Genomic DNA, 57320 nt, shown 5'->3' on the forward strand with positions numbered 1-57320 from the left:
AACAATATGAAATACAAGAAATTAATGGCTGGTCTGTTATTAAGTCTCTCTAGCCTGGGCGCTCACGCTGAGCAGATTGGTTCTGTTGATACGGTTTTCAAAATGTTTGGTCCCGATCATAAAATCGTGGTGGAAGCTTTTGACGATCCGGATGTCAAAAACGTGACCTGCTACGTCAGCCGCGCCAAGACCGGTGGCATCAAAGGCGGATTAGGTCTGGCGGAAGATACTTCCGATGCTGCTATCTCCTGCCAGCAGGTTGGGCCGGTGGAGCTTAGCGATAAAATTAAGAACGGCAAAGCGGAAGGGGACGTGGTCTTTAAGAAACGCACGTCGCTGGTGTTTAAATCACTGCAGGTCGTTCGTTTCTACGATGCAAAACGTAACACGCTGGCCTACCTTGCCTATTCCGATAAGGTGGTGGACGGTTCGCCGAAAAATGCCATTAGCGCAGTGCCTATTATGCCGTGGCGCGAATAACAGGGACGCTTTATGCAACAGGCAGTGGTCTGGTTAGTTGAAGATGAACAGGGAATTGCAGATACGCTTATCTACATGCTTCAGCAGGAAGGATTTAGCGTTGAAGCATTTGAGCGCGGCCTGCCCGCGCTGGAAAAAGCGCACCGCTGCCAGCCTGACGTGGTGATTCTCGACGTTGGGCTGCCGGATATCAGCGGCTTTGAACTGTGCCGACAGCTGTTGGCACGGTTTCCGGCGCTGCCTGTTCTGTTCCTTACCGCTCGCAGCGATGAGGTCGATCGCCTGCTGGGGCTGGAGATTGGCGCGGACGATTATGTGGCTAAACCGTTTTCTCCCCGCGAAGTGTGCGCCAGAGTCCGCACGCTGCTCAGACGCGTGACCAAGTTTTCTACCCCCTCGCCGGTGGTGCGCGCCGGTCATTTTGAGCTTAACGAACCGGCGGCATTGGTGAGCTGGTTTGATACGCCGCTACCGCTGACGCGCTACGAATTCCTGCTGCTGAAAACGCTGCTGGCCTCTCCAGGGCGTGTCTATTCCCGCCAGCAGCTGATGGACATCGTCTGGGCCGACGCGCAAGAGAGCTTCGACCGAACGGTGGATACCCATATCAAAACGCTGCGCGCTAAGTTACGCGCCGTGAACCCCGATCTTTCGCCGATCAATACCCATCGCGGCATGGGATACAGTCTGAGGATCCTCTGATGCGCATAGGCATGCGGCTGCTGCTGGGCTACTTCCTGATTGTTGCCGTGGCCGCCTGGTTTGTGCTGTCGATCTTTGTCCAGGAAATTAAGCCGGGAGTCCGTCGTGCCACGGAAGGGACGCTTATCGATACCGCTACGCTGCTGGCCTCGGTAGCGCGTGACGATCTGCTCTCTGGCGATCCGGCTCATGGCCAGTTGGCCAGGGCGTTTGAGCGTCTGCATAACTCTCCGTTTCGTGCCAATATCGGCGGTATTAGCAAAGTGCGTAACGAATACCATGTCTATATGACGGATGCGCAGGGGAAGGTGCTGTTTGATTCTACGGGGCAAGCCGTAGGGCAGGACTATTCTCGCTGGAACGACGTCTGGCTTACGCTGCGGGGGCAATACGGTGCGCGTAGCACGCTGCGGGATCCTGCCGATCCTGAAAGTTCGGTGATGTATGTCGCCGCACCGATTATCGACGGCGGGAAGACTATCGGCGTACTGAGCGTCGGGAAACCGAACGCCGCGATGGCGCCGGTGATCAAACGCAGCGAGCGGCGGATCCTGTGGGCGAGCGCCGTATTATTAGGGATCGCGCTGGTGATTGGGGCCGGTATGGTCTGGTGGATTAACCGCTCGATTGCCAAACTCACCCGCTACGCTGACGCCATCACCGAAGACCAGCCGGTGGCGCTGCCGTCGCTTGGCAGCAGCGAGCTGCGTCGGCTGGCGCAGGCGCTGGAAAGCATGCGCCTGAAGCTGGAGGGGAAGAACTATATTGAGCAGTACGTCTATGCGTTGACCCATGAGCTGAAAAGCCCGCTGGCGGCGATTCGCGGCGCGGCGGAGATTCTGCGAGAAGGCCCACCGCCCAGCGTGGTGGCCCGTTTTACCGATAATATTCTGCGTCAGAATGCCCGTATGCAGCTTTTGGTGGAAACGCTGCTGCGCCAGGCGCGACTGGAGAATCGCCAGGAGGTCGTGCTGGTGCCGGTGGCCGTCGAGGCGCTGCTGGCGCAAATTGTTGAAGCGCGCAGCGTGCAGCTTGCGGAGAAACACATTGCCGTGACCATTGATGCCCAGCCGCTGCATGTGGCAGCGGATGCCGCCTTACTGGAGCAAGCGCTGGGCAACTTACTGGATAATGCCATCGATTTTACCCCGGAAAAGGGGGCTATCACCCTGAGCGTACAGCCGCAGGGTGAGCAAGTACTACTTCTCGTGGCCGACAGCGGCAGCGGTATTCCCGACTACGCGTTGCCACGTATTTTTGAGCGATTTTATTCGCTGCCGCGTGAAAATGGCCTCAAGAGCAGCGGTCTTGGCCTGGCGTTCGTCCGTGAAGTTGCCCGGCTCTTCAAAGGTGAAATCACCCTGCGTAACCGCCCGGAAGGGGGCACTGAAGCCGTTTTAAGACTTCACCGTCACTTCACATAGCTTCAAATTCTCCCCACATAGCAGGCGTACTTTGCGGTTATTGCAAAGGAGAACGCTATGTTGAAATCCCCCCTGTTCTGGAAAATTGTCACCCTGGGTGGCGCGATGGTACTGTTGTTAATTCCGTTGATGATGGTTCGACAGGTTATCGTCGAACGGGCTGATTACCGAGGTGAAGTGGAGGACTCGATCCGCCAAAGCACCAGCGGGCCGCAAAAAGTGGTGGGGCCGCTGATTGCGATTCCTGCCACCGAGCTATACACCCGAATGGAAGATGATAAAGAGGTGACGCGGCAGCGTAACTTCATCCACTTCTGGCTGCCGGAGTCGCTGATGGTGGAGGGTAACCAGAATGTAGAAGCGCGGCAGATTGGTATTTATCAAGGTCAGGTGTGGCATACCGATACGGTCATCAACGCCAAATTTGAAGTATCCCGCCTGAGCGAGCTGGATAAGCCCGGCGTCACGCTGGGTAAGCCGTTTATTGTGGTGGGCGTTGGTGATGCGCGAGGCATTGGCGTAGTGAAGGCGCCGCAGATGAATGGGACGACACTGGTTGCTGAACCGGGAACGGGGCTGGCACAAAACAAAGAGGGGATGCATATCCCCCTGCCGGATAACTGGCGGCAGAATCTGGATCTGAACATGTCGCTTAATTTAAGCGGCACCGGCAGCTTCTCGGTGGTCCCCGTTGGCCGCAGTAGCGAAATGCGGCTGACCAGCAACTGGCCGCATCCGAACTTCCTGGGTGACTTCCTGCCCGGCAAGCGTGAAATTAGCGAAACGGGATACCAGGCGCAGTGGCAAAGCAGCTGGTTTGCCAATAATCTGGGCGACAGTTTAGAGCAGGGGAGATCCTGGCGTACGCTGCCTTCATTCAGCGTGGCCGTCGCCACTCAGGCCGACCAGTATCAACTGACCGACCGGGCAACAAAGTATGCCGTCCTGCTGATTCTGCTTACGTTCGTCTCCTTCTTCGTCTTTGAGACGCTGACGGGGCTGCGTCTGCACGCTATGCAGTATCTGCTGGTGGGGCTTTCGTTGGTGATGTTTTACCTGCTGCTGCTGGCGCTGTCCGAGCATATTGGCTTTACGCCAGCCTGGATTACGGCAAGCCTGGTTGGGGCGCTGATGAACGGCGTATATTTGCAGGCAGTGCTCAAAGGGTGGCGGCGCGCGGTACCGTTTACCCTGGCACTGCTGGCGCTGGATGGCGTGATGTGGGGGCTGTTACGCTCCGAGGAGAGCTCGCTGCTGATGGGATCGGGTATTTTACTGCTGGCACTCTGTGCGGTGATGTTCCTGACGCGTCATCTGGATTGGTATGCGCTTTCTGTTGCTAAACCCACTCCACCTGACGCGCCCGAGAAAGCTCAACCGAAGGACGATGAGCTTCGTATCTGGAAGTAAAACAAAGACATAAAAAAACGGCGCTGATTGCGCCGTTTTGTAGTCTTATTCCTGCAGCTCGCCGCAGAAGCGGTAACCTTCGCCGTGGATAGTGGCGATGATTTCCGGAGTATCCGGCGTAGACTCGAAATGTTTACGGATGCGACGAATGGTCACGTCAACCGTACGGTCGTGTGGCTTAAGCTCACGGCCGGTCATTTTCTTCAGCAGTTCAGCACGAGACTGAATTTTGCCTGGGTTTTCGCAGAAGTGCAGCATCGCGCGGAATTCGCTACGCGGCAGCTTGTACTGCTCACCGTTCGGGCTCACCAGAGAGCGGCTGTTGATGTCCAGTTCCCAACCGTTGAACTTGTAGCTTTCTACGCTACGACGTTCTTCGCTGACGGTACCCAGATTCATGGTACGGGACAGCAGGTTACGCGCACGGATAGTCAGTTCGCGTGGGTTGAACGGTTTGGTGATGTAATCATCTGCACCAATTTCCAGACCGAGGATCTTGTCGACTTCATTGTCGCGGCCGGTCAGGAACATCAGAGCGACGTTCGCCTGTTCACGCAGTTCGCGCGCCAGCAGAAGGCCGTTTTTACCTGGCAGGTTGATATCCATGATCACCAGGTTGATGTCATTTTCAGACAGGATCTGATGCATTTCCGCGCCATCGGTCGCTTCGAACACATCGTAGCCTTCTGCTTCGAAAATACTTTTTAACGTGTTGCGTGTTACCAACTCGTCTTCAACGATAAGAATGTGCGGGGTCTGCATGTTTGCTACCTAAATTGCCAACTAAATCGAAACAGGAAGTACCAATAGTCCCTGACCTGCCTGATGCATGTCGAAAATTAACATGATCGGCGTAACATGACTAAAGTACGTAATTGCGTTCTTGATGCACTTTCCATCAACGTCAACAACATCATTAGCTTGGTCGTGGGTACTCTTCCCTCTGGACCCGACAGTGTCAAAAACGGTTGTCATCCTAACCATTTTAACAGCAACATAACAGGTAAAGAGGCACCAGACCGCCAATAAACCTACGCTTCGTTGACATATATCAAGTTCAATTGTAGCACGTTAACAGTTTGGTGAAATCATCACTCTGGAATGATAACGCCTATCACATTTTTTCCACAACTCAAGTAGTTGCACAGGTTAACTGATAAATGTGGTGAATCCAATTGTTATTGTTCTATGGTAATGGAAATAGTTCGTATAAACATAGAGATATATCACTTCTGTTAACATAACTAATTGATAATTTCGCCCTGAATAGTTTAGCTTCTTTTATATGTTATGAAACATCATTTCATTGATTTTTGTTGCATTTTTGTAAATTCGCGCTGCGCAATATGTTGAAGTACATCACATTATTGCCGCTGACAGGAAATTAAGAGAACTTTAAATGCGCTTATCTATTGTGCTGGTTTCTCCAGCAAGAGCCGAAAATATCGGCGCTGCCGCCCGAGCAATGAAGACCATGGGATTCCACGATTTGCGTATCGTGGATAGCGTTGCGCACCTCGAGCCAGCGACCCGCTGGGTAGCTCACGGTTCGACCGATATCATTGATGACATCACCTGCTACCCAACGCTTGCGGAAGCGCTGCACGACGTGGATTTCACCGTCGCCACCACCGCTCGCAGCCGCGCCCGTTTTCACTACTACGCCACGCCGCAGGAGCTGCTGCCGATGCTGGAGGAAAAAGCGCAGTGGATGGGGCACGCCGCGCTGGTCTTTGGCCGTGAAGACTCGGGGTTAACCAACGATGAATTGGCGCTGGCCGATGTGCTGACCGGCGTGCCAATGGTCGCTGATTATCCCTCGCTGAACCTGGGGCAGGCGGTGATGGTTTATTGTTATCAGCTCTCTTCGCTGTTACAAACCGCGAACCCGACGGCAACGGAAGGTGACGAGAATCAGCTGATTGCGTTAAGGGCACGTATCACTGCTTTGCTGGCGCGTCTGGATGTCGCCGGAGATGTAAAAATGGCTGACTGGCTGCAACAACGTATTGGCTTACTAACGCATCGCGATACGGCAATGTTGCATCGTTTGCTGCATGATATTGAAAAAAATATGCCAGAGTAAAATTCTGTCATCGTGTTTACGTATGGTGTTATACCCCAACATTTTGCTTAACTTATGGCTGTTGTGGTGGTTTATCGGTGGTTGTTTGGGCTGATGTGAACTGATTGCGGAACGTGACGAAGTTAAAAATTCATTGACTTAGATGGGCAGATACTTTAACCAATATAGGCATACAGACAGAGAAATAACAGAGCACACAACATCCATGATTCGCATCAGCAGCATTATGACCATTACCACCACCACTATTACCACAGGTAACGGTGCGGGCTGACGCGTACAGGAAACACAAAAAAAAGCCCGCACCTAAACAGTGCGGGCTTTTTTTTCGACTAGTGATCAAGGGGTAAAAACCATGCGAGTCTTGAAGTTCGGCGGTACATCAGTGGCAAATGCGGAACGGTTTCTGCGTGTTGCCGATATCCTGGAAAGCAACGCCAGGCAGGGGCAGGTAGCAACCGTGCTCTCTGCCCCGGCAAAAATCACTAACCACCTCGTGGCGATGATTGAAAAAACCATTGGTGGCCAGGATGCGCTGACCAATATCGCCGATGCCGAACGAATCTTTGCTGAACTGCTTCAGGGACTCGCTAACGCCCAGCCAGGTTTTCCGCTCGCCGACCTGAAAGCCGCCGTTGAGCTGGAATTCTCTCAGATTAAGCACATCCTGCACGGCATCAGCCTGCTGGGTCAGTGCCCGGACAGCGTTAACGCAGGGCTTATCTGCCGCGGCGAGAAGCTGTCGATTGCTATCATGGCAGGCCTGCTGAGCGCCCGTGGCCACAAAGTGACCGTGATTAACCCGGTTGAAAAACTGCTGGCCGTTGGCCACTACCTTGAATCTACTGTCGATATTGCTGAATCTACCCGCCGCATCGTGGCAAGCCAGATCCCATCAGACCACATGGTGCTGATGGCGGGCTTTACCGCCGGTAACGAGAAGGGCGAGCTGGTGGTGCTGGGGCGTAATGGCTCCGACTATTCCGCTGCCGTACTGGCCGCCTGTTTACGCGCCGACTGTTGTGAAATCTGGACCGATGTCGACGGTGTTTACACCTGTGACCCGCGCCAGGTACCGGATGCGCGCCTGCTGAAGAGCATGTCGTATCAGGAAGCGATGGAGCTCTCCTACTTCGGCGCTAAAGTTCTCCACCCTCGCACAATTGCCCCCATCGCCCAGTTCCAGATCCCTTGCCTGATTAAAAACACCGGTAATCCTCAAGCCCCCGGTACGCTTATCGGTGCCAGCAGCGATGATGATTCATTGCCAGTGAAGGGGATCTCTAACCTCAACAACATGGCGATGTTTAACGTCTCTGGCCCCGGCATGAAAGGGATGGTTGGCATGGCGGCGCGCGTGTTTGCGACCATGTCTCGCGCCGGTATCTCGGTAGTACTGATTACCCAATCGTCCTCTGAATACAGCATCAGCTTCTGCGTGCCGCAAAGCGACTGCGCGCGGGCGAAGAAGGCGATGGAAGATGAGTTCTATCTGGAGCTGAAAGAAGAACTGCTGGAGCCGCTGGCCATCATGGAGCGTCTGGCGATTATCTCCGTGGTTGGCGACGGTATGCGTACGCTGCGCGGCATCTCGGCGAAGTTCTTTGCCGCGCTGGCCCGTGCCAATATCAATATCGTGGCGATTGCTCAGGGCTCTTCCGAGCGCTCTATCTCCGTGGTGGTGAACAACGACGACGCGACGACCGGCGTGCGTGTGACCCACCAGATGCTGTTTAACACCGACCAGGTAATTGAAGTGTTCCTGGTGGGCGTGGGTGGCGTCGGCGGCGCGCTGCTGGAGCAGATCAAACGCCAGCAGGCGTGGCTGAAGAAAAAGCATATCGACCTGCGCGTGTGCGGTGTGGCGAACTCCCGCGCGCTGCTGACCAGCGTCCATGGCCTGAATCTTGAAAACTGGGAAGCCGAGCTGGCGGAAGCCAAAGAGCCGTTCAACCTGGGCCGCCTGATTCGCCTGGTGAAGGAGTATCACCTGCTGAACCCGGTGATCGTCGACTGCACCTCAAGCCAGGCGGTGGCCGATCAGTACGCCGACTTCCTGCGTGAAGGCTTCCACGTGGTGACGCCGAACAAAAAGGCCAACACCTCGTCGATGGATTACTACCATCAACTGCGTCATGCCGCCGGGCTGTCGCGCCGTAAGTTCCTCTACGACACCAACGTCGGCGCGGGGCTGCCGGTGATTGAAAACCTGCAAAACCTGCTCAACGCGGGCGATGAACTGCAGCACTTCTCCGGGATTCTCTCCGGCTCGCTGTCGTTTATTTTCGGCAAGCTGGACGAGGGGATGAGCCTCTCCGAAGCTACGGCGATGGCACGTGGAATGGGCTATACCGAGCCGGATCCGCGTGATGACCTTTCCGGGATGGACGTCGCGCGTAAGCTGCTGATTCTGGCACGTGAAACCGGGCGTAACCTTGAGTTGAGTGATATTGTGGTCGAGTCCGTGCTGCCGGAAAGCTTCGATGACTCGGGCGATACCGAGAGTTTCATGGCGCGTCTGCCGCAGCTAGACGATGAATTTTCCGCTCGCGTGGCGAAAGCGCGTGATGAAGGTAAAGTGCTGCGTTATGTTGGCAACATCGAAGAAGACGGCGTGTGCCGGGTGAAAGTGGCCGCCGTCGATGGCAACGACCCACTGTATAAAATCAAAAATGGCGAGAACGCGCTGGCGTTCTACAGCCGCTACTATCAACCGCTTCCGCTGGTACTGCGCGGCTATGGCGCAGGCAACGATGTGACGGCGGCAGGGGTATTTGCTGACCTTCTGCGTACGCTGTCATGGAAGTTAGGAGTTTAACATGGTTAAGGTTTATGCCCCGGCTTCCAGTGCCAATATGAGCGTCGGGTTTGATGTACTGGGTGCCGCTGTGACGCCGATTGACGGCAGTCTGCTGGGCGATAACGTATCGGTTGAGGCAGCAGACCGCTTCAGCCTGCAGAATCTGGGGCGCTTTGCGGACAAGCTGCCGAGCGACCCGCATGAAAACATCGTCTATCAATGCTGGGAGCGCTATTGCCAGGAAATTGGCAAAAATGTTCCAGTAGCGATGACGCTGGAAAAAAATATGCCGATCGGTTCTGGCCTGGGTTCCAGCGCCTGTTCCGTGGTCGCCGCACTGGTGGCGATGAACGAATTCTGCGGTAAGCCGCTGGATGAAACCCGTATGCTGGCGCTGATGGGCGAGCTGGAAGGGCGTATCTCCGGCAGCGTGCATTACGATAACGTCGCACCGTGCTATCTAGGCGGCATGCAACTGATGATTGAAGAGAACGATATCATCAGCCAGCAGGTACCGTGCTTCGACGATTGGCTTTGGGTGCTGGCTTATCCGGGCATTAAAGTCTCGACGGCGGAAGCGCGGGCCATTCTGCCTGCGCAATATCGCCGTCAGGACTGTATCGCTCACGGCCGCCACCTGGCAGGCTTTATTCACGCCTGCTACTCCCGTCAGCCTCAGCTGGCGGCGAAACTGATGAAAGACGTGATTGCTGAGCCTTACCGTACCAAACTGCTGCCGGGCTTTAATGAAGCGCGTCAGGCAGTAGCCGGTATTGGCGCCGTCGCCTGTGGTATCTCCGGTTCCGGGCCAACGCTGTTTGCCCTGTGCGATAAAACGGAAACGGCGCAGCGCGTGGCGGACTGGCTCGGCCAGCATTATCTGCAGAATCAAGAAGGCTTCGTTCATATTTGCCGGCTGGACACAGCGGGCGCACGAGTAGTGGGATAACCGATGAAACTCTATAACTTAAAAGATCACAATGAGCAGGTCAGCTTTGCGCAGGCTGTGACTCAAGGGCTTGGCAAACACCAGGGGCTGTTCTTCCCGCACGACCTGCCGGAATTCAACCTGACCGACATTGATGACCTGTTGACCCAGGACTTCGTCACCCGCAGCGCGAAGATCCTCTCTGCGTTCATCGGTGATGAAATCCCGCAGGCTGAGCTAGCCGCGCGTATCGGCAAGGCGTTCACCTTCCCGGCGCCGGTTAACAAGGTGCAGGAAGATGTCGGCTGTCTGGAGCTGTTCCACGGCCCAACCCTGGCGTTCAAAGACTTCGGCGGCCGTTTTATGGCGCAGATGCTGACCCTTATTGCGGGCGACAAGCCGGTGACGATTCTTACCGCGACTTCGGGCGATACCGGTGCGGCCGTGGCGCATGCCTTCTACGGCCTGCCAAACGTCAAAGTGGTTATCCTGTATCCGCGCGGCAAAATCAGCCCGCTGCAGGAAAAGCTGTTCTGTACTCTGGGCGGCAATATTGAAACCGTGGCCATTGACGGTGACTTTGATGCCTGCCAGGCACTGGTCAAACAGGCCTTCGATGACGAAGAGCTGAAGGTCGCGCTGGGTCTGAACTCCGCTAACTCCATCAACATCAGCCGCCTGCTGGCGCAGATTTGCTACTACTTCGAAGCGGTGGCGCAGCTGCCGCAGGAAGCGCGCAATCAGCTGGTGGTTTCCGTACCAAGCGGCAACTTTGGTGACCTGACTGCAGGTCTGCTGGCGAAATCGCTGGGTCTGCCGGTGAAACGCTTTATCGCGGCCACCAACGCCAACGACACCGTGCCACGCTTCCTGCAGGACGGCAAATGGGCACCAAAGGCGACTCAGGCCACGTTATCGAACGCCATGGACGTCAGCCAGCCTAACAACTGGCCGCGCGTTGAAGAGCTGTTCCGTCGCAAAATCTGGCGTCTGAACGAGCTGGGCTACGCGGCGGTGGATGATGAGACCACCAAAGCGACCATGCGCGAACTGCAAGGGCTCGGCTACACCTCTGAACCGCACGCGGCGATTGCCTACCGTGCGCTGCGTGACCAGCTGCAGCCAGGCGAGTACGGCCTGTTCCTCGGCACCGCGCACCCGGCGAAGTTTAAAGAGAGCGTCGAAGAGATTCTGGGCGAAACGCTGCCGTTGCCAAAAGCGCTGGCGGACCGCGCCGACCTGCCGCTGTTATCACACAACCTGCCGGCTGATTATGCCGAGCTGCGTAAGCTGATGATGAGCAAAGCGTAATTTCTCCGTTTCCCCCTTTCTCAGCGAAGGGGGAAATAGGGAGAAATTATGCAGGGATTCGGCAGGGAAAAAGGAGGAATTCCCAATAAATGCGGGGCCTCAGAATATAGGATTGCGGACAATAACAAGCTGGTTTTCGCCGCAGTAAGCTTTGTTCATCGGCCACATTGGCGAATGATGAACAGAGGAGTTACCTATGTTAAAACCTGCGATGTTAGCACTGGCAATGCTATTGGCGGCTCCGGTTATGACACAGGCCGCAGAGATTACTCTGCTGCCGGCAGTGAAGCTGCAAATTGGCGACCAGGACAATAACGGCAACTATTGGGATGGTGGACACTGGCGTGACCATAGCTGGTGGAAGGATCACTATGAATGGCGCGACAACCGCTGGCATGCTCATACGCCACCGCCGCCGCACTATGATAACCGTGGGCACGACGATCATCATGGCGATCGCCATGACGGTTGGGATCACAACGATCGTGGACATGGCGACAATCACGGCCATGGCAACGATCATCGCCCGCCGCCAAATGACCATCATTAACCTGTAGCCCGGCCGATCAAAGCGACGCCGGGTTTTTTATACCGCAGCAGCCCCGGCGTCGCTTTGCTCGGCCGGGCGACTTAGTTACTGTTCGTGGCGTTTGAAGACCAGTTCTTCAGCGCTCGAGCTTTCCGCATCAAAGAAATACCCTTCGCTATCAAACCCGGTCAACTGCTCCGGCTTGCTCAGGCGATTTTCAATGATGTACCGGCTCATCAGGCCGCGCGCCTTTTTGGCGTAGAAGCTGATCACCTTAAACTTGCCGTTCTTCTCGTCGAGGAACACCGGCTTGATGATGCGGCCTTCAAGCGCCTTCGGTTTCACCGAGCGGAAATACTCGTCCGAGGCCAGGTTAATCACCACATCGTCCCCCTGTGCTTCTAGCGCCGCGTTTAGCGTTTTGGTTATCTCATCGCCCCAGAACTGGTAGAGATCTTTCCCGCGCGGGTTCTCAAAACGAATGCCCATTTCCAGACGATAAGGCTGCATCAGATCCAGCGGGCGCAGCACGCCGTACAGGCCTGAGAGCATCCGCAGATGCTGCTGGGCGAAATCGAAGTCCGCCTCGCTGAAGGTCTCCGCCTGCAGCCCGGTATAGACATCGCCTTTAAACGCCAGAATCGCCTGACGTGCGTTATCGGGCGTGAAGTCCGGGTGCCAGTCGTGGAAGCGGGTGGCGTTGAGGTCGGCCAGCTTGTCGCTAATGCCCATCAGCGCTTTTATCTGCGGTGCGGAGAGCTTGCGCGCCTCGCGGATCAGCTGCTGGGAGTGCTCCAGCAGCGCGGGCTGGGTAAAGCGCGTGGTGGCGAGCTCGCTTTGGTAATCGAGCGTTTTGGCCGGGGAGATCAGAATCAGCATATCCAGTCCTTGCAGAAAATTTCACGCAACTTTAACAAAAAAACGGCGCAAAGTGATCGATTGCTGTTATTGGCGCGGCGGTTGATCCCAACTCTCCGGCGCCAGTTGCTGGGCGATTTCCGGATAATAATCAGGGTCAAACACTGGCGTTACGCCGAGCTTACGCTGGCGCAGATAGTCCAGCGCGATAATGCGCACCACCGGCGAGAGCAGCAGAATGGCCGTCAGGTTGGTGATGGCCATCAGCGCCATAATCACATCTGCCATTTGCCAGACCACCGGCAGACTCAACAGACTCCCCAGGACCACCATCGACAGCGTCGCGATGCGCAGCAGCCAGATTGCCCACGGCTTATCCCAACGTAAAAAGATCAGGTTATTCTCAGCGTAGATATAGTTCGCCACAACGGAGGTGAAGGCGAACAGTATCATTACGATGGCGACAAAGCTGGCGCCCCATTCCCCGACCAATACGCTCATGGCGTGCTGGATGAGCTGAATGCCATCATAGCTGGTGGTTTTTGTGCCGTGGCCGGCCAGCAGAACCACCATCGCACTGGCGCTACAGATAACGACGGTATCAATCAGCACGCCAATCATCTGCACAATCCCTTGTGCCGCCGGATGTGGAGGGAACGATGCGGCAGCAGCGGCGGCATTCGGTGTTGAGCCCATACCGGCTTCGTTGGAGAACATGCTGCGCTGAAAACCGCTGGTGATAGCCTGGCTTACGGTGTAGCCCGCCGCTCCGGCCGCCGCTTCCTGCCAGCCAAAGGCGCTGCGGATGATCAGATTGACGATGGAAGGGAGCTCGACAATGTGCCACAGGGTAATCAGTAAACACGTCATCACCCACAGTAGCGCCATGCACGGTACCAGCCACTGGCTAAGCCGTGCGACCCCTTTCAGCCCACGCATAATGACCAGAAGAGCGATGAATGCCATGACCACGCCGGTCACGCCGCCGGGAACATTAAAAGCATATTTCAGCGCATGAGCCGTGGAGTTGGCCTGCACGGTATTAAAGATTAACCCGTAGGCCACGAGCAGGAACAGTGAGAAGAGCACACCCATCCAGCGCATTCCCAGCCCGCGAGACATATACCACGCCGGGCCGCCGCGAAACTGTCCTTTGGCGTCGCGCTCTTTGTAGAGTTGGGCAAGTGAGCACTCTGCGAAGCTGCTGGCCATGCCGATGATCGCCGCGACCCACATCCAGAACACGGCGCCAGGGCCACCGATGGTAATAGCCAGCGCGACACCAGCCAGATTGCCGCTGCCAACGCGCGCGGCGAGACTGATACACAGAACCTGAAATGAGGTCAGCCCACCTTTACGTGGTGTCAGGCTTCTTTTCAGACTTTTGCTAAACTGACGGATGTAGCGAAACTGGATGTAGCCGGTTCTCCAGGTGAACCAGATGCCGCACCCGAGGAGCAGGTAAATCATTACCGAACCCCACAGTATCTCGCTGATAAAAGACAGGAAATCAGGCATTAAACGTCCTCTTGTCTATGCCGAAACTGGTGGCTGCTTCCGGGAAGGTCACGTTCCTTCGCACGATTCGATTCAGCCAATGTAAGCGTTACCACAATAAGGGCAGAGAATCTCACCCCTCAAAGTTTGATGCTTCAGTTTATCATACTCTGCGGTCTGGCGATGTCGGCGGTTGCGCTGAGGAAGGGGCGTGATATTATCGGGGCAGACCGGTTACATCCCCCTAACAGCTGTTTAAAGAGAAACACTATCATGACGGATAAATTGACATCTCTGCGTCAGTACACAACCGTAGTGGCTGACACCGGAGACATCGCAGCAATGAAGCTGTATCAGCCTCAGGATGCGACAACCAACCCTTCCCTGATTCTGGGCGCCGCGCAGATCCCTGAATATCGTAAACTGATTGATGATGCGATTGAGTGGGCGCGTAGCCAGAGCAGCGACCGTGCTCAGCAGGTTGTGGATGCTACTGACAAACTGGCCGTCAATATCGGCCTGGAAATTCTGAAGCTGGTCCCTGGCCGTATCTCTACCGAAGTCGATGCGCGTCTGTCCTACGACACCAATGCGTCTATCGCTAAAGCGAAACGTCTGATCAAAATGTACAACGATGCTGGCATCAGCAACGATCGTATCCTGATCAAACTGGCTTCTACCTGGCAGGGTATCCGCGCAGCGGAGCAGCTGGAAAAAGAAGGCATCAACTGTAACCTGACGCTGCTGTTCTCCTTCGCTCAGGCGCGTGCTTGTGCTGAAGCTGGCGTGTTCCTGATCTCCCCGTTCGTGGGCCGTATTCTGGATTGGTACAAAGCCAATACCGATAAGAAAGAGTACGCACCAGCGGAAGATCCAGGCGTGGTTTCTGTTAGCGAAATCTACCAGTACTACAAACAGCACGGTTACGAAACCGTCGTTATGGGCGCAAGCTTCCGTAACATCGGTGAAATCCTGGAACTGGCTGGCTGTGACCGCCTGACCATCGCCCCTGCGCTGCTCAAAGAGTTGGCAGAAAGCGAAGGCGCTCTGGAACGTAAACTGACCTATACCGGCGAAGTGAAAGCGCGTCCAGACCGCATCACCGAGTCCGAGTTCCTGTGGCAGCACAACCAGGATCCAATGGCCGTTGATAAACTGGCGGAAGGTATCCGTAAGTTTGCCATCGACCAGGAAAAACTGGAAAAAATGATCGGCGACCTGCTGTAATTCAGCTTGGTTGCATGACAACAGCCCGCTTCTCTAAAGAGAGCGGGCTATTTTTTTATTAATGCTGGAGGGAGGGAAGTTCTTCTGCGCTCACGCCGGTCATTTCGATGATATCGGCCGCCGGGATTCCTTTTTCGAGCATTGCCCGCGCAATTTTACGCGATGTTTCGCGTTCCCCGGTTTGGATACCCTGCTGTAGACCTTGTTGCATACCTTGTTGTATTCCTTCGATGCGTCCTTCCTGCTTTAGCTGTTCTGCTAACGTCATGAGTTCGTCTCCATACTGTGGTGCGCGCTGCGCCATTTCGTACAGCAATGTGCGGGCATCCTGTGCTTCTCCCGCCTGAAGCATGTAGTTTACCAGCGCAATGACCTGTTGTCCGCTGATGTGGTTTCGAGTTAATAACCCAGCGAGTTTGTCGAGAAACCGCGTGAGATCGCGTTGGCGGATATGCTTCTGAATCAGCGTTAGCGCAGCCATGCTACGGTGGCGCATAATTTCATCATCGGGGATAACCGTGATGTCGACCAACGGAAAATCCTGGCTATAAATACGCGTCGCCAGCACCGGATCGGTAAAGTTATCCAACCAGTTCATGGAGTAGGGATAGGGGCTTTCTCGTCCATGGTAAAACAGAATGGGAATCACCAGCGGTAGCGTTTTATGGCCTGCTTCCAGATGGCGCTGCATGGCGGCAATGGCGTAGCGCATCAGGCGAAAAGCCATATGTTTATCCGGCGAGCTTTGATGTTCTATCAGTACATGGATGTAGCCGTCACCGCAAGCGGTTTTTAGCGAGTAGAGCATATCGCTGTAGTAGGGGTGTAAATCCTCTTCGATAAAGCTGCCGGACTCGAGCTTCAGCGTTTGCAAATCGCAGAGCCGCAGCAGCGCGGGAGGAAGATGAATGGCAATAAAATCCCGTGCGGTTTCCATGGTGGAAAGAAATGTTTTAAACACGAGATCGTGCGGCGTAGGTGTCCTGTTTTTTCGCATATCCAACCCTCCGTGGAAACATTTGGCCGGAGTCTGCCACCCTCACTCTCGATACGATAGCGAATCGTTATTTGGTGTTTTCATTTTGCGGCGCGCCTCGGGAAACCCGGCGGATAACCCGTTTGGGGTCTTAGTATTGCCGCCCATTCGCGTGTATTATTCTGCTTAACGCTACGGTTTTAACGGAATAATCATGAACACTTTACGCATTGGCTTAGTTTCTATCTCTGATCGCGCTTCCAGCGGCGTTTATCAGGACAAAGGCATCCCGGCATTGGAAGAGTGGCTGGCATCGGCACTGACAACCCCTTTTAAGGTGGAAACTCGTCTGATTCCTGATGAACAAACCATTATTGAGCAAACGCTGTGTGAGCTGGTGGATGAGATGAGCTGCCACCTGGTGCTGACCACCGGCGGCACCGGCCCAGCCCGGCGTGATGTGACTCCGGATGCGACGCTGGCGATTGCCGACCGCGTGATGCCGGGCTTTGGCGAACAGATGCGTCAGGTGAGCCTGCACTTTGTCCCAACGGCCATTCTTTCCCGTCAGGTGGGCGTTATCCGTAAGCAGGCGCTGATCCTCAACCTGCCGGGCCAGCCGAAAGCCATTCAGGAGACGCTGGAAGGGGTGAAAGACGCGGACGGTAAGGTGCTGGTGAACGGTATCTTTGCAAGTGTACCGTATTGTGTACAGTTGCTGGAGGGGCCTTATATTGAGACGAACAGCGATGTGGTAGCAGCATTCCGCCCTAAGAGCGCTCGCCGCGAGACTTTATCCTGAATGTGATGCTTTTCTGACATAACCTATCATTCCTCTGGAGTGCGATAGGGTTTACGGTATAGTCATTTTTGCTTTACACAAATCGTAAACTTATATCAACAGCTCGACTTTGCGAATGGTTTGTTATGTCACATTACACCCGACCTCTGAATCGACAAGATTATAAAACTCTGACGCTGGCGGCATTAGGCGGCGCGCTGGAGTTTTATGACTTCATTATTTTCGTCTTCTTCGCCGCTGTCGTCGGAGAACTCTTTTTCCCGGCTGATATCCCCGAGTGGTTGCGTCAGGTGCAGACCTTTGGCATCTTTGCCGCGGGCTACCTTGCCCGTCCGCTGGGCGGCATCATCATGGCGCATTTCGGCGATCTGGTCGGGCGCAAAAAGATGTTCACCCTTAGCATTCTGCTGATGGCGGTGCCGACGCTGGCGATTGGCCTGCTGCCGACCTTTGCCACCGCAGGTCTGGTTGCGCCGCTGCTGTTGCTGTTGATGCGTATTCTGCAGGGGGCGGCCATCGGCGGGGAAGTGCCGGGGGCCTGGGTGTTTGTGGCTGAGCATGTGCCCGCGCGCCGTATCGGCATTGCCTGCGGTACGCTGACGGCTGGGCTGACGGTGGGGATCCTGCTGGGCTCGGTGGTGGCAACGCTGATTAATACCCAACTCTCCGCGCAGGCGATTCATGACGGCGGCTGGCGTATTCCGTTCCTGCTGGGCGGTATCTTCGGCCTGGTGGCGATGTATCTGCGCCGCTGGCTGCAGGAAACGCCTATCTTCCTGGAAATGCAGCAGCGCAAAGCGCTGGCGCAGGAGTTACCGATTAAATCCGTTGTCCTCAAACACAAGCAGGCGGTAGTGGTCTCAATGCTGCTGACCTGGCTGCTGTCTGCGGGCATTGTGGTGGTTATCCTGATGTCGCCGGTCTGGCTGCAAAAGCAGTACGGCTTTGCCCCCGCGCTGACCTTACAGGCCAATAGCGTGGCAACGGTGATGCTCTGCGTCGGTTGCCTGCTGGCAGGGTTGATTGTCGATCGCGTTGGCGCCAGCAAAACCTTTATGGTTGGCAGCGTCCTGCTCGCCTGCTCAAGCTGGTTCTTTTACCATCTCGCAGGAACGCATCCTGAACAGCTATTCTTGCTCTACGGGTTAGTGGGGCTGTGCGTTGGCGTGGTGGGTGCAGTACCGTACGTCATGGTGCGCGCCTTCCCGGCGGAAGTGCGTTTTACCGGGATTTCCTTCTCTTACAACGTCTCTTACGCCATCTTCGGTGGCCTGACGCCAATTGCCGTCACCATGCTGATGGGCGTTTCGCCGATGGCGCCAGCCTGGTACGTCCTGGCGCTGTCGTTGATTGGCCTTGGGCTTGGCATCTGGCTGCGTAAAGAGATACCCGCAGAAAACCGTAGCCCGGCCGAGGCGTAAGCCGACGCCGGGGAATCGCGCAGATGGCGAGGAATCAATAATCCCAGGAACGGTAGTTTGCAGGCAAAAAAAACGCCGGACAGGCCGGCGTTTTTCAACATGAGGCGAGGATTAGTGCTTTTCACCAATTGGCAGTACGGTGCAACCGAACTGCTCGTTCAGCACTTCACCCATTGCCAGATAAATAGCGCTCGCGCCACAGATCAGACCAACCCAGCCCGCGACGTGGATAATCGCTTCGTTGCCGTTGATGTTGCCAATCGCCAGCAGTGCGAACAGCACGGTCAGGCTCAGGAACACGAACTGCAGCATACGTGCAGCTTTCAGCGTACCGAAGAACATGAACAGCGTGAACACACCCCACACACCCAGGTAGGCGCCGAGGAACCGTGCATTAGGTGCCTCGGTCAGACCCATCTTCGGCATCAGCAGAATAGCGACCAGCGTCAGCCAGAAAGAACCATAAGAAGTGAATGCAGTCAGGCCGAAAGTATTCCCTTTTTTGTATTCAAGCAGGCCCGCGAAAATCTGCGCGATACCACCGTAAAAAATACCCATTGCGAGAATAATACCGTCTAAAGCAAAGAAACCCGCATTATGCAGGTTCAGCAGAATGGTGGTCATACCGAAGCCCATCAGGCCCAGCGGTGCGGGGTTAGCCAACTTAGTATTTTCCATAATCCCTCAAAGTCATCATTGAATGTTAAAGTTATCTCCCCAAATTCGGGGGCGCGGCATCATAATCATGGGCAAACCCGCTGTCTATGATCTGAACGAGGGGAAAATGAAATATTTACTCTCCAGGAGGGCTGCTAATCGGCGTGTTGCAGCGCGGATCTTGCAATAATTCGACGCAAACAGGCAATGCGCAGCACTGCCGGAATCGTCACGCGATAGGCACTACCGCTAACGGCCTTCACCCCGTTTACTGCGGCACCCACCGGGCCGCCAAGCCCCGCACCGCGCACCATGCCGTGGCCAATGATGCTAACAGCAGCATGTTTGTGCAGGATATGGCTTAGCTGAAAACCAAGCAGATGTTCAATGCCGTGGTCCAGTCGATGGTGATCAATTAAGTGCGGCAGCATGGTTTCCAACTCCATCACTTTCAGCTCAACGGAAGTACGGAAACGTACTTTTTGTTCATCGGTCATGCGCTTCCAGGCACTACGAACAAAATGCTCCAGCAGCAGTTTCTCGATGGCTGGCGTTGGCATCACCTTGTCGGTCTTGAGGCCCAGGCGCTTTGCCACATCGCGCAGAATTTCGCGATACAGTTTGCCGTGACCGCGAATCTGATTGGCAATGCTGTCGCCGCCAAAGTGCTGGAACTCGCCGGCAATCAGCTGCCAGTTACGGCGGTGCTGCTCCGGGTGTCCATCCATCGACATGTAGAGCTCGTTATGCAACAGAGTGCTGGAAAGACGGCGCTTACCCTTTTCGTTATGCGTCAGCAGTTGTGCAATTTTGGCCAGCTGTTCTTCGCTACAGTGCTGAAAGAAAACGAGGTCTTCATCGTTCAGATAGGAAACTTTCATTAGGGATATCGCTTCTCAAAGATTCGTTTAGTCGTCGCCGATGATTTTTAAAGAGGCCATATCGGAAGAGTTCACGGTATGCCCTGAGAAAGTGATTTTTGAGACGCAGCGTTTATTGTCGTTATCGCTGTTGATATTGATCCAATCGGTGGTTACGCCCTCTTTCAGCGACGATGGCACGTTCAGGCTCTGGCTGCTGCTGCGCGCGGCTTTGAAATAGACGGAGGCGCCGCTAAGTTCAGCGTCACCGCGATCGACGGTCAGTTGGATACGTTTGACGACGCGACAAACCGGCAGCTTCAGCGTCAGATCGCTGGTTTCATTGCGAGGTAAAGCAATAACGCCCAGGGTTTTGTGATCGTTCGCGTAGGCGGAGGAGGCAAGCATCAGGCCGAAAGCCAGGCTTGCAGAGACGTTTAATACTGTTTTCATTTTATTCCTTACCGGAGAGACCCTTTAACAACATCAAATGCAGGGGGCGGATTTTATCTCTCTCCGATATGGCTTTCAGCGTTCAATCATTTCAACTTATGTCAGTAATTAACTGAATATATTGGTGTTTTAATATATTTAATGTGAATGAATGTTGCCGGATTAGCCTTGCTGTTATCGCAATAAAACCGCACTGAATGAAAAAATTTTACGGCTGCCCCTTGATGGATGATGTTGCGACCCCATCTTGTAGTCAACCGCAGTGAGTGAGTCTGAAAAAAAACGATTCAGGGTAGTTGAAACAGCAGGTTTCGCCCTTATTACAGATTCACAACCACATGTTGACTGAATTTTTAGTGGAGACGTTTAGATGGGTAAAATTATTGGTATCGACCTGGGTACTACCAACTCTTGTGTAGCGATTATGGATGGCACTACCGCTCGCGTTCTGGAGAACGCCGAAGGCGACCGCACCACGCCTTCTATCATTGCATATACCCAGGATGGTGAAACTCTGGTTGGTCAGCCGGCTAAACGTCAGGCAGTGACAAACCCGCAAAACACCCTGTTTGCGATTAAACGCCTGATTGGCCGCCGCTTCCAGGACGAAGAAGTTCAGCGTGACGTTTCTATCATGCCTTACAAAATTGTTGCCGCAGACAATGGCGATGCATGGCTTGATGTGAAAGGCACCAAAACTGCACCACCGCAGATCTCTGCTGAAGTGCTGAAGAAAATGAAGAAAACCGCTGAAGATTACCTGGGTGAGCCGGTAACTGAAGCTGTTATCACCGTACCTGCATACTTCAACGATGCTCAGCGTCAGGCTACTAAAGATGCTGGCCGTATCGCAGGTCTGGAAGTCAAACGTATCATCAACGAACCAACCGCAGCTGCGCTGGCTTACGGTCTGGATAAAGAAGTCGGCAACCGTACTATCGCGGTATACGACCTCGGTGGTGGTACCTTCGATATTTCCGTTATCGAAATCGACGAAGTTGATGGCGAAAAAACCTTTGAAGTTCTGGCGACCAACGGTGATACCCACCTGGGTGGTGAAGACTTCGATACTCGCCTGATCAACTACCTCGTTGACGAGTTTAAGAAAGATCAGGGCATCGACCTGCGTAACGACCCGCTGGCGATGCAGCGCCTGAAAGAAGCCGCTGAGAAAGCGAAGATTGAACTGTCTTCCGCTCAGCAGACCGACGTGAACCTGCCGTACATCACCGCAGACGCGACCGGTCCTAAACACATGAACATCAAAGTGACCCGTGCGAAACTGGAAAGCCTGGTAGAAGACCTGGTTAACCGTTCTATCGAGCCGCTGAAAGTTGCGCTGCAGGATGCTGGCCTGTCCGTATCCGACATTCAGGACGTTATCCTGGTCGGTGGTCAGACTCGTATGCCAATGGTGCAGAAGAAAGTTGCTGAGTTCTTCGGTAAAGAACCGCGTAAAGACGTTAACCCGGACGAAGCTGTTGCTATCGGTGCAGCGGTTCAGGGCGGCGTTCTGACCGGTGAAGTAAAAGACGTGCTGCTGCTGGACGTTACCCCGCTGTCTCTGGGTATCGAAACCATGGGCGGTGTGATGACTGCGCTCATCAACAAAAACACCACCATTCCAACTAAGCACAGCCAGGTGTTCTCTACCGCTGAAGACAACCAGTCTGCGGTAACCATCCACGTGATTCAGGGTGAGCGTAAACGTGCATCCGATAACAAATCACTGGGTCAGTTCAACCTGGACGGTATCAGCCCAGCACCACGCGGCATGCCGCAGATCGAAGTGACCTTCGATATCGATGCTGATGGTATCCTGCACGTTTCCGCGAAAGACAAAAACAGCGGTAAAGAGCAGAAGATCACCATTAAGGCTTCTTCCGGTCTGAACGAAGAAGAAATTCAGAAAATGGTTCGTGAAGCCGAAGCTAACGCCGAAGCTGACCGTAAGTTTGAAGAGCTGGTTCAGACCCGTAACCAGGGCGACCATCTGCTGCACAGCACGCGTAAGCAGGTTGAAGAAGCAGGCGAACAGCTGCCGGCTGACGACAAAACTGCCATCGAGTCTGCGCTGACCGCACTGGAAACGTCTCTGAAAGGCGAAGACAAAGCGGACATCGAAGCGAAAATGCAGGCGCTGGCGCAGGTTTCCCAGAAACTGATGGAAATCGCTCAGCAGCAGCACGCACAGCAGCAGGCGGGTGCCGCAGGCGCTGACGCTTCCGCGAACAATGCGAAAGACGACGACGTTGTTGACGCTGAGTTCGAAGAAGTGAAAGACAAAAAATAATCGCCCTGATGCAGGGTAATTAATCAGCACGGGCGAAGAGGGTTTCCTCTCCGCCCGTGCTCGCATGTTAAGGGGCTGAAAAAAACCAATGGCAAAGCAAGACTATTACGAGATTTTGGGCGTTTCCAAAACAGCGGAAGAGCGTGAAATCAAAAAGGCGTACAAGCGCCTGGCCATGAAATTCCACCCGGACCGCAACCAGGGTGATAAAGAGGCCGAAGCCAAGTTTAAAGAGATCAAAGAAGCGTACGAGATCCTGACCGACGCGCAGAAGCGTGCGGCCTACGATCAGTACGGACATGCAGCCTTTGAACAGGGCGGTATGGGCGGCGGCGGTGCTGGTGGTTTCGGCGGCGGCGCGGACTTCAGCGATATCTTTGGTGACGTATTCGGCGATATCTTCGGTGGTGGTCGCGGCCGCCAGCGTGCATCCCGTGGCGCGGATCTGCGCTACAACATGGATCTGACGCTGGAAGAAGCGGTTCGTGGTGTGACCAAAGAGATCCGCATCCCGACGCTGGAAGAGTGCGACATCTGCCACGGCAGCGGCGCTAAAGCGGGCTCGCAGCCGCAGACCTGTCCAACCTGTCATGGCTCCGGCCAGGTGCAGATGCGTCAGGGCTTCTTCGCTGTACAGCAGACCTGCCCACACTGTCAGGGCCGCGGTACGCTGATTAAAGATCCGTGCAACAAATGTCACGGCCACGGTCGCGTTGAGAAGACCAAAACCCTGTCCGTTAAAATTCCGGCAGGCGTGGATACCGGCGATCGTATTCGTCTGACCGGCGAAGGCGAAGCGGGTGAACACGGCGCACCAGCGGGCGACCTGTACGTTCAGGTCCAGGTGAAGCAGCACGCTATCTTTGAGCGTGAAGGCAACAACCTGTACTGTGAAGTGCCAATTAACTTCTCTATGGCGGCGCTGGGCGGCGAGATTGAAGTCCCGACGCTCGACGGTCGCGTGAAGCTAAAAATTCCAGGCGAAACGCAAACTGGCAAACTGTTCCGTATGCGCGGCAAGGGCGTGAAATCCGTCCGCGGCGGCGTGCAGGGCGACCTGCTGTGTCGCGTGGTGGTGGAAACCCCGGTCGGCCTGAACGAGAAGCAGAAACAGCTGTTGAAAGACCTGCAGGAAAGCTTCGGCGGCCCAACCGGCGAGAACAACAGTCCGCGTTCGAAAAGCTTTTTCGACGGCGTGAAGAAGTTCTTTGACGATTTGACCCGTTAACCCTTCGCCCCTCGGGCGAGTGCGGACCAGACAAAAACCCGAAGCCTTCCGCTTCGGGTTTTTTATTGTTCGGCTAAACTGAATTATCATCCAGTTATAATCTGATTTTACCGATCTGTTAGACGCGATAACATGGTTTTATCGATGAATATGTGCTTATAGAGAGGGTAAAAGTGAAGCATCTTCAGCGCTTTTTTAGCAACGATGCCTCTGGTGGCATCATCCTGATTATTGCTGCCGTTCTGGCCATGCTGATGGCCAACATGGGCGCGACCAGCGGCCTGTATCATGCCTTCCTGGAAACGCCGGTGCAGCTGCGCGTGGGCGCATTAGAAATTAACAAGAACATGCTGCTGTGGATTAACGACGCCTTGATGGCGGTGTTTTTCCTGCTGATTGGTCTTGAGGTCAAACGCGAGATGATGCAGGGCTCGCTGGCTACGCGTCGTCAGGCTATTTTCCCGGTCATTGCCGCGCTGGGTGGCATGGTAGTGCCTGCGCTGGTTTACCTGGCGTTTAACGCTCAGGACCCGGTAGCGAGCAGTGGCTGGGCAATTCCAGCGGCGACGGATATCGCCTTTGCGCTTGGCGTGCTGGCACTGCTGGGCAGTCGCGTACCAGCCTCACTCAAGATCTTCCTGATGGCGTTAGCCATCATCGACGATTTGGGTGCCATCGTCATTATCGCGCTGTTTTACACTAACGATTTGTCGCTGCTGTCGCTGGCTGTCGCGGCGGCCGCCATTGTGGTGCTCGCGATTCTGAATATGAGCGGCGTACGCCGTACCGGCATCTATATTCTGGTGGGCGTGATCCTGTGGACGGCGGTGCTGAAGTCCGGCGTACACGCTACTCTGGCCGGAGTGATTGTTGGTTTCTTTATCCCGCTGCGCGAGCAGAACGGTAAGTCGCCGGCGAAGCAGCTTGAGCATGTGCTGCACCCGTGGGTGGCCTTTATGATCCTGCCGCTGTTTGCCTTTGCCAACGCCGGTGTCTCCCTGCAGGGCGTCACGCTCGCTGGGCTGACCTCGCTGCTGCCGCTGGGCATTATTGCGGGTCTGTTTATCGGTAAGCCGTTGGGCATTAGTCTGTTTTGCTGGCTGGCGCTGAAGCTCAAGCTGGCGAAGCTGCCAGAAGGGGCCGACTTTTCACAGATTATGGCCGTTGGCCTGCTGTGCGGGATTGGCTTCACCATGTCTATCTTTATCGCCAGCCTGGCCTTTGGCAGCGTCGACCCGTCGCTGATTAACTGGGCGAAGCTTGGCATTCTGATTGGCTCGGTGATATCGGCGGTCGTTGGATACAGTTTATTACGTGCGCATTTGAAGCCGCAGATGGCTTAAGCGCAAGATGAGAATCAAAGGAGAGGGGAGCACAGGGCATGTCGCACATTAATTACAACCACCTTTACTACTTCTGGCATGTCTACAAGGAAGGCTCGGTGGTGGGGGCGGCGGAGGCGCTGTTCCTGACGCCGCAAACCATCACCGGGCAGATCAAGGCACTGGAAGAACGGTTGCAGGGCAAGCTGTTTAAACGTAAAGGGCGCGGGATCGAGCCGAGCGAGCTGGGTGAGTTGGTCTTCCGCTACGCGGACAAAATGTTCACCCTAAGCCAGGAGATGCTGGATATCGTTAACTACCGCAAAGAGTCGAACCTGCTGTTCGACGTCGGCGTGGCGGATGCGCTATCCAAACGACTGGTCAGCGGCGTGCTGGATGCCGCGGTGGTGGAAGATGAGCAGATCCACCTACGCTGCTTTGAATCGACGCATGAGATGCTACTGGAGCAGTTGAGCCAGCATAAGCTCGATATGATTATCTCCGACTGCCCGATCGACTCGACGCAGCAGGAAGGGCTGTTTTCGGTGAAAATCGGTGAATGCAGCGTCAGCTTCTGGTGTATGAATCCGCCGCCGGAAAAACCGTTCCCGGCCTGCCTGGAGGAGCGTCGGTTGCTGATCCCGGGTCGTCGCTCGATGCTGGGCCGTAAGCTGCTGAACTGGTTTAACGTGCAGGGGCTGAAGGTTGAGATTCTGGGCGAGTTTGACGATGCGGCGCTGATGAAGGCGTTTGGCGCGGCGCATAACGCGATATTTGTCGCACCAACGCTATACGCGCATGACTTCTATGCCGATGACAATATCGTTGAGATTGGCCGGATGGACAACGTGATGGAAGAGTATCACGCGATATTCGCCGAACGGATGATTCAGCACCCGGCGGTGCAGCGTATTTGCCATCGCGATTATTCGGCGCTGTTTGCCGAACCATTTAAATAATCCGTTGTGCTTCAGGGCCGGTGCTGCAAGCGTTTGTAGCCCGGCCAAGCGAAGCGCCGCCGGGGAAACACCCAAATTACAGGCATAAAAAAACCCGCATTAAGCGGGTCTTTTTCAAAGCTGATAACAAGCAGGCGATTAAGCCAGTTTGTTGATCTGTGCAGTCAGGTTTGCTTTATGACGTGCAGCTTTGTTTTTGTGGATCAGACCTTTAGCAGCCTGACGGTCCACGATTGGTTGCATTTCGTTAAATGCTTTCAGTGCAGTAGCTTTGTCGCCAGCTTCGATAGCTGCGTATACTTTCTTGATGAAAGTACGCATCATAGAGCGACGGCTAGCGTTGTGTTTGCGAGCCTTTTCAGACTGAACGGCGCGCTTCTTAGCTGATTTGATATTAGCCAAGGCCAACTCCCAAATGTGTTCTATATGGACAATTCAAAGGCCGAGGAATATGCCCGTTTAGCCTTCTTTTGTCAATGGATTTGTGCAAATAAGCGCCGTTAATTTGACAACGCTGCATTACGTATTGATGGCGCAGGATTCTACCAGCTTGTGGGCAACGAATACAGTCCTTCCGGCACAAAAATCATGCGCGCCGGCCATATTTTCTTACCTTTCCAGCGGATGCTGATGAAAACATTCCTTCTTTCCGCCGTGAGGCGTAATCGCGGGTTAACGTGACGGGTTGTACAAGGTATACTCTGACGATTTTCACTCTTTTGAGCCAGACATGAAGCTGATACGCGGCATACATAATCTCAGTCAGGCCCCGCATGGGTGCGTGCTGACCATTGGTAATTTCGACGGTGTGCATCGCGGGCATCAGGCGTTACTGCAAGGCTTACGTGCCGAGGGCAGGGCGCGCGGTTTGCCTGTGGTGGTGATGATTTTTGAACCGCAGCCGCTGGAGCTTTTCGCGGCTGACAAGGCCCCGGCTCGCTTGACGCGCCTGCGTGAAAAGCTGTGCTATCTGGCCGAGAGTGGAGTGGACTACGTCCTCTGCCTGCGCTTTGACCGTCGCTTTGCGGCGCTTACCGCACAGGATTTTATCAGCGAACTGCTGGTGAAGCGTCTGGGGGTGCAGTTCCTCGCCGTTGGCGATGATTTCCGCTTCGGCGCTGGTCGTCAGGGCGATTTCTTGTTATTACAGAAGGCTGGTGAAGATTTTGGTTTCGATATCACCAGTACCGAAACCTTCTGTCACGGCGGCGTGCGCATCAGTAGCACCGCCGTACGTCAGGCGCTGGCTGAGGATAACCTCGAACAGGCCGAAAGCCTTCTGGGCCACCCATTTATCATCTCCGGGCGCGTGGTGCACGGCGATGAACTGGGCCGCACCATCGGTTTCCCGACGGCGAACTTACCGCTGCGTCGTCAGGTGTCCCCGGTAAAAGGGGTCTATGCGGTAGAAGTCACGGGGCTGGGTGATAAGCCTCTGCCGGGCGTGGCAAATATTGGTACGCGCCCGACCGTTGCTGGCGTTCGCCAGCAGCTGGAAGTGCATTTGCTCGACGTTGTAATGGACCTTTACGGTCGCCATATAGATGTAGTGCTGCGTAAAAAAATACGCAACGAGCAGCGATTTGCGTCGCTGGATGAACTAAAAGCGCAGATTGCGCGTGATGAATTAACGGCCCGCGAGTTTTTTGGGCTTTCAAACCCGGCTTAAATGCCTACGTAAATATACGGAACCGAGAATCTGATGAGTGACTATAAATCAACCCTGAATTTGCCGGAAACAGGGTTCCCGATGCGCGGCGATCTCGCCAAGCGCGAACCGGGAATGCTGGCGCGTTGGACTGATGATGACCTGTACGGCATCATTCGTGCAGCCAAAAAAGGCAAAAAAACGTTCATTCTGCATGATGGCCCTCCATATGCGAACGGCAACATTCATATTGGTCACTCGGTTAACAAGATTCTGAAAGACATTATCGTGAAGTCCAAAGGGCTTTCCGGTTATGACTCTCCGTACGTGCCTGGCTGGGACTGCCACGGCCTGCCTATCGAGCTGAAAGTTGAGCAAGAATTTGGCAAGCCGGGTGAGAAATTTACCGCCGCCGAGTTCCGCGCCAAGTGCCGCGAATATGCCGCAACCCAGGTTGACGGTCAGCGTACCGATTTCATCCGTCTGGGCGTGCTGGGCGACTGGCAGAAGCCATACCTGACCATGGACTTCAAAACCGAAGCCAACATCATTCGTGCGCTGGGCAAAATCGTTGCTAACGGCCACCTGCACAAAGGCGCGAAGCCGGTGCACTGGTGCGTTGACTGTCGTTCTGCGCTGGCGGAAGCGGAAGTTGAGTATTACGACAAGACCTCTCCGTCCATCGACGTGGCGTTCCACGCCGCTGACCCGGATGCGGTAAAAGCGAAATTTGGTGCCGCGAACGTGACTGGCCCAGTCTCCCTGGTTATCTGGACCACCACCCCGTGGACCCTGCCAGCGAACCGCGCTATCTCTCTGGCGCCTGATTTCGACTATGCGCTGGTGCAAATTGACGGCCAGGCGCTGATTCTGGCAAGCGACCTCGTTGAGAGCGTGATGAAGCGCATCGGCGTGAGCGACTACACCATTCTGGGCACCGTCAAAGGCGCCGAGCTGGAACTGATGCGTTTCAAGCACCCGTTCATGGGCTTCGACGTTCCGGCTATTCTGGGCGACCACGTGACGCTGGATGCTGGTACCGGTGCGGTGCATACCGCCGGTGGCCACGGCCCTGACGACTATGTGATCAGCCAGAAGTACGGTCTGGAAATCGCTAACCCGGTTGGCCCTGATGGCGCTTACCTGGCGGGCACTTACCCAGAACTGGACGGCGTGAACGTCTTCAAAGCCAACGACAAAATCGTGGCGCTGCTGACGGAAAAAGGCGCACTGCTGCACGTAGAAAAAATGCAGCACAGCTACCCATGCTGCTGGCGTCACAAGTCACCGATCATCTTCCGTGCGACCCCGCAGTGGTTCGTCAGCATGGATAAAAAAGGCCTGCGTATTCAGTCTCTGAAAGAGATCGACCGCATTGAGCAGGAAGGCCTGGCGAAAGAAGATCTGAGTGGCTGGATCCCGGCCTGGGGTAAAGCACGTATCGAATCTATGGTGGCGAACCGTCCTGACTGGTGTATCTCCCGTCAGCGTACCTGGGGCGTGCCAATGGCGCTGTTCGTGCATAAAGACACCGAAGAGCTGCACCCGCGCACCACTGAACTGATGGAGGCGGTTGCCAAATACGTAGAGAAAGACGGTATTCAGGCGTGGTGGGATCTCGACCCGCGTGAAATCCTCGGTGATGACGCAGACAACTACGTCAAAGTGCCAGATACCCTGGACGTATGGTTCGACTCCGGTTCAACCAGCTACTCCGTCGTCGATGCGCGCCCTGAATTCGGCGGCCACGCGGCTGACATGTATCTGGAAGGTTCTGACCAGCACCGCGGCTGGTTCATGTCCTCCCTGATGATTAGCGTCGCCATGAAAGGCAAAGCGCCGTATCGCCAGGTACTGACCCACGGCTTCACCGTGGATGGTCAGGGCCGTAAGATGTCTAAATCTATCGGTAACACCGTTTCTCCGCAGGACGTGATGAACAAACTGGGCGCGGATATCCTGCGTCTGTGGGTAGCATCTACCGACTACACCGGCGAAATGGCGGTATCGGATGAGATCCTGAAACGTGCTGCCGACAGCTATCGTCGTATCCGTAACACCGCGCGCTTCCTGCTGGCGAACCTGAACGGTTTCGATCCGGTAAAAGACATGGTGAAACCGGAAGAGATGGTGGTGCTGGATCGTTGGGCCGTAGGCTGTGCGCAAGAAGCGCAGGCTGACATCATGAAAGCCTACGAATCCTATGACTTCCACGAAGTGGTACAGCGTCTGATGCGCTTCTGCTCCGTAGAAATGGGCTCGTTCTACCTCGACATCATCAAAGACCGCCAGTACACCGCGAAAGCGGACAGCGTGGCGCGTCGTAGCTGCCAGACTGCGCTGTACCATATCGCAGAAGCGCTGGTTCGCTGGATGGCGCCTATCATGTCCTTCACCGCCGACGAAATCTGGGGCTACCTGCCGGGTAACCGTGAGAAGTACGTCTTCACCGGCGAATGGTACGAAGGTCTGTTTGGCCTGGCCGACAGCGAAGCGATGAACGATGCGTTCTGGGAAGAGCTGCTGCAGGTTCGTGGCGAAGTGAACAAGGTCATCGAGCAGGCGCGTGCTGACAAGAAAGTCGGTGGTTCTCTGGAAGCGGCAGTGACCCTGTACGCCCAGCCGGAACTGGCGGCTAAGCTGAACGCACTGGGCGACGAATTACGATTTGTCCTGTTGACCTCCGGGGCAACCGTTGCGGATTATGAAGCGGCAACCGCTGATGCCCAGCAGAGCGAACTGCTGAAAGGGCTGAAAGTGGCGCTGAATAAAGCCGAAGGCGAGAAGTGCCCGCGTTGCTGGCACTACACTCAGGACGTCGGTAAGGTGGCGGAACACGCAGAAATCTGCGGACGCTGTGTGAGCAACGTGGCCGGTGACGGCGAAAAACGTAAGTTTGCCTGATGAGTAAATCGATTTGTTCAACAGGGCTACGCTGGCTGTGGCTGGTTGTCGTCGTGCTGATTATCGATCTGGGCAGCAAATACCTGATCCTCCAGAACTTTGCTCTGGGGGAGACGGTTTCGCTGTTCCCGTCGCTTAATCTGCATTATGCGCGTAACTATGGCGCGGCGTTTAGCTTCCTGGCCGACAGCGGCGGCTGGCAGCGCTGGTTCTTTGCGGGTATCGCTATCGGTATCTGTGTGGCGCTGACGGTGCTGATGTATCGCGCTAAGGCCTCGCAAAAGCTGAACAACATTGCCTACGCGCTGATTATTGGCGGCGCGTTGGGTAACCTGTTCGACCGTCTGTGGCATGGCTTCGTTGTCGACATGATCGATTTCTACGTCGGTGACTGGCATTTTGCTACCTTCAACCTGGCTGATACGGCAATCTGTATCGGTGCTGCGCTGATCGTGCTGGAAGGTTTCCTGCCGAAAAAGCAGGCGTAATCAAATAAGCGCAGTCTGTAGCCCGGCCGAGCGTAGCGAGGCCGGGGAACTGCAGGCTACGCTATCTAATAACAATAATCGTCATTCCAATGTCGTAAGATAAAAGGCTGTCCCTGCATGTCTAACTCGATTCAAAGCAATAGTGCGGTGCTGGTGCACTTCACGCTGAAACTGGACGATGGCTCTACCGCAGAGTCGACCCGTAACAACGGCAAACCGGCGCTGTTTCGTCTGGGCGATGCCTCCCTGTCTGAAGGGCTGGAGCAGCATCTTCTCGGCCTGAAGGCCGGGGACAAAAAAGCATTCTCTCTGGAGCCTGACGCGGCGTTTGGGATTTCCACGCCCGATCTTATCCAGTATTTCTCCCGCCGCGAATTTATGGATGCGGGTGAACCGGAAATCGGCGCTATCATGCTGTTCACCGCAATGGACGGCAGCGAGATGCCAGGCGTGATCCGCGAGATTAACGGTGACTCCATCACGGTTGATTTCAACCACCCGCTGGCGGGCCATACCGTTCATTTTGATATTGAAGTACTGGAAGTCGATCCGGTACTGGAGGCGTAACATGCAGATCCTGTTGGCCAACCCACGCGGCTTTTGTGCAGGCGTTGACCGCGCTATCAGCATTGTTGAAAATGCGCTCGCCATCTATGGCGCGCCAATCTACGTTCGTCATGAAGTGGTGCATAACCGCTACGTGGTGGACAGCCTGCGCGCACGTGGCGCTATCTTTATCGAGCAGATTAGCGAAGTGCCGGACGGCGCTATCCTGATCTTCTCCGCCCACGGCGTTTCTCAGGCCGTGCGTAACGAAGCGAAAAGCCGAGACCTGACGGTCTTTGACGCGACCTGCCCGCTGGTTACCAAAGTGCATATGGAAGTGGCGCGCGCCAGCCGTCGCGGCGAAGAGTCGATTCTTATCGGCCACGCCGGTCACCCGGAAGTTGAAGGCACAATGGGCCAGTACAGCAACCCGAAAGGGGGGATGTACCTCGTCGAGTCGCCGGAAGACGTACTGAAGCTGGCGGTGAAAGACGAAAGCAAGCTGTCGTTTATGACCCAGACTACGCTCTCGGTGGACGACACTTCTGATGTTATTGACGCGTTGCGCAGCCGTTTCCCAAAAATCGTCGGCCCGCGTAAAGATGATATCTGCTACGCCACCACCAACCGTCAGGAAGCCGTGCGATCGCTCGCCCAGCAGGCGGACGTGGTGCTAGTCGTTGGGTCGAAGAACTCTTCCAACTCCAACCGTCTGGCCGAGCTGGCGCAGCGGATGGGTAAAGCGGCCTATCTGATTGACGATGCATCTGATATCCAGGAAGCCTGGGTGAAAGAGGCAACCTGCGTTGGCGTCACCGCCGGGGCATCCGCGCCGGATATTCTGGTGCAGAACGTCATTGCTCGCCTGCAATCGTTAGGTGGCGGCGAGGCGATTACCCTTGAAGGTCGTGAAGAGAACATCGTCTTTGAGGTGCCGCGCGAGCTGCGTGTGGATGTTCGTGAAGTCGAATAAATTAATTCTCCCGCAGATGTGAAAAAATGCCAGGCTTAACGTCTGGCATTTTTTATGGAGAAATCATGCGACTGCCTATCTTCCTGGATACCGATCCCGGTATCGACGATGCCGCGGCGATTGCCGCAGCGCTGTTTGCTCCCGAGCTGGATCTCCAGCTCATGACCACCGTCGCCGGCAACGTCTCCGTCGAGAAAACCACCCGTAATGGCCTGCAGCTGCTCCATTTCTGGGAGGCGGATGTGCCGCTGGCGCAGGGCGCGGCCGCACCGCTGGTTCGCCCGCTGCGCGACGCGGCGTCGGTACACGGCGAATCCGGCATGGAGGGCTATGATTTTGTCGAGCATAACCGCCAGCCGCTGGCAAAACCGGCGTTTCAGGCGATCCGCGATGCGCTGATGCTGGCATCTGAGCCGGTCACGCTGGTCGCCATTGGCCCGCTGACCAATATCGCACTGCTGCTGACGCAGTACCCTGAGTGCCGCTTCAATATTCGCCGCCTGGTGATTATGGGCGGTTCCGCCGGGCGCGGTAACTTTACGCCGAACGCCGAGTTTAATATCGCTATCGACCCGGAAGCGGCGGCGCTGGTGTTCCGCAGCGGCCTGGAGATTGTGATGTGTGGGCTGGACGTGACTAACCAGGCGACGCTCTCGCCAGAATATCTGGCCTCGCTGCCCGCGCTGAATAAAACCGGCGGTATGCTCCATGCATTGTTCAGCCACTACCGCAGCGGCAGTATGCAGAGCGGCCTGCGCATGCACGACCTGTGCGCGATTGCTTGGCTGGCACGCCCGGCGCTGTTTACTCTGCAAAGCTGCTACGTCACCGTTGAAACGCAGGGGCAATTTACCGCCGGGACAACGGTCGTGGATATTGAAGGGAAGCTCGGCCAGCCGGCTAACGCGCAGGTGGCGCTGGGGCTGGACGTCGAAGGCTTCCGCCAATGGGTGGCGGAGGTTTTTGCACTGGCGTCGTAATTATCATTAGCGGCTTTGCTGCGGCAGCTTCTCGCTCAGATAATCAATCATCGCCCGCATTCTGGCGGGCATATGCTGATTACGCGTCCATAACAGCCACAGATCGCCGCTGTAGTCGCTGATAAACTCCCACTCCGGCAGTACCTGCACAATCTCACCGTTAGCTAGCGCTTCCTGCGCGGTAAACAGCGGCAGGCTGCCGATACCAAGATGGTTTTTCACCGCGTCCAGCCGCACGCCGGTATGGTTGGCGGCGTAGCGTCCGTGAGTCTGAATTGTCTCGCTCTTCTCACCAAGCCGGAATTTCCAGCGCGCGTCGGCGGGCGTTTCACCGAGGCTGATACAGCTATGGTGGCGCAACGCATGCGGTGTGTCTGGCGTGCCGTGCTGACGTAAATACGCCGGGGTAGCGCAAATGACATGGCTGACCGGCATTAGCGCTTTGCCGTACAGACCGGGGGAGGGGGACTGGCTGATGCGCAGCGCCAGGTCGACGCCGTCGTCAATCAGATCCATATAGCGGTCTTCCAGGCGCAGGCACACGTCGACGTCCGGGTAGCGCTCAAGGAATTCGGCCATCAGCGGGTGAATCACAAAACGTCCCACCGCTTTCGGTACACTAACGGTCAGCTTGCCTTGGGCCACCTGCTGGCGGCTACTGCCGGAATCCAGCGCCATCTGCGCGGCATTCAGCATCTCCTGCGCGTGTTCGTACACCATTTTCCCTGTTTCGCTCAACGCCAGCTTGCGGGTGGTGCGATGTAGCAATTTGCTGCCGAGCGCCTGCTCCAGGCGCGACACGCTGCGGCTAATGGCGGAAGGCGTGGCTCCAGCGGCTTTTGCCGCCGCGGTAAAGCTGCCCTGGTCAATAATCAACACAAAGGTGGCAAGGTCGGGCAGAAGGTTAGGGTTCATTTGTGCGTACCAGGCAAAGATGCATTGAGTGGGCGCAGGATTATCGCCGCAGATAAAGTGAATATACTCTTCTCATTAAGAGGAGAACAATCATGACTGAACGTCTTTATTACACCTGCGATGATACTGAAGGTCGGGCTAACGTACTGAGCTGTACACCTGAGCCGGATGGGCGCTATACGGTGGTGCTGGATAGCACCCTGTTTCACCCGCAGGGCGGCGGGCAGCCTGCGGATGTGGGCTGGATTGACAATGAACCGGTTGAAGCGGTGCTTGCGCGCGGTGACGACGTGCTGCATATGATGGCAAAACCGTTATCCTCCGGGGCAGTGAATCTGCGTGTGGATGCGGCGCAGCGCAAGCTGCACGCTCGGCTGCATTCTGCGGGGCATCTGATTGGTCTGGCGGGGACAGAGTACGGCTGGCATCCGGTAAAAGCGCACCATTGGCCCCATGAGGGGCGTATTACTTTCGCCACTGGGGAAAACGCCACGTTGCCGGATGCGCCGTCGTTGTTAACGAAAATCAGCGCCTGGCAGGCGGAAAATCTCGCCCGACAGGTGACATTCGCCGACGGACTGCGGCAGGTGGGTTTTGGCCATCTCCCGGCTTACCCGTGCGGAGGAACGCACGTTGCCCAACTTTCAGAGATTGGGCCGGTGACGATTACCCAGGTGAAGATGAAAAAAGGGCAGATGATCGTCAACTACACGCTCGAGGCGTAAAACCGACGCCGCGAAATTATCTTCGCGGATTCGCTGGCCACTGCTCGGTTTTCCCGCTGTTTTCCCACCCCTAATCGCCATCCCGAGCGAGTTTGACTTCTTTCCCTTGCTGCGGCAATGATTCATCCTGCGGGATGAATCATGTCTTTTACTGATATTCCTCTCTGTTTATCATTAAATTCTAATTATGGGCGTTTTCGGCTGGCGACCCTGCAGCGGGCTGGTTACTCTGAAAACGATTTACGCAATTTTAACAAAAGAGAATAGCTATGCATGATGCACAAATCCGCGTCGCCATTGCTGGCGCTGGCGGCCGCATGGGACGGCAGTTAATCCAGGCAACCCTGGCGATGGAAGGAGTTCAATTAGGGGCAGCGCTGGAGCGTGAAGGCTCTTCTTTACTGGGCAGCGATGCCGGTGAACTGGCGGGCGCAGGCAAGTCTGGCGTCACCGTTCAGAGCAGCCTGGATACGGTAAAAGATGATTTTGACGTGTTCATCGATTTTACCCGCCCGGAAGGCACGCTGGCGCATCTGGCGTTTTGCCGCCAGCACGGCAAAGGCATGGTCATTGGCACCACCGGCTTTGACGATGCCGGTAAACAGGCCATTCGCGAGGCTTCAGAAGAGATTGCGATCGTTTTCGCGGCCAACTTCAGCGTTGGTGTTAACGTCATGCTCAAGCTGCTGGAGAAAGCGGCAAAGGTCATGGGCGACTATACCGATATCGAAATTATTGAAGCGCACCACCGCCACAAAGTGGATGCACCGTCAGGTACGGCGCTGGCAATGGGTGAGGCGATCGCCGGGGCGCTGGATAAAGATCTGAAGGACTGCGCGGTCTACTCGCGTGAAGGTTATACCGGCGAACGCGTGCCGGGTACCATTGGTTTTGCCACCGTTCGCGCCGGTGACATTGTCGGTGAACACACCGCGATGTTTGCTGATATTGGCGAGCGTGTAGAGATCACGCATAAGGCTTCCAGCCGCATGACGTTTGCTAACGGTGCGGTGAGATCGGCATTGTGGCTAAAGACTAAGGAAAATGGTCTTTTTGATATGCGTGATGTGCTGAATTTGAATGAACTATAAGTATTTATTACCCATCGTGATGTGGTTATTGTAGTCATAATTACTTGATTACAGAGGGCAATATTTTATTGCCCTTTTATTTTGTCTTTTTTTTATGATTTTTTTTATGAAAGCATTATTTTCATAAATTATCCGGCTTAAATGTGTTGGTTAAATGTAAATTTTGACCATCTGGTCTACTTTTTTACTCCCCTCAGTGAAATTTAACACTCTTCCTGCTCCGCAAGCGTTTTCTACAATGAGTTAGTTGATCTTTTTGATGGCTATCGCCTTGCTGCCACATCAGTGGCGCAAAATAATAATAAAAATTGTCCTTTAAGGTAGACATTTGCCGAGGCTGTCACTAGAATGCCGCCGTTTGCCAGAAATTCATCGGTAAGCAAATTTGCATTGATTTGTGCCATTGTTATGAATTAATATGCAAATAAAGCGAGTAAATATTCTCTGGAGGGTGTTTTGATTAAGTCAGCGCTATTGGTTCTGGAAGACGGAACCCAGTTTTACGGTCGGGCCATAGGGGCAACGGGTTCGGCGGTTGGGGAAGTCGTTTTCAATACTTCAATGACCGGTTATCAAGAAATCCTCACTGATCCTTCCTATTCTCGCCAAATCGTCACCCTTACTTATCCCCATATTGGTAATGTCGGCACCAACGCCGCCGATGAAGAGTCCTCTCAGGTTCACGCTCAGGGTCTGGTTATTCGCGACCTGCCGCTGATTGCCAGCAACTACCGCAACACCGAAGATCTCTCTTCTTACCTTAAGCGCCATAACATCGTGGCGATTGCCGATATCGATACCCGTAAGCTGACGCGACTGCTGCGCGAGAAGGGCGCTCAGAACGGCTGCATCATCGCAGGCGATAATCTGGATGCTACGCTGGCCTTAGAAAAAGCCAAAGCGTTCCCGGGCTTAAATGGGATGGACCTGGCAAAAGAAGTGACCACGGCTGAAGCCTACAGCTGGACGCAGGGTAGCTGGACGCTGGCGGGTGACCTGCCGGAAGCGAAATCCGAAGAAGAGCTGCCGTTCCACGTGGTGGCCTACGATTTTGGCGCGAAGCGCAATATTCTGCGTATGCTGGTTGACCGCGGCTGCCGCCTGACGGTAGTGCCAGCGAAAACCTCCGCCGAAGAAGTTCTGGCGATGAATCCAGACGGTGTGTTCCTGTCTAACGGCCCTGGCGACCCGGCACCGTGCGACTACGCTATCGACGCGATTGAAAAATTCCTCCAGACCGAGGTGCCGGTATTTGGCATCTGCCTCGGCCATCAGCTGCTGGCGCTGGCGAGCGGTGCGAAGACCATCAAGATGAAGTTTGGTCACCACGGTGGTAACCACCCGGTGAAAGACATGGATAAGAACGTGGTGATGATCACCGCGCAGAACCACGGTTTTGCGGTGGATGAAGCGTCGATGCCAGCTAACCTGCGCGTGACCCACAAATCTCTGTTCGACGGTACCCTGCAGGGGATTCACCGTACCGATAAACCGGCGTTCAGCTTCCAGGGCCACCCAGAGGCGAGCCCAGGCCCGCACGATGCGGCACCGCTGTTCGACCACTTTATCGAGCTTATTGAGCAATACCGTCAGTCCGCGAAATAATCAGGAGTAATAAGAGCCATGCCAAAACGTACAGACATAAAAAGTATCCTGATTCTGGGCGCGGGCCCGATTGTTATCGGTCAGGCGTGTGAGTTTGACTACTCCGGTGCCCAGGCGTGTAAAGCGCTGCGCGAAGAGGGCTACCGCGTCATTCTGGTGAACTCCAACCCAGCGACCATCATGACCGACCCGGAAATGGCCGATGCGACCTACATCGAGCCGATTCACTGGGAAGTGGTGCGCAAAATCATCGAAAAAGAGCGTCCAGATGCGGTTCTGCCGACCATGGGCGGCCAGACCGCGCTGAACTGCGCGCTGGAGCTGGAGCGTCAGGGCGTGCTGGAAGAGTTCGGCGTGACCATGATTGGCGCTACCGCCGACGCGATTGATAAAGCAGAAGACCGCCGCCGTTTCGACGTGGCGATGAAGAAAATCGGCCTCGACACCGCGCGTTCCGGTATCGCGCACACCATGGAAGAAGCCCTGGCAGTTGCTGCTGACGTCGGCTTCCCATGCATCATCCGCCCAAGCTTCACCATGGGCGGCACCGGTGGCGGTATCGCTTACAACCGCGAAGAGTTCGAAGAAATCTGCGAACGCGGCCTGGATCTCTCGCCAACCAACGAGCTGCTGATTGATGAATCACTGATCGGCTGGAAAGAGTACGAGATGGAAGTGGTGCGTGATAAGAACGACAACTGCATCATCGTCTGCTCTATCGAAAACTTCGATGCGATGGGCATCCACACCGGTGACTCCATCACAGTGGCGCCAGCGCAGACCCTGACCGACAAAGAATACCAAATCATGCGTAACGCCTCGATGGCGGTACTGCGTGAAATCGGCGTCGAAACCGGTGGTTCTAACGTCCAGTTCTCGGTGAACCCGAAAGACGGTCGCCTGATTGTTATCGAAATGAACCCGCGCGTATCCCGCTCCTCGGCGCTGGCTTCCAAAGCAACCGGCTTCCCGATTGCGAAAGTGGCGGCCAAGCTGGCGGTAGGTTACACCCTCGACGAACTGATGAACGACATCACCGGCGGCCGTACTCCGGCTTCCTTCGAGCCGTCCATCGACTACGTTGTGACGAAGATTCCACGCTTCAACTTCGAGAAGTTTGTTGGCGCGAACGACCGTCTGACCACGCAGATGAAATCTGTCGGTGAAGTGATGGCGATTGGCCGCACGCAGCAGGAATCCCTGCAGAAAGCGCTGCGCGGCCTGGAAGTCGGCGCGACCGGCTTCGACCCGAAAGTAAGCCTCGACGACCCTGAAGCGCTGACCAAAATTCGCCGCGAACTGAAAGACGCGGGCGCTGAGCGTATCTGGTACATCGCCGATGCTTTCCGCGCGGGCCTCTCCGTCGACGGCGTGTTCAACCTGACCAACATCGACCGCTGGTTCCTGGTGCAGATTGAAGAGCTGGTGCGTCTGGAAGAGAAAGTGGCAGAAGTGGGCATCAACGGCCTCGACGCTGACTTCCTGTTCCACCTGAAACGCAAAGGCTTTGCCGATGCGCGTCTGGCAAAACTGGCGGGCGTACGCGAAGCGGAAATCCGCAAGCTGCGTGACCAGTATAACCTGCACCCGGTCTACAAGCGTGTGGATACCTGCGCGGCGGAATTCGCCACCGACACCGCTTACATGTACTCCACCTATGAAGAAGAGTGCGAATCCAACCCGTCCGTTGACCGCGATAAAATCATGGTCCTCGGCGGCGGCCCGAACCGTATCGGTCAGGGTATCGAATTCGACTACTGCTGCGTACACGCCTCACTGGCGCTGCGCGAAGACGGTTACGAGACCATCATGGTCAACTGTAACCCGGAAACCGTCTCTACCGACTACGACACTTCCGACCGCCTGTACTTCGAGCCGGTCACCCTGGAAGACGTGCTGGAAATCGTGCGCATCGAGAAGCCGAAGGGCGTTATCGTGCAGTACGGCGGCCAGACCCCGCTGAAGCTGGCGCGTGAACTGGAAGCCGCAGGCGTACCGGTTATCGGTACCAGCCCGGATGCCATCGACCGTGCGGAAGACCGCGAGCGCTTCCAGCATGCGGTTGACCGTCTGAAGCTGAAGCAGCCGGCGAACGCCACCGTGACCGCGATTGAACAAGCGGTTGAGAAGGCGAAAGAGATTGGCTACCCGCTGGTGGTGCGCCCATCCTACGTACTCGGCGGCCGTGCGATGGAAATCGTTTACGACGAAGTTGACCTTAAACGTTACTTCCAGACCGCTGTCAGCGTATCCAACGACGCACCAGTGCTGCTGGACCGCTTCCTCGACGACGCGATTGAAGTCGATGTCGACGCTATCTGCGACGGCGAAATGGTGCTGATTGGCGGCATCATGGAGCACATCGAGCAGGCGGGCGTTCACTCCGGTGACTCCGCGTGCTCCCTGCCAGCCTATACGCTGAGCCAGGAAATTCAGGATGTGATGCGTGAGCAGGTGCAGAAGCTGGCCTTCGAACTGCAGGTACGCGGCCTGATGAACGTGCAGTTTGCGGTGAAAGATAACGAAGTCTACCTGATTGAAGTTAACCCACGTGCGGCGCGTACCGTACCGTTCGTCTCCAAGGCGACCGGCGTACCGCTGGCGAAAGTGGCGGCGCGCGTGATGGCAGGGAAAACCCTGAAGCAGCAAGGCGTGACCAAAGAGATCATTCCACCGTACTACTCGGTGAAAGAAGTGGTGCTGCCGTTCAACAAATTCCCAGGCGTTGACCCACTGTTAGGGCCAGAAATGCGCTCTACCGGGGAAGTGATGGGCGTGGGCCGCACCTTCGCGGAAGCGTTCGCTAAGGCACAGCTGGGCAGCAACTCCACCATGAAGAAACAGGGCCGTGCGCTGCTCTCCGTTCGCGAAGGCGACAAAGAGCGCGTGGTTGACCTGGCCGCTAAGCTGCTGAAACAGGGCTTCGAGCTGGATGCGACCCACGGTACCGCGATTGTGCTGGGCGAAGCCGGTATCAACCCGCGTCTGGTGAACAAGGTGCACGAAGGTCGTCCGCACATTCAGGACCGTATCAAGAATGGCGAATACACCTACATCATCAACACCACCGCAGGTCGCCAGGCGATTGAAGACTCCAAGCTGATTCGCCGCAGCGCGCTGCAGTACAAGGTACATTACGACACCACCCTGAACGGCGGTTTCGCGACGGCGATGGCGCTGAATGCGGATGCCAAAGACAAAGTGACTTCCGTCCAGGAAATGCACGCACAGATTAAAAAATAAGTGCGAGCGATAAAATAAAACGCCGGGCAACTGCCCGGCGTTTTTGTTTTTGTAACCCGTCCAGGCGAAGCGCTGCCGGGAGCGTCTCGACGCTAACCCGATTCGCCTGGACGGGTTACGATGGTATTTCTCATGTTGAGAGAACGCACAAGTTTAAGTCCTTATCCTCCCGGCATAATAGCCCTCTTGCTTTCTGTTAATACTCATAACTACGGAATATATATGGCTATTTTGTTATTTGATTGGGGTGGGAGTTCTATTAAATACGGCGTCTGGCATCAGGACGCTTTAACGGATACGGCCGCAGTAAAAACGCCTGATAGCTGGGAGAAAATGCAGGCCCAGCTGCTGGAAATCTGCCGTCAGTACCAGCAGCGCTATGACATTCAGGGCGTAGCCATCAGCGCTCCCGGCAGCGTAGACCCCGCGCGCGGCGTGATTGGCGGCCTCAGCGCCATTCCTTATATCCACCACTTCCCGATTGTTGAGGCGCTGACGGCGCTGTTTGGCCTGCCGGTCAGTATTGAGAACGACGCCAACGCGGCGGGCATTGCCGAAGCCGCGCTCGGGGCAGGGCGCGACGACCACCATGTGCTGTTTGTGATCGTCGGCTCAGGCGTGGGCGGGGCTATCCTGGAAGATAAAGTGCTGCGTCGCGGTAGTCACGGTTATGCAGGTGAGTTTGGCCTGATGACGCTGGAGGGCGGGCAGACGTTCAGCGAACTGGGCACCGCCGTGGCGATGGCGCGGCGCTACGCGCAGCGGATGTCGCTTGAGCTGGATTCGATTTCCGGGGCCGAGGTGTTTCGTCTGGCCGAGCAGGGCGATGAGGTCGCGAAGCAGGAAGTGGCGCAGTTCTACCACTGGATGGCTGTCGGCTTGCTCAATTTGCAGGTCTGCTACGATCCGGATTGTCTGGTGATCGGCGGTGGGATCTCTGCCAGCGATGCTATTTTTGCCGGGATCGCCTCCCGCTTAACCGATCTGGTCGCGGAAAAAGATCTCGCGGAATTTATGCCGAAACTGCTGCTCTGCCAGTACCGCAACGACGCCAATCTTATCGGCGCAGCGGTGAGCTTTACACAGCAACACGGCTAAAATGTCGCTTCGGAGTGTTCTGGTTTCCCTCTCGCTTTCAGCCCGCTAACCTAAAATGGTTAGAGTGATAACGATTTTAGCTGAGAAGCAGGAGGGAAACATGATGCAATATAAGCGACTTACCGTAGCGATTCTGACCGCCGGCGCGCTCTTTACCGTTGCTGGGTGTTCATCCAACCAGGCGTTAAAAACCACCGACGGGAAGACTATCGTCACCGACGGGAAACCGCAGGTCGATGAAGATACCGGCCTGGTGTCGTACAAAAATGCTGAAACCGGCAAAACCGAACAGATTAACCGCGATCAGGTTAGGTCGATGGGTGAGCTCGATAACTAAACGTTATTCGTGGCCCCGCGAATGCAGTGCGGGGCCAGCGCATAACGTTTAAATCAATGCGCTATTGATTTTGACGATGATTTTACGCAGCGGTGCGCCCGCGCCAAGGCTGCTCATCGGGCGGTGAAGCTCGCCGGGGAAGATGATGGCAATCTCTTCCGGGTGCAGGTGAATCAGCGTTTCGCTGCTGATTTGCGTGCAGAAGCCGATATCATGCGCGTCGTTAAACGCGCCGTCCTCGACAATCTCCAGTCCCTTATTACCCGCCCCAATAATCTCTTCACCCTTCAGTACGATGTGAATATCAATATATTGACGATGATACTCCGGGCGCTGCTCGGCCAGCGGCTTGCTTTCTCCTTCTACCACGTTGAAGAACAGGTTATCGCCATCGACGGTATATTTACCCGGCGGCAGGGTGTGTGGCTCCTGTTGGATCACGGCGCGCAGCGCCTTGCGGATAGCCTGCGGATAAAAGGCGGTTTTCTCCGCGTTGTACAGCGTGTCGATAATCATGCCGGAACTCCCGATGCGGGTTGATGGGCTAAAAGGGTGAGCGAGCGGGCAACAATGCCCGGTACATCGCCGGAAATATCGACCGGCAGAATGTCCGGCTCGCGGTCGTCTGGGGCTTCCAGCGCGGCAAACTGGCTTCGCAGCAACGCTTCCGGCATAAAGTGGCCTTTGCGCGCCTGCATACGTTGCAAGATGCAGTCGTAGTCACCGGTCAGCCACAGGAAGCGCAGATGCGGATTACCCGCGCGCAGCTGGTCGCGGTAGCGCTTTTTCAGCGCCGAGCAGACCAGCACGCCGGACTCGTTTTTCTGCCCGAGGCTAAAGATCACATCGCCAATACGTTCCAGCCACGGCTGGCGGTCGCTATCCTCCAGCGGCTGGCTGGCGGCCATTTTGACGATATTGGCCCGTGGGTGAAGGTCATCGCCGTCGATAAACTTCGCCCCCAGCGCCTGGGAAAGCGCCTGCCCGACGGTGGTTTTTCCGGTGCCGGAGACGCCCATTAAAATAATGCACTGTCCTGCCATGGTTTTGCTCCCGACTCAGACGGCAACCAGCATGCCGCCGTCAACAAACAGCAGATGCCCATTTACAAAATCAGAGGCTTTTGACGACAGGAATACCGCCGCACCAACCAGCTCCTGCGGGTCGCCCCAGCGGGCGGCTGGCGTACGTTTGCACAGCCAGTCGGTGAAGGCTTTATCGTCAACCAACGCCTGGGTCATGGCGGTTTTAAAGTAGCCAGGAGCGATACCGTTAACCTGAATGTTATGGCGTGCCAGTTCCACGCACATTCCGCGAGTCAGCATTTTGACCGCGCCTTTGGCGGCGGCGTACGGGGTGATGGTGTCGCGGCCCAGTTCGCTCTGCATCGAGCAGATATTGACGATTTTCCCCGCGCCGCGCGTCATCATGCGTTTGGCCACGGCCTGGGAAACCAGGAAAACGGCGGTCTGGTTCACGGCAATCACGTCGTTCCATTCTTTCACCGGAAACTCGGTGAACGGGTGGCGGCGCTGGATGCCGGCGTTATTAAACAGTACGTCGATAGCGCCGATGCGAGTTTCAATATCGGCAATAGCGTTTTCCACCGACTCCGGGTCGGTGACGTTAAAGACCGCAGTATGGGCGGTGGCACCCTCGTCGCGGAGTTTCATCGCAGCCTGCTCGGCGCGTTCTGCGGAGATATCGTTGATGATGATTTCCGCGCCGTACTGGGCCAGTCCCTGAGCCATCACGTAGCCGATACCTTGTCCGGAACCGGTAATTAAAATGCGTTTGCCTTGCAGGCTGAATAAGTTGTTCATCACAGTGTCCTGTATTGCGAGCCGATGCGCCAAGAAGATGCTCTCTATCTCACGGTTTTTGCCTCGGTGAAACTGTGATGAAGATCACTCTCAACTATGTTACAAAAAGGGGTTACAGCATGTGTGATCCTGAAGAGGAAAACTGGGCGAAAACCGCGCCATACGGGGCTTTGACGATGGGTTATCGCTTTCTCTTTTTTGTAACCTGCTGGCATAATAGGCCACGGGATTTCGGCAATGACGGGCAGGGCTAATGAAAGTACAACGCATCACGTTAGAGGATATCGCCGCGCTGGCGGGGGTAACCAAAATGACCGTCAGCCGCTATTTACGCACCCCCGAGAAGGTGAAGCCGGAAACCGCTGAACGTATTGCCAGCGTGATTGAAGAGGTGGGCTACCAGCCGGATGCCGACAATCCCGCCATAAGTAGCAACGTTGCGCCGCGCATTGGCGTGCTCGTCCCCTCCTTTAATAATCAGATTTTCTCCGACGTGCTGGCAGGTATTGAATCGGTCACCACCGCCCACGGCTATCAAACGCTGGTGGTGAACTACGATTACGACAGCCAGCGTGAAGAGGAACAGATTGCTACCGTGCTGGCGCTGAACGTCAAGGCGCTGCTATTAACCGAATCGGTCCATACGCTGCGGGCGGAGAAATACCTGAAAGCTGCAAAAATCCCTATTGCCGAGGTGATGGGGCTATCGGATAACGCCGATCGCATTAACGTGGGCTTTGATAATTACCGCGCCGGGTTGGATATGACCAATATGCTGCTGGCGAGCGGAAAAAAGCAGATTATCTATTTTGGCTCGATGTCGGATATTCGCGATGAGCAGCGCTATGCGGGCTACTGCCGGGCAATGGAGGAGGCGGGTCTGGCCGTCGGGCGCATAGCGCCAAACAAAGTCTCTTCGGTGTCAATTGGCACCGGCATGATGACCCTTGCCCGTCAGATGTATAAAGAGATGGACGCTATTCTCTGCACCAACGATGACCTGGCGGTCGGGGTGTTACAGGAGTGCATCGCTTCGGGTATCACGGTGCCGCAGGAGATGGCGATTGCGGGCTTCCACGGGCTGGAGATGGGCCAGGTGGTTAGCCCGCGTCTGGCGAGCGTATTGACCCCGCGCTTTGAAATGGGCAAGGTCGCCACCGAGATTTTAATCAAAAAAATAAAAGGGTTACCTACTATCGAGAAGGTTGACCTGCACTATCGTTTATCGATGGGCGAAACCATCTAGCCTTCGCCCGCCACGTCGGCCATGTTATTCAATTGTTGCCATTCAGCCCGCATTCCTGCGGGCTTTTGCTTCCACGATCACGTCATCCGTAACACGGATTTCTAACACGATCTGCCGTGATGCAGATCGCAAAATGACATCGCGAAAACCCGTTTGATAGGCGTAACAAATTTCTCTACACAACATCTTTCAAGTTGCATCAAGGCGGCAAGCGAGTGAATCCCCAGGAGCTTACTAAAGTAAGTGACTGAGGTGAGCGAGCGCAGCCAACGCCGAGGCGGCTTGAAGGATGAAGTGTATAAACGCTTAAACAGGTAACACGATGAATATTGCAAACCCAAACACGGTACTGTTGATTGCCCCGGTCGTAGACGGCCTGATGGATAAACTCTCCACCGCTTTCCAGGTCTATCGTCTGTATGAACAGGCTGACCCGCAGGCTTTCTTACGCGACGTCGGCCATCAGGTGCAGGCGGTGGTCACCCGTGGTGATATCGGCGTCACCCGCGCCGTGCTGGAACAGTTGCCTAACGCCGGGCTGGTGGCGGTGTTTGGTGTTGGTACTGACGCGGTGGATCTCGACTATACCCGCGCTCATGACATTGCCGTCACCATCACTTCCGGCGTGCTGACCAACGACGTTGCCGACCTGGCGATGGGGCTGTTGCTGGCGGGCGCGCGCCAGCTCTGCCAGGGCGATAAATTTGTTCGCGAAGGCAAATGGCTGAAGCAGGGGCCGGGGCTGGCGACTCAGGTTAGCGGTAAACGCCTCGGTATCTTTGGCATGGGTAACATCGGCCAGGCCATTGCCCGTCGCGCCAGCGGATTTGATATGGAGATCCTCTACACCGACCGCAAAAAGCTAAATCACGTTGACTATCAGTGGTGTGCCGACCTGCACACCCTGGCCCACGAAAGCGATTTTCTGGTGATTGCCGCTTCTGGCGGCGCGGCAAACCGCGGGCTGATCGATGCCAGCGTGTTTAACGTGATGCCAAAACACGCGTGGCTGATTAACATCGCGCGCGGCACCCTGGTGGATGAGAAAGCCCTGATTCACGCCCTGCAAAACGGTGTCATTGCCGGTGCTGGGCTGGATGTGTACGAAGAAGAGCCGCATGTGCCTGAGGCGCTGATTGCCATGGATAACGTGGTGCTGCTGCCGCACGTAGCGAGCGCTACCCACGAAACCCGCCAACGGATGAGCGAGGTGGTGTTCAAGAACGTCGACGCCTTTTTCAACGCGACGCCTTTACCGAATGCCATTGATTAATCCTCGGTTCTTTTTGCCATGCTGAGCATGGCTTCCCCTCGAGAGAGAGTATGAATGATGAATGAGAAAATACCTGGCACTCGCTGGCTGCGCATCATTGCGCCTGTTCTCATCGCGTGCATTATTTCGTTTATGGACCGGGTTAATATCAGCTTCGCGCTGCCCGGCGGCATGGAGTCCGACCTGGGTATTACCAGCCAGATGGCGGGGGTCGCGAGCGGGATATTCTTTATTGGCTATCTCTTTTTGCAAATACCGGGCGGGCGCATTGCGGTTCACGGCAGCGGTAAGCGTTTTATCGCCTGGTCGCTGCTGGCGTGGGCGATTGTCTCGATTGCTACCGGTTTTGTGACTCACGAATACCAGTTACTGGCGCTGCGTTTTATCCTCGGCGTGTCCGAGGGCGGCATGCTGCCGGTGGTGTTGACGATGGTCAGTAACTGGTTCCCGGAAAAAGAGATTGGCCGTGCGAACGCCTTTGTAATGATGTTTGCCCCGCTGGGCGGCATGCTCACCGCGCCGGTCTCCGGGGCGATTATCTCGGCGCTCGATTGGCGTTGGCTGTTTATCATTGAAGGGCTGCTGTCGCTGGTGGTGCTGACCGTATGGTGGCTGATGATTAGCGACCGCCCGGAGGAGGCGCGCTGGCTGCCGGAGCGTGAGCGTGAGTATCTGATAACCGCGCTGACCGCCGAGCGAGAGGCTCGACGTTCAGAAGCGCCGGTCAGCAACGCGCCGGTGCGGGAAGTGTTCCGCAACTCGGGGCTGATGAAGCTGGTACTGCTCAACTTCTTCTACCAGACCGGGGATTACGGCTACACGCTGTGGCTGCCGACGATCCTCAAGAACCTGACCGGCGCCAATATGGCGAGCGTGGGCGTGCTGGCCATCCTGCCATTTATCGCCACGCTTGCCGGGATCTACATTATCTCCCTGTTCAGCGACCGCAGCGGGAAGCGGCGTTTGTGGGTTCGCTTCTCGCTCTACGGTTTTGCCGCCGCGCTGCTGGCTTCGGTGGTGCTGCGCGACCATGTGGTGGCGGCCTATATCGCGCTGGTGGTGTGTGGCTTCTTCCTGAAAGCGGCGACCAGCCCGTTCTGGTCAATTCCGGGGCGTATTGCCATGCCGGAAGTGGCGGGCAGCGCACGTGGTGTGATCAACGGCCTGGGTAACCTGGGCGGCTTCTGCGGGCCGTATCTGGTCGGGGTGATGATCTACTTCTATGGCCAGAACGTGGCGGTGTGCGCGCTGGCGGGCTCGTTGATTATCGCCGGGACCCTCACCTTCTTCCTGCCAAAACAGTGCGACCTGACCGCATCATCTGACGAACCGCCTGTGGCGGATAAACCAGCCAACCAACCTTCCTGACCCTGCCGGGGCGTGGTTCTCACGCCCCCCAATTCCTGCTGTTGTGTGATCTGATCCTGTAAGTGTCATCATTAACTGTCTAAACTCAGGAATAAAATAATGAAGTAAGACAGGCGAATTATGATTCTTATTATTTATGCGCATCCTTATCCGCATCACTCGCATGCGAATAAGCGGATGCTTGAGCAGGTAAGGACGCTCGACGGCGTTGAAGTCCGTTCTCTCTATCACCTCTATCCCGATTTTAATATCGACGTTGCCGCCGAACAGGAGGCGCTCTCCCGCGCCGATCTGGTCATTCTGCAGCACCCGATGCAGTGGTACAGCACGCCGCCGCTGCTGAAGCTGTGGCTAGACAAAGTGCTGGCGCACGGTTGGGCCTACGGTCACGGCGGCACGGCGCTGCACGGCAAAAGCGTGATGTGGGCGGTCACCACCGGCGGCGGCGAAAGCCACTTTGATATTGGATCACATCCAGGCTTTGACGTGCTGGGACAGCCGCTGGAGGCCACCGCGGTGTACTGCGGCATGAAATGGTTGCCGCCGTTTGCCGTCCACTGCACGTTTATCTGCGACGAAGAGACGCTGCAGGCGCAGGCGCGACACTACAAACAACGGTTACTGGCCTGGCAGGAGGAGCACAACAATGGATAGCCATACGCTAATACAGGCGCTGATTTATCTCGGTTCGGCGGCGCTGATTGTGCCCATCGCCGTCCGTCTGGGGCTGGGCTCGGTGCTCGGCTACCTGATTGCTGGCTGTATTATCGGCCCCTGGGGGCTGCGGCTGGTGACCGACGCCGAGTCTATTCTGCACTTTGCCGAAATCGGCGTGGTACTGATGCTGTTCGTGATTGGCCTTGAGCTGGACCCGCAGCGTCTCTGGAAACTCCGCGCCTCGGTGTTTGGCGGTGGTCTCTTGCAGATGGTGCTGTGCGGCGCGTTAATTGGCGTCTTCTGTATCTTCCTTGGCCTGCGCTGGCAGGTGGCGGAGCTTATCGGCATGACGCTGGCGCTGTCGTCTACCGCGATTGCCATGCAGGCGATGAATGAACGCAACCTGACGGTGACGCAGGTGGGGCGTAGCGCCTTTGCGGTGCTGCTGTTCCAGGATATTGCAGCCATTCCTCTGGTAGCGATGATCCCACTGCTGGCGAGCAGCGGCGGTTCCACCACGCTCGGCGCCTTTGCGTTCTCGGCGCTGAAGGTGGCCGGGGCGCTGGCGCTGGTGGTGATGCTGGGGCGCTATGTTACGCGACCGCTGTTACGCTTCGTGGCGCGCTCCGGTCTGCGCGAAGTATTCAGCGCCGTGGCCCTGTTCCTGGTCTTTGGCTTTGGCTTACTGCTGGAAGAGGTCGGGCTATCGATGGCGATGGGCGCATTCCTCGCCGGGGTGCTGCTGGCGAGCTCCGAGTACCGTCACGCGCTGGAGAGCGATATCGAGCCGTTTAAAGGGCTGCTGTTGGGGCTGTTCTTTATCGGCGTCGGGATGTCCATCGACTTTGGTACGCTGATTCATAACCCGCTGCGCATTATTACGCTGCTGGTCGGCTTCCTGGTGATTAAGTCCGTTCTGCTGTGGCTGATTGCCAAACCGCTTCAGGTGCCGCGCTCGCAGCGCCTGTGGTTCGCGGCGCTGCTGGGGCAGGGGAGTGAGTTTGCCTTCGTGGTGTTTGGTGCCGCACAGATGGCCAACGTGCTGGATCCAGAATGGGCGAAGGCGCTGACGCTGGCGGTGGCCCTGTCAATGGCGGCGACGCCAATTCTGCTGGTGCTGCTAACCCGTCTGGAAAAACGCAACAGCGCGGGCGATGCGCGCGAAGCGGATGAAATCGATGAGGAACAGCCACGGGTGATTATCGCTGGCTTCGGGCGTTTCGGGCAGATTACCGGCCGCTTATTGCTATCGAGCGGGGTGAAAATGGTAGTCCTCGATCACGACCCGGATCACGTCGATACGCTGCGTAAATTCGATATGAAAGTCTTTTACGGCGATGCAACGCGAGCCGATCTGCTGGAGTCGGCAGGCGCGGCGAAGGCCGAGGTGCTGATTAACGCCATTGACGATCCGCAGGCGAGCCTTGAGCTAACCGAGGTGGCAAAAGAGCACTTCCCGAATCTGACGATTATTGCACGCGCCCGCGACGTTGAGCACTACATCAAGCTGCGTCAGGCCGGGGTAGACGCACCGGAGCGTGAAACCTTTGAGGGGGCGCTGAAGTCGGGTCGTCAGGCGCTGGAGTCACTGGGGCTTGGCGCCTATGAGGCGCGCGAGCGTGCCGACCTGTTCCGTCGCTTTAACACGCAGCTGATGGAAGAGATGGTGGAGATGGCGGAAAACGATGACACTTCGCGGGCAGCGGCGTTTAAACGTACCAGCGCCATGCTCACCGAGATTATCAACGAAGATCGCAACCACCTGTCGGTGATTCAGCGCCACGGCTGGCAGGGAACGGAAGAGGGAAAACATAGCGGTAATCCAGAAGACGAGCCGGAAGTAAAGCCGACGCTCTGATGCCGTATTAGGTGTAATGCTGGCTGTCCACTTAACCTACCGTGGACTTGCCAGCAAAACGAAAAATTTTCTTCTTCTTTACCTGGCTGCCAGTCGACGAAAGATTAAGCTTTCCGTATAGTGGCGACAATTTTTTTTCGTATCTGGGACACACTCAATGATCAGTCTGATTGCTGCACTAGCGGTAGATCGCGTTATCGGTATGGAAAACGCCATGCCCTGGGACCTGCCAGCCGATCTGGCCTGGTTTAAACGTAATACCTTAAACAAACCGGTGGTGATGGGCCGCCTGACCTGGGAGTCCATTGGCCGCCCGTTGCCGGGCCGTAAGAACATCGTCATCAGCAGCCAACCGGGCACTGACGATCGCGTACAGTGGGTGAAATCGGTCGATGAAGCGATCGCTGCCTGCGGCGACGTAGACGAGATTATGGTGATTGGCGGTGGCCGCGTATACGAGCAGTTCCTGCCGAAAGCGCAGAAGCTGTATCTGACGCACATTGATGCCGAAGTGGAAGGCGACACCCATTTCCCGGATTACGACCCAGACCAGTGGGAGTCGGTGTTCAGCGAGTTCCATGATGCGGATGAGCAGAACTCTCATAGCTACTGCTTTGAGGTGCTCGAGCGTCGTTAAGACCGAGCCTTTCCCGGCGGCGCTTCGCTTGGCCGGGCTACCAAAGCAAAAAAACGCCGGGTGAGAACCCGGCGTTTTTATTTTTCTATGGGGATGCACCGAACTACGACGCCACCGCCTCGCTCTCGCCAGGCGCTAGCTTACGGTTCGACGGTTGTACAAAGTACTGTTTATCTTCCCAGCGCAGGCAGGTTAAATCTCCGCCCCAGCAGCAGCCGGTATCCAGCGCGTAAATCCCTTCCGGCGTACCTTTACCTTCCAGCGATGCCCAGTGACCAAAGGCCACGCTGTACTCATCGGTAATCGGCCCTGGCAGCATAAACCACGGCTTCAGCGGCGCAGGCACGTTCTCCGGCGACTCTTTGCTGTACATATCCAGCTGGCCGTTCGGGAAGCAGTAGCGCATGCGGGTAAAGGCATTGGTGATAAAGCGCAGGCGCGCCAGACCGGAGAGATCCAGCGACCAGTTGTTGGGCATATCGCCGTACATGGCATCGAGGAAGAACGGATAGGAGTCGCTTGAGAGCACCGCTTCAACGTCGCGCGCGCACTGTTTAGCGGTTTCCATATCCCACTGCGGTGTAATACCCGCGTGCGCCATCACCAGCTTTTTCTCTTCATCGACCTGCATCAACGGCTGACGACGCAGCCAGTTGAGCAACTCGTCGGCATCCGGCGCTTCCAGCAGCGGGTTCAGGCGATCCTTCGGCTTGTTGCGGCTGATGCCGGCAAATACGGCCAGCAAGTGCAGATCGTGATTACCGAGTACCACTTTTACGCAGTCGCCCAGCGATTTTACGTAGCGCAGCACTTCCAGCGAACCGGGGCCGCGAGCAACCAGGTCACCTGTCAGCCATAGGGTATCGACGTCCGGGGTGAACGCCACCTGCTCGAGCAGAGCAATTAACTCGTCAAAGCAACCGTGAACGTCGCCAATAAGGTATGTAGCCATGTTTTAATGAATCAGCGTGGGAACAAAGAGACGGAAAACGGGAATGTCGATGGAGAACGGCACGCCGTCTACATCGACCATATCGTAGTGACCCTGCATGGTGCCGAGCGGAGTTTCCAGCACGGCGCCGCTGGTATATTGATATTCTTCACCGGGCTCGATGTGCGGCTGCACGCCGACAACACCTTCGCCCTGAACTTCAGTTTCACGGCCGTGGCCGTTAGTAATCAGCCAGTAACGGCCGAGAAGCTGTACCGCGCTTCGCCCGAGATTGCGAATGGTCACCGTATAAGCAAAAACGTAACGCTCTTCTTCCGGCTGGGAGTGCGTCTCAATGTAGACGCTCTGTACCTGGACGCAAACTCGCGGCGAATCGATCATGGTTTAGCTCTCCTTCGAGGGCGCATTCTCTGACAGATAGTTGGCCATCCGGCAGTACTGCGCAACAGAGATATTTTCCGCGCGCATGGCCGGGTCTACACCCAGCTCCGTCAACAGCTCAACGCTGAACAGATTGCCCAGACTGTTGCGGATAGTTTTACGACGCTGGTTAAAGGCTTCGGTCGTAATACGGCTCAGAACGCGGACATCTTTTACCGGGTACGGTTTAGTGCTATGTGGCACCAGGCGTACGACGGCGGAATCCACTTTTGGCGGTGGCGTGAACGCGGTTGGCGGCACTTCAAGTACCGGGATCACGTTGCAGTAGTATTGCGCCATGACGGTCAGACGACCATAGGCTTTACTATTTGGACCGGCAACCAGACGGTTAACCACCTCTTTTTGCAGCATGAAGTGCATGTCTGCAATAGCGTTAGTATAGCTAAACAGGTGGAACATCAGCGGCGTGGAGATGTTGTACGGCAGGTTACCGAACACGCGCAGCGGTTGGCCGAGCTTCTCAGACAGCTCGCCAAAGTTCATGGTCATGGCATCCTGCTGATAAATAGTCAGCTTCGGCCCCAGGAACGGGTGCGTTTGCAGACGCGCGGCTAAGTCGCGGTCCAGTTCGATAACGGTCATTTCGTCAAGACGTTCGCCAACCGGCTCGGTCAGCGCGGCAAGACCCGGGCCGATTTCAACCATGGCCTGGCCTTTTTGCGGGTTAATGGCCGCAACAATACTGTCGATCACGAATTGATCGTTGAGAAAGTTTTGCCCGAAGCGTTTACGGGCTAAGTGGCCCTGATGGACTCGATTATTCATTAGAGTTAACAATCATTTTGATGGCGAGATTAAGCGCCGTAATAAAACTGCCGACATCCGCTTTCCCCTGGCCTGCCAGTTCAAGGGCGGTACCATGGTCAACGGAGGTGCGAATAAAGGGTAGACCGAGCGTAATGTTCACGCCGCGACCAAATCCCTGGTATTTTAGCACGGGTAGGCCCTGATCGTGGTACATTGCGAGCACCGCATCGGCATGGTCCAGATACTTTGGTTGGAAAAGGGTATCGGCAGGCAGCGGCCCGCTTAGATTCATCCCCTTTGCCCGCATCTCTTCCAGCACCGGAATAATGGTGTCTATCTCTTCCGTACCCATATGTCCGCCTTCGCCCGCGTGCGGGTTCAGGCCGCAGACCAGCACGTGCGGTTCGGCAAGACCAAACTTGTTCTGCAGGTCATCGTGCAGGATGGTAATCACTTCCCGCAGCAGGTCCGGCGTGATGGCATCGCTCACCGCTTTCAGCGGCAGGTGGGTAGTCGCCAGCGCCACGCGCAGCTCCTCGGTTGCCAGCATCATCACCACTTTCGGTGCGCCAGCACGCTCTTCGAAGAACTCGGTGTGCCCGGTAAAGGCGACGCCAGCATCGTTAATAATGCCTTTATGCACCGGCCCGGTGACCAGCGCGGCAAACTCACCGCTCAGGCAACCGTCGCAGGCGCGCGCCAGCGTCTCAACGACGTAGCCCCCGTTCGCGACGTTCAGCGTTCCTGGAATGACCTCGGCATGCAGTGCCACGGGCAGCAGCGTGAGCGTGCCAGCGCGCTGTGGTGCAGCCGGTTTTTCGGGGGAGTAGGGCAGTAGCGTGAGGGGAAGGCCGAGAAGCGTAGCCCGCTCGGTGAGCAGGCGGCCATCAGCGCAAACGACCAGTTCGAGCGGCCAGTCGCGCTGGGCCAGTTGGATCGCGAGATCCGGACCAATCCCGGCGGGTTCGCCGGGAGTGATAACGACACGAGCGTGTTGCGTCATTAGTTGCTCAGAATTTTAACGTAGGCGCTTGCGCGCTGTTCCTGCATCCAGGTCGCGGCTTCTTCAGAGAACTTACGGTTCATCAGCATGCGGTAAGCACGATCTTTCTGCGCCGCGTCGGTACGGTCAACGTTACGCGTATCGAGCAGCTGAATCAGGTGCCAGCCGAAGGAAGAGTGAACCGGGCCGCTCATCTGGCCTTTGTTCAGCTTCATCAGCGCATCGCGGAATGATGGATCGTAGATATCCGGCGTTGCCCAACCTAAATCACCGCCCTGGTTAGCAGAGCCTGGATCCTGAGACAGCTCTTTAGCCGCTTTCTCAAAGGTGGTTTTGCCGCTGCGGATATCCGCTGCAACCTGCTCCAGCTTCGCACGTGCCTGGTCGTCGGTCATAATTGGCGACGGCTTCAGCAGGATGTGGCGAGCGTGGGTTTCGGTGACATTGATATTCTGCGTCTGGCCGCGCATATCGTTGATTTTCAGAATGTGGAAGCCCACACCGGAACGAATTGGACCGACGACATCGCCTTTTTTCGCCGTGCTCAGCGCCTGGGCGAAGATAGCCGGCAGTTCCTGAATACGACCCCAGCCCATCTGGCCGCCTTTCAGCGCCTGCTGGTCGGCAGAGTAGGTGATCGCAAGCTTACCGAAGTCGGCGCCGTTGCGAGCCTGCTCAACGATAGATTCGGCCTGGCTCTGCGCTTCATTGACCTGATCGGAGGTTGGGTTTTCCGGCAATGGAACCAGGATGTGGCTGAGGTTCAGCTCGGTGCTGGCATCGTTCTGGTTGCCAATCTGGCTTGCCAGCGCGTCCACTTCCTGCGGCAACACGGTGATGCGGCGACGCACTTCGTTGTTACGCACTTCGGAGATCAGCATCTCTTTGCGGATCTGGTTACGATAGGTGTTGTAGTTCATCCCATCGTAGGCCAGACGGCTGCGCATCTGATCCATCGTCATGTTGTTCTGCTTCGCGATGTTGGCGATCGCCTGATCGAGCTGCTCGTCAGAGATCTTCACGCCCATTTTCTGCCCCATCTGCAGGATAATCTGATCCATGATCAGACGTTCCAGGATCTGGTGGCGAAGGGTCGCATCGTCCGGCAGCTGCTGACCCGCCTGGCCGGAGTTCATTTTGACGGACTGCATCAGACCATCAACATCGCTTTCAAGGACAACGCCGTTGTTCACGACGGCTGCTACTTTATCGACAACCTGCGGGGCAGCGAAGCTGGTATTCGCAACTAAGGCGATACCGAGAAGCAGCGTTTTCCAGTTCTTCATACTTTTTCCATTTCAATTAACCGCAATGCGGATGATGTGTCTAACCAGTGATATTACAGAGAGCTCTGGTACGGCATGATGTTGGAACGCAGCATCTGCTGGGTACCCAGACCGTAGTTGGAGCTCAGACCACGCAGCTCAATGTTGAAGCCGATGGAGTTGTCATATTTGGCCTGCCCGCCAGTCTTGCTGTTGCTGTCGTAGTCCCAGCCGTTGAGCTTACGCTCGTAGCCTACGCGGATAGCGTAGCAGCAGGAGTTGTACTGCACGCCCAGCATCTGGTCGGCGGCGCTACCGGTGTTGGTGTCATAGTAGTAAGCACCGACAACGGACCAGCGATCGACGATTGGCCAGCTTGCCGTGGCGCCTACCTGCGAAATGCCTTCACGATACTGATCGTTGGTGGAGTAACTCGTCGGCAGCGTTGCCTGAATATATTCCGGGCTGGCATAACGGTAAGTCAACTGCACCAAACGCTCTTCGTCCCGACGCCATTCAATGGCTGTACTGCTGGTGGAGATGTTGTTCAGACGCGTATCGTACTGAACGCCGCTGCGTAAGCCCCACTGGTCGCTGATGCGCCAGTAGGTATCACCTGCCCAAACCAGCGAGCCCGTTTTGTCGTTTTTCTCCCAGTTAATGTTGTCATCACCGGTACGGGACTCGGTGAAATAGTAGATTTGACCAACAGAAACGTTAAAACGTTCAACGGCAGCGTCATCATAAATACGCGATGTGACGCCGGTCGTTAACTGGTTTGCGGAGGCGATGCGGTCAAGGCCGCTGTAGGTACGGTCGCGGAACAGGCTAGAGTAGTCGGACTGCAGGAAAGTGGAGTCGTAGTTGTTAATTTTGCTCTGATCGCGGTACGGCACGTACAGATACTGCATACGTGGTTCCAGCGTCTGGGTATAGCCCGGACTCAGCGCCACATCTCGTTCAAACACCATCTTACCGTCAACTTTCAGCTGCGGCAGGGTGCGGTTGACCGAGCTGGCCAGCGTGTTCGCGTTGCTCGAGTCGTTGTTGTAGTTGTCGATATTGCTCTGGTTGTAGTGCGTGGCCAGCAGCTTCGCTTCGGTATTGAGGCTACCCCAACGGTTACCCAGCGGCAGATTGACGGTCGGCTCCAGGTGAACACGCGTTGCTTCCGGCATGGTGCTGTTGGTGTTGGTGAACTTCACCGCCTGCGCGTAGAGATGGGTATCAAACGGACCGACGTCGTTCTGGTAGGCGTTGATATCCAGCTGCGG

The 57320-nt window shown here is 55.8% G+C and carries 54 protein-coding genes, 1 pseudogene and 1 other annotated feature (1 of these 56 only partly in view); of the genes and pseudogenes, 37 read left to right on the forward strand and 18 right to left on the reverse strand.

Annotated features, from left to right (window positions below):
• Positions 1-6: 6 nt before the first annotated feature.
• From creA to creD, 4 genes are read left to right on the forward strand one after another with little or no spacing between them, the layout of a single operon-like run.
• Positions 7-480 (forward strand): protein CreA, encoded by a 474-nt coding sequence (gene creA, locus AB2B48_RS21295; RefSeq protein WP_185668272.1) that lies wholly within the window; start codon positions 7-9, stop codon positions 478-480.
• 12 nt (positions 481-492) lie between these two features.
• Entirely contained in the window at positions 493-1182 is a 690-nt protein-coding gene (gene creB, locus AB2B48_RS21300) for a two-component system response regulator CreB (protein ID WP_185668273.1), read from the forward strand.
• Positions 1182-2606: a two-component system sensor histidine kinase CreC gene (gene creC, locus AB2B48_RS21305; protein WP_368300148.1), complete on the forward strand. Its 1425-nt coding sequence runs from the start codon at positions 1182-1184 to the stop codon at positions 2604-2606. Before creB ends, creC begins: the two co-directional genes overlap by 1 nt.
• Positions 2607-2663: 57 nt before the next feature.
• Positions 2664-4016, forward strand: a complete 1353-nt coding sequence (creD, locus tag AB2B48_RS21310) for a cell envelope integrity protein CreD (RefSeq protein ID WP_368300150.1) — start codon at positions 2664-2666, stop codon at positions 4014-4016.
• 45 nt (positions 4017-4061) lie between these two features.
• On the opposite strand, the gene arcA is transcribed toward creD, so the two are convergent.
• Positions 4062-4778 carry a two-component system response regulator ArcA gene (gene arcA / locus AB2B48_RS21315; RefSeq protein WP_015966004.1) on the reverse strand — a complete coding sequence of 239 codons (717 nt, stop codon included), beginning with the start codon at positions 4776-4778 and terminating at the stop codon, positions 4062-4064.
• Between the two features lie 96 nt (positions 4779-4874).
• Here arcA and yjjY point away from each other — a divergent pair.
• From yjjY to AB2B48_RS21350, 7 genes and pseudogenes are all read left to right on the forward strand, one after another.
• Positions 4875-5016, forward strand: a pseudogene (yjjY, locus tag AB2B48_RS21320) (protein YjjY).
• A 399-nt stretch (positions 5017-5415) separates the two neighbouring features.
• Entirely contained in the window at positions 5416-6102 is a 687-nt protein-coding gene (locus AB2B48_RS21325) for a tRNA/rRNA methyltransferase (protein ID WP_185668276.1), read from the forward strand.
• 212 nt (positions 6103-6314) lie between these two features.
• Positions 6315-6432: a sequence feature (Thr leader region), on the forward strand.
• Positions 6329-6376 (forward strand): hypothetical protein, encoded by a 48-nt coding sequence (locus AB2B48_RS21330; protein ID WP_368301992.1) that lies wholly within the window; start codon positions 6329-6331, stop codon positions 6374-6376. (Overlaps the previous feature by 48 nt.)
• Positions 6433-6457: 25 nt before the next feature.
• Positions 6458-8920, forward strand: a complete 2463-nt coding sequence (gene thrA, locus AB2B48_RS21335) for a bifunctional aspartate kinase/homoserine dehydrogenase I (RefSeq protein ID WP_368300151.1) — start codon at positions 6458-6460, stop codon at positions 8918-8920.
• A 1-nt stretch (position 8921) separates the two neighbouring features.
• The gene (gene thrB / locus AB2B48_RS21340) at positions 8922-9851 is read left to right on the forward strand and encodes a homoserine kinase (RefSeq protein ID WP_185668279.1); all 930 of its coding nucleotides are present in this window, start codon (positions 8922-8924) and stop codon (positions 9849-9851) included.
• Positions 9852-9854: 3 nt separating this feature from the next.
• On the forward strand, positions 9855-11141 hold the full coding sequence (gene thrC / locus AB2B48_RS21345) for a threonine synthase (RefSeq protein ID WP_185668280.1): 1287 nt from the start codon (positions 9855-9857) through the stop codon (positions 11139-11141).
• 196 nt (positions 11142-11337) lie between these two features.
• Positions 11338-11691 (forward strand): DUF2502 domain-containing protein, encoded by a 354-nt coding sequence (locus AB2B48_RS21350; protein ID WP_333011486.1) that lies wholly within the window; start codon positions 11338-11340, stop codon positions 11689-11691.
• Between the two features lie 84 nt (positions 11692-11775).
• Here the strand turns inward: AB2B48_RS21350 and yaaA are convergent, their stop codons facing one another.
• Positions 11776-12549, reverse strand: a complete 774-nt coding sequence (gene yaaA, locus AB2B48_RS21355; protein ID WP_185668282.1) for a peroxide stress protein YaaA — start codon at positions 12547-12549, stop codon at positions 11776-11778.
• Positions 12550-12615: 66 nt separating this feature from the next.
• Complete coding sequence (locus tag AB2B48_RS21360) at positions 12616-14046, reverse strand: alanine/glycine:cation symporter family protein (RefSeq protein WP_368300153.1); 1431 nt, start codon at positions 14044-14046, stop codon at positions 12616-12618.
• Between the two features lie 252 nt (positions 14047-14298).
• Between AB2B48_RS21360 and tal the strand changes: the two genes are divergently transcribed.
• Entirely contained in the window at positions 14299-15252 is a 954-nt protein-coding gene (gene tal / locus AB2B48_RS21365; protein WP_220440344.1) for a transaldolase, read from the forward strand.
• Between the two features lie 58 nt (positions 15253-15310).
• Here the strand turns inward: tal and AB2B48_RS21370 are convergent, their stop codons facing one another.
• The gene (locus AB2B48_RS21370) at positions 15311-16249 is read right to left on the reverse strand and encodes an Rpn family recombination-promoting nuclease/putative transposase (protein ID WP_185668285.1); all 939 of its coding nucleotides are present in this window, start codon (positions 16247-16249) and stop codon (positions 15311-15313) included.
• A 193-nt stretch (positions 16250-16442) separates the two neighbouring features.
• Between AB2B48_RS21370 and mog the strand changes: the two genes are divergently transcribed.
• Both mog and AB2B48_RS21380 read left to right on the forward strand, forming a co-directional pair.
• Positions 16443-17030, forward strand: a complete 588-nt coding sequence (gene mog / locus AB2B48_RS21375; protein ID WP_035896213.1) for a molybdopterin adenylyltransferase — start codon at positions 16443-16445, stop codon at positions 17028-17030.
• Between the two features lie 125 nt (positions 17031-17155).
• Entirely contained in the window at positions 17156-18451 is a 1296-nt protein-coding gene (locus tag AB2B48_RS21380; protein ID WP_368300154.1) for an MFS transporter, read from the forward strand.
• A 111-nt stretch (positions 18452-18562) separates the two neighbouring features.
• Here AB2B48_RS21380 and satP read toward each other — a convergent pair whose 3' ends face one another.
• From satP to AB2B48_RS21395, 3 genes are all read right to left on the reverse strand, one after another.
• Positions 18563-19129, reverse strand: a complete 567-nt coding sequence (gene satP / locus AB2B48_RS21385) for an acetate uptake transporter (RefSeq protein WP_185668287.1) — start codon at positions 19127-19129, stop codon at positions 18563-18565.
• A 134-nt stretch (positions 19130-19263) separates the two neighbouring features.
• Positions 19264-19989 (reverse strand): DUF3944 domain-containing protein, encoded by a 726-nt coding sequence (locus tag AB2B48_RS21390; protein ID WP_368300155.1) that lies wholly within the window; start codon positions 19987-19989, stop codon positions 19264-19266.
• Positions 19990-20016: 27 nt separating this feature from the next.
• Positions 20017-20421 carry a DUF2541 family protein gene (locus AB2B48_RS21395; RefSeq protein WP_185668289.1) on the reverse strand — a complete coding sequence of 135 codons (405 nt, stop codon included), beginning with the start codon at positions 20419-20421 and terminating at the stop codon, positions 20017-20019.
• Between the two features lie 370 nt (positions 20422-20791).
• On the opposite strand from AB2B48_RS21395, the gene dnaK reads away from it, so the two are divergent.
• The 4 genes from dnaK to nhaR all read left to right on the forward strand — a co-directional run bounded on the left by dnaK (position 20792) and on the right by nhaR (position 26223).
• Positions 20792-22714, forward strand: a complete 1923-nt coding sequence (gene dnaK, locus AB2B48_RS21400; protein WP_368300156.1) for a molecular chaperone DnaK — start codon at positions 20792-20794, stop codon at positions 22712-22714.
• Between the two features lie 88 nt (positions 22715-22802).
• Positions 22803-23942: a molecular chaperone DnaJ gene (dnaJ, locus tag AB2B48_RS21405; protein WP_185668290.1), complete on the forward strand. Its 1140-nt coding sequence runs from the start codon at positions 22803-22805 to the stop codon at positions 23940-23942.
• 173 nt (positions 23943-24115) lie between these two features.
• Positions 24116-25285, forward strand: coding sequence for a Na+/H+ antiporter NhaA (nhaA, locus tag AB2B48_RS21410; protein ID WP_368300158.1), 1170 nt, complete (start codon positions 24116-24118; stop codon positions 25283-25285).
• A gap of 38 nt (positions 25286-25323) precedes the next feature.
• Positions 25324-26223, forward strand: a complete 900-nt coding sequence (gene nhaR / locus AB2B48_RS21415; protein ID WP_185668292.1) for a transcriptional activator NhaR — start codon at positions 25324-25326, stop codon at positions 26221-26223.
• Positions 26224-26361: 138 nt separating this feature from the next.
• Here nhaR and rpsT read toward each other — a convergent pair whose 3' ends face one another.
• The gene (rpsT, locus tag AB2B48_RS21420; RefSeq protein WP_003018940.1) at positions 26362-26625 is read right to left on the reverse strand and encodes a 30S ribosomal protein S20; all 264 of its coding nucleotides are present in this window, start codon (positions 26623-26625) and stop codon (positions 26362-26364) included.
• Between the two features lie 123 nt (positions 26626-26748).
• Between rpsT and AB2B48_RS21425 the strand changes: the two genes are divergently transcribed.
• The 7 genes from AB2B48_RS21425 (at position 26749) to rihC (ending at position 33762) form a co-directional block, all read left to right on the forward strand.
• Positions 26749-26904, forward strand: coding sequence for a hypothetical protein (locus AB2B48_RS21425; RefSeq protein ID WP_368301993.1), 156 nt, complete (start codon positions 26749-26751; stop codon positions 26902-26904).
• Positions 26905-26953: 49 nt separating this feature from the next.
• On the forward strand, positions 26954-27892 hold the full coding sequence (ribF, locus tag AB2B48_RS21430; protein WP_368300159.1) for a bifunctional riboflavin kinase/FAD synthetase: 939 nt from the start codon (positions 26954-26956) through the stop codon (positions 27890-27892).
• Between the two features lie 33 nt (positions 27893-27925).
• Positions 27926-30775 carry an isoleucine--tRNA ligase gene (gene ileS, locus AB2B48_RS21435; protein ID WP_368300160.1) on the forward strand — a complete coding sequence of 950 codons (2850 nt, stop codon included), beginning with the start codon at positions 27926-27928 and terminating at the stop codon, positions 30773-30775.
• Positions 30775-31263, forward strand: coding sequence for a signal peptidase II (lspA, locus tag AB2B48_RS21440; protein ID WP_368300161.1), 489 nt, complete (start codon positions 30775-30777; stop codon positions 31261-31263). Before ileS ends, lspA begins: the two co-directional genes overlap by 1 nt.
• A gap of 117 nt (positions 31264-31380) precedes the next feature.
• Positions 31381-31830 carry an FKBP-type peptidyl-prolyl cis-trans isomerase gene (gene fkpB, locus AB2B48_RS21445; RefSeq protein ID WP_185668296.1) on the forward strand — a complete coding sequence of 150 codons (450 nt, stop codon included), beginning with the start codon at positions 31381-31383 and terminating at the stop codon, positions 31828-31830.
• A 1-nt stretch (position 31831) separates the two neighbouring features.
• Positions 31832-32782 carry a 4-hydroxy-3-methylbut-2-enyl diphosphate reductase gene (ispH, locus tag AB2B48_RS21450; protein WP_220440350.1) on the forward strand — a complete coding sequence of 317 codons (951 nt, stop codon included), beginning with the start codon at positions 31832-31834 and terminating at the stop codon, positions 32780-32782.
• Positions 32783-32847: 65 nt separating this feature from the next.
• Positions 32848-33762 (forward strand): ribonucleoside hydrolase RihC, encoded by a 915-nt coding sequence (gene rihC, locus AB2B48_RS21455; protein WP_333011547.1) that lies wholly within the window; start codon positions 32848-32850, stop codon positions 33760-33762.
• Between the two features lie 6 nt (positions 33763-33768).
• Here the strand turns inward: rihC and AB2B48_RS21460 are convergent, their stop codons facing one another.
• On the reverse strand, positions 33769-34677 hold the full coding sequence (locus AB2B48_RS21460) for a LysR family transcriptional regulator (protein WP_185668299.1): 909 nt from the start codon (positions 34675-34677) through the stop codon (positions 33769-33771).
• Positions 34678-34769: 92 nt separating this feature from the next.
• Here AB2B48_RS21460 and AB2B48_RS21465 point away from each other — a divergent pair, with 92 nt between their 5' ends.
• The 6 genes from AB2B48_RS21465 (at position 34770) to AB2B48_RS21490 (ending at position 42776) form a co-directional block, all read left to right on the forward strand.
• Entirely contained in the window at positions 34770-35402 is a 633-nt protein-coding gene (locus AB2B48_RS21465) for an alanyl-tRNA editing protein (RefSeq protein WP_368300162.1), read from the forward strand.
• A gap of 269 nt (positions 35403-35671) precedes the next feature.
• Positions 35672-36493: a 4-hydroxy-tetrahydrodipicolinate reductase gene (dapB, locus tag AB2B48_RS21470; protein WP_185668604.1), complete on the forward strand. Its 822-nt coding sequence runs from the start codon at positions 35672-35674 to the stop codon at positions 36491-36493.
• A 456-nt stretch (positions 36494-36949) separates the two neighbouring features.
• Positions 36950-38098, forward strand: coding sequence for a glutamine-hydrolyzing carbamoyl-phosphate synthase small subunit (gene carA, locus AB2B48_RS21475; RefSeq protein WP_220440354.1), 1149 nt, complete (start codon positions 36950-36952; stop codon positions 38096-38098).
• 18 nt (positions 38099-38116) lie between these two features.
• A complete protein-coding gene (carB, locus tag AB2B48_RS21480; RefSeq protein ID WP_368300163.1) occupies positions 38117-41341 on the forward strand; it encodes a carbamoyl-phosphate synthase large subunit in 3225 nt (1074 codons plus the stop codon).
• A 222-nt stretch (positions 41342-41563) separates the two neighbouring features.
• A complete protein-coding gene (locus AB2B48_RS21485; protein WP_368300164.1) occupies positions 41564-42439 on the forward strand; it encodes an ROK family protein in 876 nt (291 codons plus the stop codon).
• 103 nt (positions 42440-42542) lie between these two features.
• Positions 42543-42776, forward strand: coding sequence for a YgdI/YgdR family lipoprotein (locus tag AB2B48_RS21490; RefSeq protein ID WP_035896033.1), 234 nt, complete (start codon positions 42543-42545; stop codon positions 42774-42776).
• Positions 42777-42824: 48 nt separating this feature from the next.
• On the opposite strand, the gene AB2B48_RS21495 is transcribed toward AB2B48_RS21490, so the two are convergent.
• Genes AB2B48_RS21495 through idnO form a run of 3 tightly spaced genes read right to left on the reverse strand, consistent with a single transcriptional unit; the run spans position 42825 to position 44599 of the window.
• Positions 42825-43292 carry a YhcH/YjgK/YiaL family protein gene (locus AB2B48_RS21495; RefSeq protein WP_220440355.1) on the reverse strand — a complete coding sequence of 156 codons (468 nt, stop codon included), beginning with the start codon at positions 43290-43292 and terminating at the stop codon, positions 42825-42827.
• Entirely contained in the window at positions 43289-43819 is a 531-nt protein-coding gene (locus tag AB2B48_RS21500; RefSeq protein ID WP_185668599.1) for a gluconokinase, read from the reverse strand. The genes AB2B48_RS21495 and AB2B48_RS21500 overlap by 4 nt, the downstream gene beginning before the upstream one ends.
• 15 nt (positions 43820-43834) lie before the next feature.
• Positions 43835-44599 (reverse strand): gluconate 5-dehydrogenase, encoded by a 765-nt coding sequence (gene idnO / locus AB2B48_RS21505; RefSeq protein ID WP_185668598.1) that lies wholly within the window; start codon positions 44597-44599, stop codon positions 43835-43837.
• A gap of 253 nt (positions 44600-44852) precedes the next feature.
• Between idnO and AB2B48_RS21510 the strand changes: the two genes are divergently transcribed.
• The 6 genes from AB2B48_RS21510 to folA all read left to right on the forward strand — a co-directional run bounded on the left by AB2B48_RS21510 (position 44853) and on the right by folA (position 51638).
• Positions 44853-45845: a LacI family DNA-binding transcriptional regulator gene (locus AB2B48_RS21510; RefSeq protein WP_368300165.1), complete on the forward strand. Its 993-nt coding sequence runs from the start codon at positions 44853-44855 to the stop codon at positions 45843-45845.
• A 322-nt stretch (positions 45846-46167) separates the two neighbouring features.
• Positions 46168-47118: a 2-hydroxyacid dehydrogenase gene (locus AB2B48_RS21515; RefSeq protein WP_368300166.1), complete on the forward strand. Its 951-nt coding sequence runs from the start codon at positions 46168-46170 to the stop codon at positions 47116-47118.
• Positions 47119-47175: 57 nt separating this feature from the next.
• Positions 47176-48486, forward strand: a complete 1311-nt coding sequence (locus AB2B48_RS21520) for an MFS transporter (protein WP_368301994.1) — start codon at positions 47176-47178, stop codon at positions 48484-48486.
• A gap of 120 nt (positions 48487-48606) precedes the next feature.
• Entirely contained in the window at positions 48607-49140 is a 534-nt protein-coding gene (gene kefF, locus AB2B48_RS21525; protein ID WP_220440357.1) for a glutathione-regulated potassium-efflux system oxidoreductase KefF, read from the forward strand.
• On the forward strand, positions 49133-51001 hold the full coding sequence (gene kefC / locus AB2B48_RS21530; RefSeq protein WP_368300167.1) for a glutathione-regulated potassium-efflux system protein KefC: 1869 nt from the start codon (positions 49133-49135) through the stop codon (positions 50999-51001). Before kefF ends, kefC begins: the two co-directional genes overlap by 8 nt.
• 157 nt (positions 51002-51158) lie before the next feature.
• A complete protein-coding gene (gene folA / locus AB2B48_RS21535; protein WP_368300168.1) occupies positions 51159-51638 on the forward strand; it encodes a type 3 dihydrofolate reductase in 480 nt (159 codons plus the stop codon).
• Positions 51639-51741: 103 nt separating this feature from the next.
• Here the strand turns inward: folA and apaH are convergent, their stop codons facing one another.
• The 6 genes in view from apaH to lptD are tightly spaced (at most 53 nt apart) and all read right to left on the reverse strand, a layout consistent with a single transcriptional unit that may run on beyond the window.
• Positions 51742-52590: a bis(5'-nucleosyl)-tetraphosphatase (symmetrical) ApaH gene (gene apaH, locus AB2B48_RS21540; RefSeq protein ID WP_185668594.1), complete on the reverse strand. Its 849-nt coding sequence runs from the start codon at positions 52588-52590 to the stop codon at positions 51742-51744.
• Between the two features lie 3 nt (positions 52591-52593).
• Positions 52594-52971, reverse strand: coding sequence for a Co2+/Mg2+ efflux protein ApaG (gene apaG, locus AB2B48_RS21545; protein WP_123650718.1), 378 nt, complete (start codon positions 52969-52971; stop codon positions 52594-52596).
• Between the two features lie 3 nt (positions 52972-52974).
• Positions 52975-53796, reverse strand: coding sequence for a 16S rRNA (adenine(1518)-N(6)/adenine(1519)-N(6))-dimethyltransferase RsmA (gene rsmA, locus AB2B48_RS21550; RefSeq protein ID WP_035895418.1), 822 nt, complete (start codon positions 53794-53796; stop codon positions 52975-52977).
• Positions 53789-54781 carry a 4-hydroxythreonine-4-phosphate dehydrogenase PdxA gene (gene pdxA, locus AB2B48_RS21555; protein ID WP_185668593.1) on the reverse strand — a complete coding sequence of 331 codons (993 nt, stop codon included), beginning with the start codon at positions 54779-54781 and terminating at the stop codon, positions 53789-53791. Before pdxA ends, rsmA begins: the two co-directional genes overlap by 8 nt.
• Positions 54781-56067, reverse strand: a complete 1287-nt coding sequence (gene surA, locus AB2B48_RS21560; RefSeq protein WP_185668592.1) for a peptidylprolyl isomerase SurA — start codon at positions 56065-56067, stop codon at positions 54781-54783. Before surA ends, pdxA begins: the two co-directional genes overlap by 1 nt.
• 53 nt (positions 56068-56120) lie before the next feature.
• Positions 56121-57320, reverse strand: the 3' portion of a protein-coding gene (lptD, locus tag AB2B48_RS21565; protein ID WP_368300169.1) for an LPS assembly protein LptD. Its footprint extends 1173 nt past the window's final position; 1200 of the gene's 2373 nt are visible here — the last part of the coding sequence; the start codon falls outside the window, past its right edge; its stop codon occupies positions 56121-56123.

It is taken from the genome of Kluyvera sichuanensis (genome assembly GCF_040930405.1).
GTDB classification, from domain to species: Bacteria; Pseudomonadota; Gammaproteobacteria; order Enterobacterales; family Enterobacteriaceae; genus Kluyvera; species Kluyvera sichuanensis.

Bases quoted from the DNA above. Each gene is read 5' to 3' on its own strand.
- AB2B48_RS21515 (WP_368300166.1), top strand. From the start codon at position 46,168: ATGAATATTGCAAACCCAAACACGGTACTGTTGATTGCCCCGGTCGTA.
- apaG (WP_123650718.1), bottom strand. From the start codon at position 52,971: ATGATCGATTCGCCGCGAGTTTGCGTCCAGGTACAGAGCGTCTACATT.
- arcA (WP_015966004.1), bottom strand. From the start codon at position 4,778: ATGCAGACCCCGCACATTCTTATCGTTGAAGACGAGTTGGTAACACGC.
- apaH (WP_185668594.1), bottom strand. From the start codon at position 52,590: ATGGCTACATACCTTATTGGCGACGTTCACGGTTGCTTTGACGAGTTA.
- AB2B48_RS21395 (WP_185668289.1), bottom strand. From the start codon at position 20,421: ATGAAAACAGTATTAAACGTCTCTGCAAGCCTGGCTTTCGGCCTGATG.
- lspA (WP_368300161.1), top strand. From the start codon at position 30,775: ATGAGTAAATCGATTTGTTCAACAGGGCTACGCTGGCTGTGGCTGGTT.
- ribF (WP_368300159.1), top strand. From the start codon at position 26,954: ATGAAGCTGATACGCGGCATACATAATCTCAGTCAGGCCCCGCATGGG.
- thrB (WP_185668279.1), top strand. From the start codon at position 8,922: ATGGTTAAGGTTTATGCCCCGGCTTCCAGTGCCAATATGAGCGTCGGG.
- AB2B48_RS21370 (WP_185668285.1), bottom strand. From the start codon at position 16,249: ATGCGAAAAAACAGGACACCTACGCCGCACGATCTCGTGTTTAAAACA.
- AB2B48_RS21380 (WP_368300154.1), top strand. From the start codon at position 17,156: ATGTCACATTACACCCGACCTCTGAATCGACAAGATTATAAAACTCTG.
- dnaK (WP_368300156.1), top strand. From the start codon at position 20,792: ATGGGTAAAATTATTGGTATCGACCTGGGTACTACCAACTCTTGTGTA.
- AB2B48_RS21495 (WP_220440355.1), bottom strand. From the start codon at position 43,292: ATGATTATCGACACGCTGTACAACGCGGAGAAAACCGCCTTTTATCCG.
- nhaR (WP_185668292.1), top strand. From the start codon at position 25,324: ATGTCGCACATTAATTACAACCACCTTTACTACTTCTGGCATGTCTAC.
- AB2B48_RS21520 (WP_368301994.1), top strand. From the start codon at position 47,176: ATGAATGAGAAAATACCTGGCACTCGCTGGCTGCGCATCATTGCGCCT.
- kefC (WP_368300167.1), top strand. From the start codon at position 49,133: ATGGATAGCCATACGCTAATACAGGCGCTGATTTATCTCGGTTCGGCG.
- tal (WP_220440344.1), top strand. From the start codon at position 14,299: ATGACGGATAAATTGACATCTCTGCGTCAGTACACAACCGTAGTGGCT.
- AB2B48_RS21465 (WP_368300162.1), top strand. From the start codon at position 34,770: ATGACTGAACGTCTTTATTACACCTGCGATGATACTGAAGGTCGGGCT.
- pdxA (WP_185668593.1), bottom strand. From the start codon at position 54,781: ATGACGCAACACGCTCGTGTCGTTATCACTCCCGGCGAACCCGCCGGG.
- ispH (WP_220440350.1), top strand. From the start codon at position 31,832: ATGCAGATCCTGTTGGCCAACCCACGCGGCTTTTGTGCAGGCGTTGAC.
- mog (WP_035896213.1), top strand. From the start codon at position 16,443: ATGAACACTTTACGCATTGGCTTAGTTTCTATCTCTGATCGCGCTTCC.
- idnO (WP_185668598.1), bottom strand. From the start codon at position 44,599: ATGAACAACTTATTCAGCCTGCAAGGCAAACGCATTTTAATTACCGGT.
- ileS (WP_368300160.1), top strand. From the start codon at position 27,926: ATGAGTGACTATAAATCAACCCTGAATTTGCCGGAAACAGGGTTCCCG.
- folA (WP_368300168.1), top strand. From the start codon at position 51,159: ATGATCAGTCTGATTGCTGCACTAGCGGTAGATCGCGTTATCGGTATG.
- dnaJ (WP_185668290.1), top strand. From the start codon at position 22,803: ATGGCAAAGCAAGACTATTACGAGATTTTGGGCGTTTCCAAAACAGCG.
- AB2B48_RS21500 (WP_185668599.1), bottom strand. From the start codon at position 43,819: ATGGCAGGACAGTGCATTATTTTAATGGGCGTCTCCGGCACCGGAAAA.
- AB2B48_RS21390 (WP_368300155.1), bottom strand. From the start codon at position 19,989: ATGAAAGTTTCCTATCTGAACGATGAAGACCTCGTTTTCTTTCAGCAC.
- rihC (WP_333011547.1), top strand. From the start codon at position 32,848: ATGCGACTGCCTATCTTCCTGGATACCGATCCCGGTATCGACGATGCC.
- fkpB (WP_185668296.1), top strand. From the start codon at position 31,381: ATGTCTAACTCGATTCAAAGCAATAGTGCGGTGCTGGTGCACTTCACG.
- rsmA (WP_035895418.1), bottom strand. From the start codon at position 53,796: ATGAATAATCGAGTCCATCAGGGCCACTTAGCCCGTAAACGCTTCGGG.
- dapB (WP_185668604.1), top strand. From the start codon at position 35,672: ATGCATGATGCACAAATCCGCGTCGCCATTGCTGGCGCTGGCGGCCGC.
- thrC (WP_185668280.1), top strand. From the start codon at position 9,855: ATGAAACTCTATAACTTAAAAGATCACAATGAGCAGGTCAGCTTTGCG.
- yaaA (WP_185668282.1), bottom strand. From the start codon at position 12,549: ATGCTGATTCTGATCTCCCCGGCCAAAACGCTCGATTACCAAAGCGAG.
- AB2B48_RS21460 (WP_185668299.1), bottom strand. From the start codon at position 34,677: ATGAACCCTAACCTTCTGCCCGACCTTGCCACCTTTGTGTTGATTATT.
- AB2B48_RS21485 (WP_368300164.1), top strand. From the start codon at position 41,564: ATGGCTATTTTGTTATTTGATTGGGGTGGGAGTTCTATTAAATACGGC.
- AB2B48_RS21510 (WP_368300165.1), top strand. From the start codon at position 44,853: ATGAAAGTACAACGCATCACGTTAGAGGATATCGCCGCGCTGGCGGGG.
- thrA (WP_368300151.1), top strand. From the start codon at position 6,458: ATGCGAGTCTTGAAGTTCGGCGGTACATCAGTGGCAAATGCGGAACGG.
- AB2B48_RS21490 (WP_035896033.1), top strand. From the start codon at position 42,543: ATGCAATATAAGCGACTTACCGTAGCGATTCTGACCGCCGGCGCGCTC.
- creC (WP_368300148.1), top strand. From the start codon at position 1,182: ATGCGCATAGGCATGCGGCTGCTGCTGGGCTACTTCCTGATTGTTGCC.
- surA (WP_185668592.1), bottom strand. From the start codon at position 56,067: ATGAAGAACTGGAAAACGCTGCTTCTCGGTATCGCCTTAGTTGCGAAT.
- creB (WP_185668273.1), top strand. From the start codon at position 493: ATGCAACAGGCAGTGGTCTGGTTAGTTGAAGATGAACAGGGAATTGCA.
- satP (WP_185668287.1), bottom strand. From the start codon at position 19,129: ATGGAAAATACTAAGTTGGCTAACCCCGCACCGCTGGGCCTGATGGGC.
- creD (WP_368300150.1), top strand. From the start codon at position 2,664: ATGTTGAAATCCCCCCTGTTCTGGAAAATTGTCACCCTGGGTGGCGCG.
- creA (WP_185668272.1), top strand. From the start codon at position 7: ATGAAATACAAGAAATTAATGGCTGGTCTGTTATTAAGTCTCTCTAGC.
- AB2B48_RS21360 (WP_368300153.1), bottom strand. From the start codon at position 14,046: ATGCCTGATTTCCTGTCTTTTATCAGCGAGATACTGTGGGGTTCGGTA.
- AB2B48_RS21350 (WP_333011486.1), top strand. From the start codon at position 11,338: ATGTTAAAACCTGCGATGTTAGCACTGGCAATGCTATTGGCGGCTCCG.
- AB2B48_RS21325 (WP_185668276.1), top strand. From the start codon at position 5,416: ATGCGCTTATCTATTGTGCTGGTTTCTCCAGCAAGAGCCGAAAATATC.
- kefF (WP_220440357.1), top strand. From the start codon at position 48,607: ATGATTCTTATTATTTATGCGCATCCTTATCCGCATCACTCGCATGCG.
- carB (WP_368300163.1), top strand. From the start codon at position 38,117: ATGCCAAAACGTACAGACATAAAAAGTATCCTGATTCTGGGCGCGGGC.